The 56,983-nt window shown below is 45.3% G+C and carries 58 protein-coding genes and 2 riboswitches (2 of these 60 running past the window's edge); of the genes, 48 read left to right on the top strand and 10 right to left on the bottom strand.

Going from position 1 to position 56,983, the window contains the following annotated elements:
- Nucleotides 1–116: the beginning of a hypothetical protein gene (locus ABJF92_RS09305; RefSeq protein WP_446815513.1), read on the bottom strand. Its footprint begins 1,141 nt before the window's first position; 116 of the gene's 1,257 nt are visible here — the first part of the coding sequence; the start codon lies at nt 114–116; the stop codon falls past the left edge of the window.
- A gap of 210 nt (nt 117–326) precedes the next feature.
- Nucleotides 327–475, top strand: a riboswitch (cobalamin riboswitch).
- A gap of 61 nt (nt 476–536) precedes the next feature.
- On the opposite strand from ABJF92_RS09305, the gene ABJF92_RS09300 reads away from it, so the two are divergent.
- A complete protein-coding gene (locus tag ABJF92_RS09300) occupies nt 537–1,208 on the top strand; it encodes an energy-coupling factor ABC transporter permease (protein WP_446815512.1) in 672 nt (223 codons plus the stop codon).
- Nucleotides 1,209–1,284: 76 nt separating this feature from the next.
- Here the strand turns inward: ABJF92_RS09300 and ABJF92_RS09295 are convergent, their stop codons facing one another.
- Nucleotides 1,285–2,160 (bottom strand): LysR family transcriptional regulator, encoded by an 876-nt coding sequence (locus ABJF92_RS09295; RefSeq protein WP_446815511.1) that lies wholly within the window; start codon nt 2,158–2,160, stop codon nt 1,285–1,287.
- 105 nt (nt 2,161–2,265) lie between these two features.
- Here ABJF92_RS09295 and ABJF92_RS09290 point away from each other — a divergent pair, with 105 nt between their 5' ends.
- From ABJF92_RS09290 to ABJF92_RS09260, 7 genes are all read left to right on the top strand, one after another.
- Complete coding sequence (locus tag ABJF92_RS09290) at nt 2,266–3,468, top strand: MFS transporter (RefSeq protein WP_446815593.1); 1,203 nt, start codon at nt 2,266–2,268, stop codon at nt 3,466–3,468.
- 75 nt (nt 3,469–3,543) lie between these two features.
- A complete protein-coding gene (locus ABJF92_RS09285) occupies nt 3,544–3,726 on the top strand; it encodes a DUF6435 family protein (protein ID WP_446815510.1) in 183 nt (60 codons plus the stop codon).
- 46 nt (nt 3,727–3,772) lie between these two features.
- A riboswitch (TPP riboswitch) is annotated at nt 3,773–3,874 on the top strand.
- Nucleotides 3,875–3,946: 72 nt separating this feature from the next.
- On the top strand, nt 3,947–4,795 hold the full coding sequence (gene thiD / locus ABJF92_RS09280; RefSeq protein WP_446815509.1) for a bifunctional hydroxymethylpyrimidine kinase/phosphomethylpyrimidine kinase: 849 nt from the start codon (nt 3,947–3,949) through the stop codon (nt 4,793–4,795).
- Nucleotides 4,796–4,798: 3 nt separating this feature from the next.
- Nucleotides 4,799–5,599 carry an ABC transporter ATP-binding protein gene (locus ABJF92_RS09275; protein ID WP_446815508.1) on the top strand — a complete coding sequence of 267 codons (801 nt, stop codon included), beginning with the start codon at nt 4,799–4,801 and terminating at the stop codon, nt 5,597–5,599.
- On the top strand, nt 5,596–6,399 hold the full coding sequence (locus ABJF92_RS09270) for an ABC transporter permease (protein ID WP_446815507.1): 804 nt from the start codon (nt 5,596–5,598) through the stop codon (nt 6,397–6,399). The genes ABJF92_RS09275 and ABJF92_RS09270 overlap by 4 nt, the downstream gene beginning before the upstream one ends.
- Before the next feature lie 55 nt (nt 6,400–6,454).
- The gene (locus ABJF92_RS09265; RefSeq protein WP_446815506.1) at nt 6,455–7,408 is read left to right on the top strand and encodes an ABC transporter substrate-binding protein; all 954 of its coding nucleotides are present in this window, start codon (nt 6,455–6,457) and stop codon (nt 7,406–7,408) included.
- Between the two features lie 157 nt (nt 7,409–7,565).
- Nucleotides 7,566–8,213, top strand: a complete 648-nt coding sequence (locus tag ABJF92_RS09260) for a peroxiredoxin-like family protein (RefSeq protein ID WP_446815505.1) — start codon at nt 7,566–7,568, stop codon at nt 8,211–8,213.
- 45 nt (nt 8,214–8,258) lie between these two features.
- Here ABJF92_RS09260 and ABJF92_RS09255 read toward each other — a convergent pair whose 3' ends face one another.
- Nucleotides 8,259–8,831, bottom strand: a complete 573-nt coding sequence (locus ABJF92_RS09255) for a TetR/AcrR family transcriptional regulator (RefSeq protein WP_446815504.1) — start codon at nt 8,829–8,831, stop codon at nt 8,259–8,261.
- Between the two features lie 172 nt (nt 8,832–9,003).
- Between ABJF92_RS09255 and ABJF92_RS09250 the strand changes: the two genes are divergently transcribed.
- Nucleotides 9,004–9,648: a peroxiredoxin-like family protein gene (locus ABJF92_RS09250; RefSeq protein WP_446815503.1), complete on the top strand. Its 645-nt coding sequence runs from the start codon at nt 9,004–9,006 to the stop codon at nt 9,646–9,648.
- 177 nt (nt 9,649–9,825) lie between these two features.
- Nucleotides 9,826–10,245 (top strand): tetratricopeptide repeat protein, encoded by a 420-nt coding sequence (locus tag ABJF92_RS09245; RefSeq protein WP_446815502.1) that lies wholly within the window; start codon nt 9,826–9,828, stop codon nt 10,243–10,245.
- Here ABJF92_RS09245 and ABJF92_RS09240 read toward each other — a convergent pair.
- The gene (locus tag ABJF92_RS09240; protein WP_446815501.1) at nt 10,242–11,153 is read right to left on the bottom strand and encodes a LysR family transcriptional regulator; all 912 of its coding nucleotides are present in this window, start codon (nt 11,151–11,153) and stop codon (nt 10,242–10,244) included. The genes ABJF92_RS09245 and ABJF92_RS09240 overlap by 4 nt on opposite strands.
- A 124-nt stretch (nt 11,154–11,277) precedes the next feature.
- Between ABJF92_RS09240 and ABJF92_RS09235 the strand changes: the two genes are divergently transcribed.
- Nucleotides 11,278–12,168 (top strand): DMT family transporter, encoded by an 891-nt coding sequence (locus tag ABJF92_RS09235; protein ID WP_446815500.1) that lies wholly within the window; start codon nt 11,278–11,280, stop codon nt 12,166–12,168.
- Nucleotides 12,169–12,283: 115 nt separating this feature from the next.
- Nucleotides 12,284–12,865 (top strand): 3'-5' exonuclease, encoded by a 582-nt coding sequence (locus ABJF92_RS09230; RefSeq protein ID WP_446815499.1) that lies wholly within the window; start codon nt 12,284–12,286, stop codon nt 12,863–12,865.
- Nucleotides 12,866–13,078: 213 nt separating this feature from the next.
- Here the strand turns inward: ABJF92_RS09230 and ppsA are convergent, their stop codons facing one another.
- Nucleotides 13,079–15,478, bottom strand: a complete 2,400-nt coding sequence (ppsA, locus tag ABJF92_RS09225) for a phosphoenolpyruvate synthase (protein ID WP_446815498.1) — start codon at nt 15,476–15,478, stop codon at nt 13,079–13,081.
- A 259-nt stretch (nt 15,479–15,737) separates the two neighbouring features.
- On the opposite strand from ppsA, the gene ABJF92_RS09220 reads away from it, so the two are divergent.
- The 27 genes from ABJF92_RS09220 (at nt 15,738) to ABJF92_RS09090 (ending at nt 40,795) form a co-directional block, all read left to right on the top strand.
- Nucleotides 15,738–16,541: a pyruvate, water dikinase regulatory protein gene (locus tag ABJF92_RS09220; RefSeq protein ID WP_446815497.1), complete on the top strand. Its 804-nt coding sequence runs from the start codon at nt 15,738–15,740 to the stop codon at nt 16,539–16,541.
- 467 nt (nt 16,542–17,008) lie between these two features.
- Entirely contained in the window at nt 17,009–19,588 is a 2,580-nt protein-coding gene (rnr, locus tag ABJF92_RS09215; RefSeq protein ID WP_446815496.1) for a ribonuclease R, read from the top strand.
- Nucleotides 19,589–19,655: 67 nt separating this feature from the next.
- Nucleotides 19,656–20,417, top strand: coding sequence for a 23S rRNA (guanosine(2251)-2'-O)-methyltransferase RlmB (gene rlmB, locus ABJF92_RS09210; protein ID WP_446815495.1), 762 nt, complete (start codon nt 19,656–19,658; stop codon nt 20,415–20,417).
- 13 nt (nt 20,418–20,430) lie between these two features.
- Nucleotides 20,431–21,492, top strand: a complete 1,062-nt coding sequence (gene cobT, locus ABJF92_RS09205; RefSeq protein WP_446815494.1) for a nicotinate-nucleotide--dimethylbenzimidazole phosphoribosyltransferase — start codon at nt 20,431–20,433, stop codon at nt 21,490–21,492.
- Nucleotides 21,493–21,494: 2 nt separating this feature from the next.
- Nucleotides 21,495–22,286 (top strand): adenosylcobinamide-GDP ribazoletransferase, encoded by a 792-nt coding sequence (locus ABJF92_RS09200; protein ID WP_446815493.1) that lies wholly within the window; start codon nt 21,495–21,497, stop codon nt 22,284–22,286.
- Nucleotides 22,283–22,888, top strand: a complete 606-nt coding sequence (locus ABJF92_RS09195) for a histidine phosphatase family protein (RefSeq protein ID WP_446815492.1) — start codon at nt 22,283–22,285, stop codon at nt 22,886–22,888. The genes ABJF92_RS09200 and ABJF92_RS09195 overlap by 4 nt, the downstream gene beginning before the upstream one ends.
- Nucleotides 22,889–22,948: 60 nt before the next feature.
- Nucleotides 22,949–23,563: a trimeric intracellular cation channel family protein gene (locus ABJF92_RS09190; RefSeq protein ID WP_446815491.1), complete on the top strand. Its 615-nt coding sequence runs from the start codon at nt 22,949–22,951 to the stop codon at nt 23,561–23,563.
- 3 nt (nt 23,564–23,566) lie between these two features.
- Nucleotides 23,567–24,196, top strand: a complete 630-nt coding sequence (gene cobO, locus ABJF92_RS09185) for a cob(I)yrinic acid a,c-diamide adenosyltransferase (protein WP_446815490.1) — start codon at nt 23,567–23,569, stop codon at nt 24,194–24,196.
- A complete protein-coding gene (locus ABJF92_RS09180; RefSeq protein ID WP_446815489.1) occupies nt 24,190–25,212 on the top strand; it encodes an endonuclease/exonuclease/phosphatase family protein in 1,023 nt (340 codons plus the stop codon). Before cobO ends, ABJF92_RS09180 begins: the two co-directional genes overlap by 7 nt.
- Before the next feature lie 41 nt (nt 25,213–25,253).
- Entirely contained in the window at nt 25,254–26,159 is a 906-nt protein-coding gene (locus tag ABJF92_RS09175) for a LysR substrate-binding domain-containing protein (protein ID WP_446815488.1), read from the top strand.
- Nucleotides 26,160–26,560: 401 nt separating this feature from the next.
- A complete protein-coding gene (locus ABJF92_RS09170; RefSeq protein ID WP_446815487.1) occupies nt 26,561–27,352 on the top strand; it encodes a class II aldolase/adducin family protein in 792 nt (263 codons plus the stop codon).
- Nucleotides 27,353–27,419: 67 nt separating this feature from the next.
- Nucleotides 27,420–28,970: an ABC transporter substrate-binding protein gene (locus ABJF92_RS09165; protein ID WP_446815486.1), complete on the top strand. Its 1,551-nt coding sequence runs from the start codon at nt 27,420–27,422 to the stop codon at nt 28,968–28,970.
- A 53-nt stretch (nt 28,971–29,023) separates the two neighbouring features.
- Nucleotides 29,024–30,007, top strand: a complete 984-nt coding sequence (locus tag ABJF92_RS09160; protein ID WP_446815485.1) for an ABC transporter permease — start codon at nt 29,024–29,026, stop codon at nt 30,005–30,007.
- Nucleotides 30,004–30,843 carry an ABC transporter permease gene (locus tag ABJF92_RS09155; protein ID WP_446815484.1) on the top strand — a complete coding sequence of 280 codons (840 nt, stop codon included), beginning with the start codon at nt 30,004–30,006 and terminating at the stop codon, nt 30,841–30,843. Before ABJF92_RS09160 ends, ABJF92_RS09155 begins: the two co-directional genes overlap by 4 nt.
- A 1-nt stretch (nt 30,844) precedes the next feature.
- Nucleotides 30,845–32,497, top strand: a complete 1,653-nt coding sequence (locus tag ABJF92_RS09150; protein ID WP_446815483.1) for an ABC transporter ATP-binding protein — start codon at nt 30,845–30,847, stop codon at nt 32,495–32,497.
- The gene (locus tag ABJF92_RS09145) at nt 32,497–33,435 is read left to right on the top strand and encodes a 2-hydroxyacid dehydrogenase (protein WP_446815482.1); all 939 of its coding nucleotides are present in this window, start codon (nt 32,497–32,499) and stop codon (nt 33,433–33,435) included. The genes ABJF92_RS09150 and ABJF92_RS09145 overlap by 1 nt, the downstream gene beginning before the upstream one ends.
- A gap of 13 nt (nt 33,436–33,448) precedes the next feature.
- Nucleotides 33,449–34,705 (top strand): Zn-dependent hydrolase, encoded by a 1,257-nt coding sequence (locus tag ABJF92_RS09140; RefSeq protein WP_446815481.1) that lies wholly within the window; start codon nt 33,449–33,451, stop codon nt 34,703–34,705.
- Between the two features lie 33 nt (nt 34,706–34,738).
- Entirely contained in the window at nt 34,739–35,761 is a 1,023-nt protein-coding gene (locus ABJF92_RS09135; protein WP_446815480.1) for a histone deacetylase family protein, read from the top strand.
- A 225-nt stretch (nt 35,762–35,986) separates the two neighbouring features.
- Nucleotides 35,987–36,430, top strand: coding sequence for a tetratricopeptide repeat protein (locus tag ABJF92_RS09130; protein WP_446815479.1), 444 nt, complete (start codon nt 35,987–35,989; stop codon nt 36,428–36,430).
- 38 nt (nt 36,431–36,468) lie between these two features.
- Nucleotides 36,469–36,672 carry a hypothetical protein gene (locus ABJF92_RS09125; protein ID WP_445975797.1) on the top strand — a complete coding sequence of 68 codons (204 nt, stop codon included), beginning with the start codon at nt 36,469–36,471 and terminating at the stop codon, nt 36,670–36,672.
- Between the two features lie 3 nt (nt 36,673–36,675).
- Entirely contained in the window at nt 36,676–37,179 is a 504-nt protein-coding gene (gene sodN / locus ABJF92_RS09120; RefSeq protein WP_446815478.1) for a superoxide dismutase, Ni, read from the top strand.
- Nucleotides 37,180–37,204: 25 nt separating this feature from the next.
- Nucleotides 37,205–37,513 carry a S24/S26 family peptidase gene (locus ABJF92_RS09115; protein ID WP_446815477.1) on the top strand — a complete coding sequence of 103 codons (309 nt, stop codon included), beginning with the start codon at nt 37,205–37,207 and terminating at the stop codon, nt 37,511–37,513.
- Nucleotides 37,514–37,671: 158 nt separating this feature from the next.
- Complete coding sequence (locus tag ABJF92_RS09110) at nt 37,672–38,292, top strand: YitT family protein (protein ID WP_446815476.1); 621 nt, start codon at nt 37,672–37,674, stop codon at nt 38,290–38,292.
- A 153-nt stretch (nt 38,293–38,445) separates the two neighbouring features.
- A complete protein-coding gene (locus tag ABJF92_RS09105; protein ID WP_446815475.1) occupies nt 38,446–38,976 on the top strand; it encodes a GNAT family N-acetyltransferase in 531 nt (176 codons plus the stop codon).
- Nucleotides 38,977–39,000: 24 nt separating this feature from the next.
- Nucleotides 39,001–39,690, top strand: a complete 690-nt coding sequence (locus ABJF92_RS09100) for a 16S rRNA pseudouridine(516) synthase (RefSeq protein WP_446815474.1) — start codon at nt 39,001–39,003, stop codon at nt 39,688–39,690.
- A 41-nt stretch (nt 39,691–39,731) separates the two neighbouring features.
- A complete protein-coding gene (locus tag ABJF92_RS09095; protein ID WP_446815473.1) occupies nt 39,732–40,100 on the top strand; it encodes a DUF2750 domain-containing protein in 369 nt (122 codons plus the stop codon).
- A 71-nt stretch (nt 40,101–40,171) separates the two neighbouring features.
- Entirely contained in the window at nt 40,172–40,795 is a 624-nt protein-coding gene (locus ABJF92_RS09090; RefSeq protein ID WP_446815472.1) for a TetR family transcriptional regulator C-terminal domain-containing protein, read from the top strand.
- Nucleotides 40,796–40,865: 70 nt separating this feature from the next.
- On the opposite strand, the gene ABJF92_RS09085 is transcribed toward ABJF92_RS09090, so the two are convergent.
- Nucleotides 40,866–41,726, bottom strand: a complete 861-nt coding sequence (locus ABJF92_RS09085; protein WP_446815471.1) for an inositol monophosphatase family protein — start codon at nt 41,724–41,726, stop codon at nt 40,866–40,868.
- A gap of 135 nt (nt 41,727–41,861) precedes the next feature.
- Between ABJF92_RS09085 and ABJF92_RS09080 the strand changes: the two genes are divergently transcribed.
- Genes ABJF92_RS09080 through ABJF92_RS09055 form a run of 6 tightly spaced genes read left to right on the top strand, consistent with a single transcriptional unit; the run spans nt 41,862 to nt 47,826 of the window.
- Nucleotides 41,862–43,499, top strand: coding sequence for a phosphotransferase (locus ABJF92_RS09080; protein WP_446815470.1), 1,638 nt, complete (start codon nt 41,862–41,864; stop codon nt 43,497–43,499).
- Complete coding sequence (locus ABJF92_RS09075) at nt 43,492–44,424, top strand: GAK system ATP-grasp enzyme (protein WP_446815469.1); 933 nt, start codon at nt 43,492–43,494, stop codon at nt 44,422–44,424. The genes ABJF92_RS09080 and ABJF92_RS09075 overlap by 8 nt, the downstream gene beginning before the upstream one ends.
- A 1-nt stretch (nt 44,425) precedes the next feature.
- Entirely contained in the window at nt 44,426–45,520 is a 1,095-nt protein-coding gene (locus tag ABJF92_RS09070) for an HprK-related kinase B (RefSeq protein WP_446815468.1), read from the top strand.
- Nucleotides 45,517–46,203: a histidine phosphatase family protein gene (locus ABJF92_RS09065; RefSeq protein WP_446815467.1), complete on the top strand. Its 687-nt coding sequence runs from the start codon at nt 45,517–45,519 to the stop codon at nt 46,201–46,203. The genes ABJF92_RS09070 and ABJF92_RS09065 overlap by 4 nt, the downstream gene beginning before the upstream one ends.
- 25 nt (nt 46,204–46,228) lie before the next feature.
- On the top strand, nt 46,229–47,554 hold the full coding sequence (locus ABJF92_RS09060) for a metallophosphoesterase (RefSeq protein ID WP_446815466.1): 1,326 nt from the start codon (nt 46,229–46,231) through the stop codon (nt 47,552–47,554).
- Nucleotides 47,555–47,559: 5 nt separating this feature from the next.
- On the top strand, nt 47,560–47,826 hold the full coding sequence (locus ABJF92_RS09055) for an amphi-Trp domain-containing protein (protein WP_445975811.1): 267 nt from the start codon (nt 47,560–47,562) through the stop codon (nt 47,824–47,826).
- Nucleotides 47,827–47,867: 41 nt separating this feature from the next.
- Here the strand turns inward: ABJF92_RS09055 and ABJF92_RS09050 are convergent, their stop codons facing one another.
- Nucleotides 47,868–48,860 (bottom strand): 2-hydroxyacid dehydrogenase, encoded by a 993-nt coding sequence (locus ABJF92_RS09050; protein WP_446815465.1) that lies wholly within the window; start codon nt 48,858–48,860, stop codon nt 47,868–47,870.
- Nucleotides 48,861–49,290: 430 nt separating this feature from the next.
- Here ABJF92_RS09050 and ABJF92_RS09045 point away from each other — a divergent pair, with 430 nt between their 5' ends.
- Nucleotides 49,291–50,610 (top strand): methyl-accepting chemotaxis protein, encoded by a 1,320-nt coding sequence (locus ABJF92_RS09045; RefSeq protein ID WP_446815464.1) that lies wholly within the window; start codon nt 49,291–49,293, stop codon nt 50,608–50,610.
- A 59-nt stretch (nt 50,611–50,669) separates the two neighbouring features.
- Here the strand turns inward: ABJF92_RS09045 and ABJF92_RS09040 are convergent, their stop codons facing one another.
- Together ABJF92_RS09040 and ABJF92_RS09035 are read right to left on the bottom strand one after the other, a co-directional pair.
- Nucleotides 50,670–50,984: a hypothetical protein gene (locus ABJF92_RS09040; RefSeq protein ID WP_446815463.1), complete on the bottom strand. Its 315-nt coding sequence runs from the start codon at nt 50,982–50,984 to the stop codon at nt 50,670–50,672.
- A 37-nt stretch (nt 50,985–51,021) separates the two neighbouring features.
- A complete protein-coding gene (locus ABJF92_RS09035) occupies nt 51,022–52,305 on the bottom strand; it encodes an NAD(P)/FAD-dependent oxidoreductase (protein WP_446815462.1) in 1,284 nt (427 codons plus the stop codon).
- 222 nt (nt 52,306–52,527) lie between these two features.
- On the opposite strand from ABJF92_RS09035, the gene ABJF92_RS09030 reads away from it, so the two are divergent.
- Entirely contained in the window at nt 52,528–53,868 is a 1,341-nt protein-coding gene (locus tag ABJF92_RS09030; protein WP_446815461.1) for a glutamine synthetase family protein, read from the top strand.
- Nucleotides 53,869–53,932: 64 nt separating this feature from the next.
- A complete protein-coding gene (locus tag ABJF92_RS09025; RefSeq protein WP_446815460.1) occupies nt 53,933–55,054 on the top strand; it encodes an extracellular solute-binding protein in 1,122 nt (373 codons plus the stop codon).
- Between the two features lie 73 nt (nt 55,055–55,127).
- Here the strand turns inward: ABJF92_RS09025 and ABJF92_RS09020 are convergent, their stop codons facing one another.
- Nucleotides 55,128–56,983 carry the 3' portion of an FdhF/YdeP family oxidoreductase gene (locus ABJF92_RS09020; protein ID WP_446815459.1) on the bottom strand. 469 nt of this gene lie beyond the right edge of the window, so only the last 1,856 of its 2,325 coding nucleotides appear in the window; its start codon lies beyond the right edge, outside the window — the gene reads right to left on this strand; the stop codon is at nt 55,128–55,130.

Below are 56,983 nucleotides of genomic sequence, written 5' to 3'. Positions count from 1 at the left end.
TCAGATTGAATCGCATCAGCTTGTAACGCATTGCTGGAATCTGGGTTAGAGGCACAGCCAACCAGAGAAAGTGCGGCAAATGTCGTAGCAGTGAGTATGGCTTTATTAGGCTTCATGAAGACTCCGTGTCCAAAGATGGTTGTAAAGAGATTTGCAAAGTAATTTATTGTAAGCAATTAATGTTCCGAGTTGTATGGATTCTTTTTATCGGTGAATGATGAGTGACACTTATCAAGTTTTTGCGAGTTAAGATGAATGTTTTTAAGTTGTGATTAAGACGATTAGTACGTAAGCTTGCCAATAATGCTGTTGATGGTTTTATAGTCAGTAGTAGAGAGGATGAAGGTGCCAGTGTGTACTGGTGAAACTGGGAAATAGGTATGTTTTTACTAAGCCTATGCTGCCCCCGCAACGGTGAATAAATTGCCAATGGTGATTTGTAAGTCCGGAGACCGGCCTTCATTTATTTAGGATGCTTAAAGGTATCCACAAATTTGCTTCATACGGGTGGTATGAATCATTTTTAGGACATGAATATGCATATTGAACCTGGCGTCGTTGATGGCGCAAAAATGGCGTTAAGTTACGCCACTGCTTTGGCCGCTTTTGGCCTGTCTGCAAAAGCTTCTATTGATACGATCAAACAAAAAGGCTTGCTGTCCTTGTTGGCTCGTAGTTCCCTGACCAGTTTATTGGTGTTTTTCTTCTTCGAAGTGATGCCTCATCATGGGGTGGGAGTATCTGAAGTTCACTTCATTTTAGGGTCAACGTTATTCTTAATGTTTGGCGCGGGTGCGGCTTCAATCGGTTTGTTTATGGGGCTTTTACTGCAAGGCTTGCTGTTCGCTCCTTTTGATTTGCCCCAATATGGCATGAATGTCACCACCTTGTTATTGCCGCTGTTTGCTATGGCTGCTGTGTCTAATCGAGTGATTAGTACTAAAACAGCTTATGTCGACATTTCTTATAAGCAGGCGTTGCAACTGTCTTTAACTTATCAAGGTGGCATTATCGCTTGGGTAGCATTTTGGGCATTTTACGGACAAGGCTTTGGCGCAGAAAACCTAACGTCCGTGGCGACTTTTAGTCTGGCCTATTTGAGTGTCGTACTGATTGAGCCTGTGTTGGACTTGGCTATTTTAGTTGGTGCAAAACATTTGGATCGTATGAAAAAGTCCAGTTTGTTTGAGACTCGCCTGTTTAGCTAATCCTTTGGTTTGTTGTACTTGTGAACAGCTAAAAATACCCGCCAGTAGAGCAATTTCTCAACTGGCGGGTATTTTTTTATCTTTGACCGTGTTGGGTGACAAAGTCTAGAAAGGCTTGGTTTGCTTTGGAAAGGTAGCTGTCTTTGCGCCAAGCAATGCTTAAATCGAGCCAAATAGGTGGCTCAAATGAGCGAGTAATCAGTTGGTCGTTTTTTTCTATTACCATGGCAAGTAGGGTAGAAATGCCGAAGCCTTGCTGGGTTATGGATTTAATCAGTGGAATTAGATTGGTTTCAAAGCTGATTTTAGGCGTCATCCCCGTACTTTGCGCTAGAGAATCGACAATACGACGATGAAAGTATCCCTCCTTGAACATTACCAGTTCTTCTTCAAAAAACGCTTCTGGCGTCACGCTTTTAAGCTCGCTAAAAGCATGATCGGTGGCAACGGTTACCAGCATTTCTTCCCGTATTAAAGGTTGGATAGCGAGGTTGTCAGGCAGGGATTCTGTGACGATTACGCTCAAATCCAGTTCCCCTTTCTCAAGCATTTTTTGCAGTTGCCAAGTCCCGCCTTCAATGACTTTTAAGGTTAGGGTGGGGTATTTATGACGAAAGGCCATGAGTATCGGTGGAAAATAATAGGAACCCATCATGCTGGGTATGCCGACTCGAACCTCACCTTGGGAGAGTTCATTTAGCTCGCTCATTTCCAATAGCGCTTCATCACAGGCTTGTACGATTCGCCGAGCATGTAGCAGTAACTTTTTCCCTTCATCGGTGAGGCTGATGTTTTTATCTCGGCGATGGATAAGTGTCAGTCCTAAGTCCGTTTCGAGCTTTTTCATTGCCATGCTGACAGCGGGTTGAGCAACCCCTAGTTGTTGGGCTGCTTTGGTAAAACTTCGTTGGTCGGCAATAGCGATTAGGTAGCGCAAGGGTTTTGTATCCATCAATATCTCTTATGATTTTGATAAGTTAGATATATTTTATTGATAAAAATCCTAAGCGTATAGTGGCCCAGAAAGAATCTTCAGTAGATGAGCGCAGAGGTTGCAATGATAGAAGCAGGCAGTGGTAAGTTTTGGCAGGGGACATTTGCACTGGTGCTAGGCTCCATCATGGTGTTCGCCAATGTTTATGTTACCCAGCCATTGTTGCCCATGATCGCGAATGAGTTTGCCATTAGCCCCTTACAAGCCAGTGCTAGCTTTACCATTACCACGTTAACGTTAGGGGTGTCCTTATTATTTTACGGGCCCATTTCCGATGCTCTTGGACGTAAAGGAATTATGGTGATGACTTTAGTTGGCGTCACATTCACCACCTTCTGTTTATCGCAAGTGAACAGTTACGAATCCCTGTTGTTACTAAGAGCAGTACAAGGCTTTTTCTTAGCAGGCCTACCTGCTATTGCTGTGGCCTATTTAGGAGACGAATACACACCTGAAGCCTTAGTGGTGGCAGTAGGTTTATACATCGGAGGTAACACGTTAGGGGGAATTGGTGGTCGCTTGGTTGGTGGCTTTATTGGTGAGTGGTTGGGGTATTCGGCGGCTTTTTTGGCGATGTCTATCGTCAGCTTATGTTGTTTATTAGCGTTTAATTGGCTGTTGCCCGCTTCTCAGCATTTTATCCCTAAGCCACTAAGACTCGGTCATGTACTATCAGACATGGGTGGTCATTTGGGCAATCCGCGCTTACTAACTTGTTATTTAATCGGCGGCCTAAGCTTTCTAATCTTTATTAACCAATATAGCTATGTAACTTTTTTGCTTGAAGGCGCGCCTTATCATTTAAGCGCTAAGTACGTGGGCTTGTTGTTTTTGACCTACTTAGCAGGAACGTTAGGTTCCGCGTTATCGGGTAAATTAGCCAAACGTTGGGGGCAGGCACCTATCATGGTGCTTGGCAGTTGTATCTTTATGTTGGGCTCTTTGGTGACCTTAGGGGATGCATTGTGGTCGATTATTCTTGGCTTACTGATTAACAGTTTTGGCTTTTTCTTATGCCATTCCACCACCAGTGGTATGGTGAGTCGTCAAACCAAGCAAGCCAAAGCCAGTGCATCGTCTCTGTATCTACTGTTTTATTATTTGGGGGCCAGTATTGGAGGCTTGTATTTAGACCCATTTTGGCAATTATGGGGGTGGAGCGGAGTGATCGGGGCATCTTGGCTAGTATTAGGTGTGGTGCTGCTGGCTGGGTTAAGTTTGATCTGGCGAGACAGTGCTTGCCATGAGAACTTGGTAAAGCTTTAGTATAAAACTCATCCGCATTTGGATGACTTGCGTATGAAACATAAATACTTCAATTCACAATATAAAAGAGCCGATATGTTTTCTTTATTTAAGTCCGACCCAAGTAAAAAACTCCATAAGAGCTATGCTGAGAAATTAGAGCAGGCCATGCAAGCACAACGCAGTGGCGACATTCGCGGCTATGCTGAACTCACCGAGCAGGCAGAGCAAATCAAGGCACAGCTGGATGCGCTGGAGGCAGAGAAAGGTACCCGCTAAGCCTGTGCTCGCCGGTTGCGCTTTAGAGAAAACTTGTTACTATGGTGGCATATAGTCGGGGGGCCAATTTGGCTGAGAGTGCATGTGATGCAGACCCGTTGAACCTGATTCAGTTAACACTGGCGTAGGGAACTATAGGTCGTTTCTGTCTCGACAAATGCCCGCTGCATTCGTTTATTCTATGACTTGATATAGTTCCTACGCTCGTTTTGGAGCCACTATGTCAAAGCCGTCTCTCACAGCCGCTACTGATATGTTACCCCCTCAAGCAACGCCTATTGTCTTGACCATTGCTGGCTCAGATAGTGGCGGTGGTGCCGGCATTCAAGCAGATATTAAGGCCATCAGTGCCACCGGTGGCTATGCTTGTTCGGTGATCACGGCGATCACGGCACAAAACACTTTAGGTGTTGATGCCATCTTTCCTATCCCTCTAGAATATGTTGAAAAACAACTGGATGCTGTTTTTTCTGACCTGAATGTTCAGGTCGTTAAAATTGGCATGCTAGCGGACTGTGACATCATTAAGTTGGTGGCAAAAAAGCTAATCGCATATCGACCGCCTTGCGTGGTGATTGACCCTGTGATGGTGGCCACCAGTGGTGATTTACTGTTGCAGCAAGACGCCATTGCCACCCTCAAAACTGAACTCTTTTCTCTGGCTGATTTAATTACACCAAATTTACCTGAAGCGGTGGCATTAACAGGGGCGCCTTTACCTCAAGACACTAAAACCATGACAGACATGGTGAGTCAGCTTAGGCAGCTAGATTGCGGGGCGGTTTTACTGAAAGGAGGGCATCTAGAGCAAGAAACAGACAGCACTGATTTATTAATCTTTGCCGATCACATTGAGCACTTATCGGCACCTCGTATTCAAACCAAAAATACCCATGGCACAGGCTGTACGCTTTCTTCGGCGATCGCGTGTTATCTGGCCCAAGGTTATGAATTATCGCAGGCAGTGGCATTAGGGAAAGCCTATATCGGCCAAGCCATTGCGAATGCTGATGAGCTAAAAGTAGGACAGGGCCACGGCCCCGTTCATCACTTTTTCCGGGGAGTTTAGCTTTTGCCTCACTCATCCGATACCCACAAAGGCCCGCTAGGGATAATGCTTAGCAACCTTCAGATTACCTATTTGCAAGGTCATGAAGCCATAGTAGATAAGCTCTCTATGGATGTACCCCCAGGACAGTGGACCTGTTTGCTTGGCCCTAGTGGCGGTGGTAAATCTACTCTTTTGAAGTTCCTCGCGGGTTTGTTGGATGATCAGGTACTGTGGTCTGGAGAACTTAATATTTATCCAGATTCCGCAAGTTTAAAATCACAAGTGGCTTACATGGCACAACAGGATTTGTTATTGCCTTGGCTGACTGTGCTGGACAATGTGCTGCTGAGTCGAAAATTTGCTGATACGGCTTCAGGTAAGGCTGAACACGAGGGCGTTATAGAGCAGGCTAAAATACTGCTGGAGCAAGTAGGCTTAGCGGAACATGAACAGCAATTCCCTCAACAATTGTCTGGTGGCATGCGCCAGCGCGTGGCGCTCGCTCGAACCTTGATGCAGGACAAAGGCGTCATTCTCATGGATGAGCCATTTTCTGCACTCGATGCGGTAACACGTCACCGTTTACAGACCTTGGCCTATGAATTGTTGGCCGATAAAACTGTTATTTTAGTCACTCATGACCCTCTTGAGGCCATTCGATTGGCTCACAATATGTATATCTTCAAGGGGCGTCCAAGCCGAGTCGAAGCCTTATCTGTGCCTATTAATCCGCCGCCTCGAGAATACGACGGCGAGTGTGCCAATCTTCAGCAAAGGATAATGACCTTGCTACAAAGTGCTATGAAAGGAGGCTTACAGTGAGTGACTTTTCGCCACTAGACCCCGCCTCTCACCGTGCAAATTTGGTAATGGCTCGTTCAACCGCGCCTCTCTCCAAGTTTCTCACTGGGCTTGGATGTTTTCTCTTTATCTTGCTGTTGTGGCAGATATTGGTCAGTGCATTAGCCCTTCCTAATTTTATCTTACCTGGGCCCATGGAGGTGCTGGAAAAGCTTTTTCAGCGTTATGACGTATTGCTTAAGCACACCTTGGTGACCGCCCAAGAGATCATTTATGGCTTGATTCTTGGCCTTACCATGGGCTTGTTCTTTGCTTTACAAATGCTGTTTTTTAAGCCGTTAAAACGTTGGTTGTTGCCCATCCTAATTGTTAGTCAGGCGATTCCTGTGTTTGCTCTCGCACCGATTTTAATGCTGTGGCTTGGTTACGGCATGGCTTCCAAGATTCTAATGGCCGCCATCATCATCTTTTTCCCAGTGACCACCTGTTGTTATGACGGTTTGCGTAACACCCCGCAAGGCTATTTGGACTTGGTGCAAACCATGGGAGCGAGCAAGTGGCAAAGACTTCGTTATGTGCAATGGCCTGCTTCGTTACCAACCTTGGCCTCTGGTGTTCGTATCGCTGTGGTTATTGCGCCGATCGGTGCGATTGCTGGGGAGTGGGTAGGGTCCAGTGAAGGTTTGGGCTATCTCATGCTACAGGCCAATGCACGCATGATGGTCGACGAAATGTTTGCCGCACTTTTTATCCTCTCTGGACTATCCGTCACCCTCTACTTTGTCTCGGATTTCTTATTAAAACGCTACATCCATTGGTAAGGGCTAAGGCTGTGATGGATGGTTATTCAAAGGTTTTTTAACAAAAGGAAAGATAATGAAAAATAACAAAGTTTTAAGCGCGCTAGCGCTTTGTGCCAGTTTACTTGCAGCGCCTTTACCGGCGGCAGAAAAGTCACTGGATTTAATGCTGGATTGGTTTGTAAATCCTAATCATGGCCCCATTGTGATCGCTCAACAAAAGGGCTACTTTGCGGATCAAGGCTTAACCGTCAATATTCAAGAACCTGCGGACCCAAGCACACCTGCTAAGTTAGTGGCCGCTGGCAAGGTAGATTTAGCGGTGTCTTATCAGCCTAACTTAATTATGGATGTGGCCGCAGGTTTGCCGCTGATCCGTGCCGCGACTCTAGTCGCCACGCCGCTCAATACTCTGACCGTGCTAGACAATGGCAAGATTAATAGTATTGCGGATTTAGCGGGTAAGAAAATCGGCATCTCGGTGGCGGGTAACGAAGAAGCGATTGTTGGCACCATGCTAAATGCCCATGGCGTGGATTATCAGGACGTGACCATTGTGAATGTTGGTTGGGCTCTGTCCTCATCTTTAGCATCAGGTCAAGTCGATGCGACATGGGGTGGCTTTCGAAACTTTGAAACCAACCAATTAGCCTTAGAAGGTATTGCTGCCAAAGCGTTTTTTCCAGAGGAGCATCAAGTGCCGGTTTACGATGAACTGGTATTTGTCGCCAATGCTAATGACTACGATACCGCTGCTTTACAGGCGTTTAATCAGGCCATTGAACAAGCCACCGTGTATATTCTCAATCACCCAGAAACCTCTTGGCAGGAGTTTGTTGCTTACTCGCCAGATACTTTGGACAACGAGTTAAATCGACTTGCTTGGCTGGCAACCCTGAGCCGCTTTGCACTGCGCCCCGCCGCGGTTGATCTCTCTCGTTATGATCACTATGCTCGTTTCATGTACGAGCAAAAAATTATTAGTCGCTTACCTGAAGCCAAAGACTACGTTCCCGTACTATCTCGCTAAAAAACTCTAAGGCCGCTATATGCGGCCTTTTTAATCCTAGTTCCTCATTCTTTACTTTTTTAACTACTGGTTGACACTTGGCTTAGGTATTAGTGTGGTAGCACGCTCAGTGCCGCCCTAGGCACAAATTGTTTGATAGGAATAATGAAGGAATACAATGACCACATTAAAAGCACAAACCGATGCCAAAATTGAGCAATCTCGTAATGCTAATCCTGAATTTATGAAAAAAGTAGATGCGCTTATGGCGAAAGCTAAAGCGTTTGAGCAAGGTGATGAAGCACTTAAAGTGGCACAAATAGCTCCAGACTTTGCATTACCAAATCAAGAGGGTGAAACTGTTAGTCTGTCCACGCTTCTCGAAAAAGGCCCTGTTGTGGTGAGTTTTTACCGTGGCAGTTGGTGCCCATATTGCAACTTACAACTGAGGGCTTTACAGGCTCATTTAGATGAAATTCATGCCCTAGGGGCTGAGCTTGTTGCTATCAGCCCGCAAGTGCCAGATGATAGCATGAGCAAAAATGACATCAGCAAAATGACTTTCCAAGTACTGTCTGATCAAGGTGCTCAAGTTGCCGCTCAATATGGTGTGGCCTGGGAAGTACCTGAGTTCTTGTTGGAACATATGAAGGTTGATCGTCAGTTAGACTTAGAAAGTATTAACAACGGCAATGGCCAAATTCTGCCAACCCCTGCAACCTTTGTGATCAACCAACAAGGGGAAGTTGTATGGCGCTTTGTGGATGTGGATTACCGCACTCGTTCTGAGCCAGCGGATATTATTCAGGCGCTACAAGCCCTATAAGAGAGCAGCTAACCTCTACTACATTGATGCAAGGGTTGGCTTGCATCAATGTACCGATGGCCAAGTTAACCAAGGCAGTCCGACACGTACCGCTGCTACTAAGTCCGCTTTTGACCCTTCGTGATAACCGTATACACGGATCCCAAATATATGCAGCATTAGGCTTGCAGCCTTAGCGCTAGCTTCAGCCTCGGAATTGGTTGTTAGCAGTTTCTGGGTGTAAATGTTTTCAATTTTGCGTAAGCACTTGGAAACGTAATTCTTTAACGAGGCATGCTCTGGGGTGAGCTCTAGTTGGCTTTTAACCAGAAAACAACTGCAATAGTCCGCTTGTTGGGATTCTTCGATAAAGCCCATGAGAATCTTTGGAAGAGCGTCCTCTGGTTTTTCGTATTGCGCTAACAGAGCAGTGAGTTGATCGACGGATTGTTGGGCGTAATAGTCTAAAGAAGCTTTAAATAAACCCTCCTTGTTACCAAAAGCCAAATAAAGGCTACCCGGCTTTAGGCCTGTTTCCGCGACTAGGGTTTGCATGGATGTGGCGTGATAACCAAGCTGCCAAAAGGCCGACGTTGCATGTTGCAAAACCTGCTGTTTGTCATATTGTGCTTTCGCCATGTGGAAGTCCCTGAGTTTGAATTTATCCGAAATTGGTGCACTTTTAGCCATTATATCGACTCAATTATGGAGACTGCAATCAATTTGAGTAAATGCTCAATATAATGTTGAATGTTCGTTCAAATGCTGTTTGAATAACAGCTCAAGATAAATTTTATTGCTGAGGTTATTCATGTCTTTACAAGATCAGATTGCAGAATATAAAGCTGGCTTTGTACAAAAAGCGCCATTAAATGTTCAAGAGCTTATGAAGCTAGCCACTCAAAACTTGGCAGATTCGGGCATTGTCGATAAAGCACCTAAAGTAGCAGACACTATGCCAACATTTGCTTTGCCAAACCAAAATGGTGACGAAGTGACATTGGCAGATTTATTGGCACAAGGCCCTGTTGTCGTAACTTTCTACCGCGGCGGTTGGTGCCCGTACTGTAATCTTGAGCTAAAAGCTTACCAAGATCAGCTAGCAAACATTAAAGCGCAAAACGCTACACTTGTTGCCATTACACCAGAATTGCCTGATGCGTCTTTGTCTACTGCAGAGAAAAATGCTCTAGAGTTTGAAGTGCTATCTGATGTAAATTCAGCGTACGCTAAGAGCCTAGGTTTGGTGTTCTCTCTACCTGAAGAACTGCGCCCAATTTACCTGTCTTTTGGCATCGATGTAGAAAAACACAATGGCGAAGGTCAGTTTGATCTACCATTAGCAGCGACTTTTGTTATTGCACAAGATGGTACGGTTGCCAGCGCATTTGTTGATGCAGACTACACAGCTCGCCAAGAGCCTGCTGAAATTGTAGAGGCTCTTAAAGCCCTATAAAAGTGTTTTGATTGCGTTGCCTATGACGCAGTCTTAACAGCTTTAGCCAGTTTATCGGGAACGATAAGCTGGCTTTTTGCATTTGGGTAAGGCAAATAGCCATTAAACACTGGTTTCATCATGGAATTGCTCTACCATTAGTCATCTTCAATATTGGCGACGCAAGAGTAAGTATCCATGAACACAAGAGTGTATAAAGAAGTCCATGCATTGGCGAAGGCGTTAATGACGGCGGCTCAGAAAAAAGATCAAGCAAGCTTTGATGGGCATTATACAAAGCTTAAGCAGCTATGTGAGTTACATGATGGCAGCGATAAAGATCATCCAGTGCAGTGGGAAACCCTTGGGGATTTTACCGAAGATTTTGATTTAGCGATCAGCATTTATGAAAAGGCCCTGAGCAAAGCCAAGGCAAAAAATGCCCAAGAATATATGGCTTCCATTGGTTATTCTGTGGCGTTATTGAAGGTTGAGCTGGGTGACACTCAAGCTGCTTTAGTGAGTTTGCAACAAGCCAAAACCAATGCTCAGAATATTATTGATAAAGATTTAAAGACAGAGATTCAGCAGCTCATAAAAAAGCTGGAATCTGCTTAGGCTGACTTGTCGTTGTGGTCGGCAAACCATTGAGCTAACAGGTTGGCGACCATTCGGGCGCCAGAATTTTCAGACTCAATTTGACGTATTAATGCTGACCATTCTAACCCTAGGGCATGCTCTCCTAAACTCACGGCTTTTAATGTGTTGTTTTTTAAGCTGGCTTGTATCGCCCAGCGGGACAATATACTCACCCCAAATCCTGCCGCCACCAATTCAAGTATCGCATCTGTTGCTTCAACAACAGTTACAAGGTGGGGAAACACTCCAGAAGGTCGAATAAACCTTTCATATTCAAACCCAGGTTGTGCGCTTTTACTGTAAGTTAAATAGTCCTCACTGGTTAAATCTGCAGCCTCTATAAAGACCTTACTTGCTAATTTATGGTCAGGGTGAGTTACTAAAACCAGCTCATCTGTGAAAACCTGATAAGCTTCGACGCCAGGTTGTGTTAGGTGACCGGGTGCTAAGATCACATCCACCTCTCCTTGTTGTAAGCTGGCCAAAGGGTTTTGGGTAGCAGAGGCAACTAATTCTAATTGCAGTCGAGGTTCTGTCGCTTTCAGAAACCTTAAGAAAGCGGGCAGCCAGTGATAGCAGGTGTAAGCGGCAATCCCAAAGCGCACCACATAAGTTTGTTTGTGGGCCAGTTGCTGAAAGTCAAACTCTGCTCGTTGCAATATGGGGATAATTTGATTGGCTGTTTGTGTCATGGCACGTCCTGCCGGAGTTAAACGCAACCCTCGACCCTCTTTTTCAAAGAGGCTGCCACCTAAGCGCCGCTCGGCTTCCGCTAATCTATGACTTAGGGCAGATTGACTAATTGCCAAGGCTTGAGCCGCTTTCCTTAGGGTGCCAGCTTTATCTATCGCACTCAGCATTTGCCAATGTTTGATGTCCAATTGCATAGCCGGATAACGCCTCGATAAATTAAATAGATGCAAAGTATTAATCAATTTTAATAATTATTCATTATTTTGTTCATCTATTATGTCTTAGAGTGAGTTTTTATTTCACGGTGACAAGGGTGCTATGCAAATTCAACAAGATAAAACGGGTCATTATTTGGTGCTCATGGCGGCATGTTTTTATGGCTTAAATCCATTTTTCGCACAGCTGTTGTTTCAACAAGGGCTTGGGGCTGAGGTGGTGAGCTTAAGTCGCTTTATCTTGCCTGCTCTATTGTTTTCTGGATGTTTAAAGTGCCAGCGTGAAAACCGAGGGGAGGTGGCACGCAGTCTTGCTTTAGGGATGATGGGAGGCGTGGCCATTTTTGCTTACTTTTATGCATTACAAATTATCCCTGCCGCCACGGCGATATTAATCTATTACAGTTATCCTTTGTTTAGCGTGTTAATCGGTTGGTTTTGGTTTAAACGTGGTGTTTCGCAGAATACTCTTGTATCAGGGGCTTTAGTGGCCATCGCAGCCTCCTTAACCGTCCGTCCAGAAGGTTTGTCGAGCGAAGCGTATTTGGCCATTATTGGCTGCTTTATGGCGCCATTGGCTGTGGCCACGCAAGTGCAGTATTTATCTAAGCCTAAGCATCATTTACCCATTAAACAACGTATGGCGTGGATCACCTTTGGCCATGTTGTAATCTTATTGCCTCTTACGCTCTGGCAAGCTCCCGAGCAGTTATTCCCCGTCAATATGGAAGGTTATTTTGCGCTTGGGGGCATTGCATTGATCTCGGCGGCGCTACCACAAGTGTTGTTTATGATGGGGGCAACCAAGTCTTCGGTGGACAAAAATACCATCGCAGGCTCACTCGAGCTAGTGGTCGCCCTAATGACAGGCGCGGTTTTATTGTCCCAACCACTAGATCGCTTAGACATCACCGCCATGTTGTTAATCTTTGCCGCATTACTTATTCGACAAGAAATCCGTCAGCAAACCTCAGGCCCCGTGGTATCCACCTAATCGTGACATGAATTATCCAAGGTGTTTTTGCTCACCTTGTTGGAGTTGAATCGGGTAAACTGGTGGCAATCAGCTCGTTTAGTAGCTGCCTTAGAAGAAAGTGAAGTAAGCCAAAATGCAACGTCCGAGCAAAGAAGAGATCCGATTATTACCTCCCTACCAGGGACTTAGCCTTGAAAATATAAGCTTGGTCGAAACTGAGCACGATGCTCAGCAGGCCTTAGCAATTTTGTCTGCTCAGGTGAGTGTCGGTTTCGATACAGAAAGCAAACCTATGTTTCGTAAGGGGGAAGTTAGCCCCGGGCCTGTGCTAATACAACTTGCCACTGAGCATCAAGGCTTCCTTTTTTCTCGACGTTTTCCAGCAGCGATGGCCGCGGTGGCGCAGATCTTGGCCAACCCTGACATTCAAAAAATAGGCTTTGGGCTAAAGGACGATAAAAAAGAGCTGCGAAACAAACTGGCGATCGACATAGAAAATACCAAAGATTTGTCGATCACTTTGAAGCATCTAGTCGGTGAAAAAAACAGTATCGGTGCCAGAGCGGGTGTCGCTATGGTGTTGAAAACCCGCCTGAGCAAAGGTGCTCAACGTTCTAACTGGGCCCGTTATCCTTTAAAAAAAGAACAGATACTCTATGCTGCCAACGATGCCCATTGTGCCATTTGTATCGAGTTGGCGTTGCAAAACAGTTAGTGCTCTAGGCGCATTTGGCAATGTATTTGGGCTGAAATAGCGGTGCCACAGGCAAAAAAAAGCCCCGCAAGCGAGGCTATAAAACTAGAGAGTAACGTTACAATTGAAGGCGTAACGTGCCGCCGCTAAGCGGCTATCTGAATCACTACAGATACCTGTAGAGAAAGCAGTCGTGATCCTTAAGGTCTTGTTAATCGACCCATTAGGAAATTTCTAAACGGCACTTTGTTTAAGTGCTTTGTCTTCCAATACTTCTTTTAGGTGTAGCCAGGTTTCGATGACTGTGTCCGGGTTAAGGGACATACTTTCGATACCTTGCTCGACTAACCAATCGGCAAAATCTGCGTGGTCAGAAGGGCCTTGGCCACAAATACCCACGTATTTACCCTTAGCTCGGCACGCTTCAATGGCAAGTTTAAGCAGTTTTTTAACGGCTGGGTTACGCTCGTCAAATTTATCAGCGATCAAGCCAGAATCTCGGTCTAACCCTAGGGTTAACTGGGTCAAATCGTTAGAGCCGATGGAGAAACCATCGAAGTATTCTAAGAAATCTTCAGCCAATAAGGCATTAGATGGCAGTTCGCACATCATGATGACTTTTAAGCCGTTTTCGCCCCTTGCTAAGCCTTGCTCCGCTAGCAGTTCGGTAACCTGCTGAGCCTCTTCTAGGGTGCGCACAAATGGGATCATGATCTGCACATTGGTGAAGCCCATGTCATTACGGACTCGGCGAATGGCTTCACACTCCAGTGCAAAGCAATCGCGGAATGAGTCGTCGATGTAACGAGCAGCACCACGGAAACCGAGCATTGGGTTCTCTTCATCCGGTTCAAACAAAGGCCCACCCACTAGGTTGTGGTACTCGTTTGATTTAAAGTCCGATAAACGCACAATGACGGGCTTATTAGAGAAAGAGCAGGCCAGCGTGGCGACCCCTTCTACTAGCTTGTCCACGTAGAACTCAACTGGACCTTGGTAACCCGCAATACGATGATCGATTTCCTCTTGTAGCTGAGGAGTCATTGTCTCGTAGTTCAGTAGCGCTTTCGGGTGAATACCAATCATACGGTTGATAATGAACTCTAAGCGCGCCAGACCGATACCAGCATTTGGTAGCATAGCGAAGTCAAAAGCACGGTTAGGATTACCCACGTTCATCATGATTTTCACTGGCAGCTCTGGCATATTGCCCACTTCTGAGGTGATCACATCAAACGCCAATTCCCCTTGGTAAACAAAGCCCATGTCACCTTGCGCACAAGACACCGTGACTTTTTGGCCATCCTGCAAGACTTGTGTAGCATCACCACAACCGACGACCGCAGGTATGCCTAACTCACGAGCGATAATCGCCGCGTGGCAAGTACGGCCGCCACGGTTCGTGACAATGGCAGAAGCCCGCTTCATGATAGGTTCCCAATCTGGGTCGGTAATGTCCGTGACCAGAATGTCCCCCGGCTGGATACGATCCATTTCCGTGATAGAAGATAAGACTTTCACCTCACCTGTACCGATTTTGTGACCAATAGCACGACCGGTGATGATGACAGGTGCTGTTTCTTTTAGACTAAAGCGCTCCATGCTTTGTGCGCTGCCTTGGCTGCGGACAGTTTCTGGACGAGCTTGAACTATGTAGATCTTGCCATCGACACCATCTTTGGCCCACTCAATGTCCATTGGACGTTGGTAATGCTCTTCAATGATGCAGGCTTGTCGCGCTAGGTCTTGAATCTCTTCATCCGTTAGAGCAAAGCGATTTTGAGCATCCAGGGTGACGGGTACAATTTTGACAAATTCATCGTCGCTACCAGCTTCGGCGTATTCCATTTTCTGTGCTTTACTGCCCAAGCTTTTGCGTACCACAGCAGGGCGTTCAGCGGCCAATGTTGGCTTATGAACGTAGTACTCGTCTGGGTTGACCGTACCCTGTACGACCATTTCCCCAAGACCGTAAGCCGCCGTGATGAAGACCACTTCGTCAAAACCTGACTCAGTATCAAGGGTGAAGAGTACGCCAGAAGCGCCGATGTCACTGCGTACCATTTTTTGAATGCCAGCAGATAGCGCTACACCTTGGTGCTCAAAGCCTTGGTGTACACGGTAAGAAATAGCCCTATCATTAAAGAGTGAAGCAAATACTCGTTTTATAGAGGCTTTGATGTCTGCAAGCCCAACTACGTTTAAGTAGGTTTCTTGTTGGCCCGCAAATGAAGCGTCTGGTAAATCTTCGGCGGTGGCAGACGAGCGCACGGCAAAAGAGCTGTCTTCGGCATTGTCATCGCATAGGATGACAAATGCAGCTTCAATTTCTTGGTTAAATTCGTCTGAAAAATTGGCTTCTTCAACCCATTGACGGATTTTTATACCCGCTTCAGCAAGGGCATGTACATCGTCCACGTCTAGAGCATCTAGAGTTTGATGGATTTTATCGTCGAGGCCACTTTCAGTTAGGAAGCTTTGATAAGCATAGGAAGTGGTCGCGAAACCATTTGGTACTTGGATACCAAGGTCTGTCAGGTTAGAAATCATTTCTCCTAAAGAGGCGTTTTTACCGCCAACTTCACCGACATCTTCTAAACGAAGATCTTTGAACCACTTTATAAACTTGCTCACTTGAGCCTCCAGATTACGTTAGTTGAATTTTATTTTACTAACATGATTGTTATGTCGCGTTTTGAAAGAGGGTTTGAACCATGGGTTAAATTCCGCCTCTTTCCATGACTCCAGTGACGAACGACTACTTGTCAAAGCACTGGGTCTGGAGTCATTGTATGTAGGAGCGAGCAGGGGAATAAAATCGATTATTCGATGTAGTTTTATTTCAATCGAAAAAATAAATGTCGTTACATAACAACAAAATAAGGAAAATCTCATGAAGGTGTACTTCGTATCTGATGGCACAGCTATCACGGCTGAGGTATTTGGTTCGGCAATGTTGTCGTTTTTTGATGTGGCAGTAGATACCCAAAGTGTGCCTTTTTTAACCACCCAAGATCAGGCATACGGATTAAAAAAGCAGGTTGATTTAGAGGTGGAAAATGGCGTACCTCCCTTGTTGTTTTATACCATTGCAGACATTGCTATCAGAGAGATCATTCAGTCTTGTGATTGCCATTGTTATAATCTGTTTGGTGACTTGCTGTCGCCCATTGAAAAAGCGTTGGGCGTGCCCGCGCAACCCACAGCGCAAAAAGCCCATGGTATGAAAGAAGGTGTCTATGATGGCCGGATAGATGCCATAAACTATGCCTTAGCGAATGATGATGGCGTTTCAATAAAGAACTTTGATCAAGCGGATATTATTCTTTTAGGTGTTTCACGCTCGGGCAAAACCCCAACCAGTTTGTACCTCGCCATGCAGTATGGTATCAAGGCCGCCAACTATCCCATCACAGAGGATGATTTTGCTGCAGTGGGCTTGCCCAGAGTGCTAAAAGAGCACAAGAAGAAGCTTTTTGGTTTAACCATAGATGCCCAGCGGCTGCATGAAATTCGCACAGGACGAATGGCGGCCAGTAAGTACGCTTCGCCAAGACAATGTCGCTATGAAATTGAAGAAGTGGAGTCTTTATATCGTCAAGAACGTATTCCTTTTTTGAACTCTACCAAACTCTCTGTGGAAGAAATTTCCACCAAAGTGATGGCTGAGATGCAATTAGTGCGTCATAGACAGTGAGCCAAAACCCCAAAATATATCGAATTATTCGATATGTTAGCTCAAAGCGCTCATAAAATAGACGATTAGGTGATAAAAAGTTTTTTGATAGGTCAAAATGTCATCAAAAACAGCTAGTTTAATGGTGAAATGATCGATGAAATACCCATTTTGTTGTGGAATTACCAAACTCTGCTTAGGAAGTTTGCAGAATCGATGAACATATTCCGTTACTTAAAGAGTATTAAGGCAGAATGCTCTATAATAGCGGCTAATTGAACTGGTTAGCGACTTGGTTTAAAGAGAAACAGGGCGCTGCAAAGGTTCTAAACAGTAAGGTGTATTAAAGGTTTACAAAATTCTGCCCACAGATGACACCTTATTTTGAGACAGATGCACTCAGTGCATGGCAAATAACGCTACAGTAACGCAGACAAAGTGAACGGCACCTGAGTAAATGTCTCTTTTTAAACCAAGGATAATAAACATTGAGTAATAAAAATATTAACGACCCACATAAACAACGCGAAGCGTCTAAGTACGATAACCCTGTACCCAGCCGTGAATTCATTCTTGAATTCCTCGCGAAGCAAAATAAAGCCTATGGGCATCTAGATTTGTGTGGGGAGTTTGCCCTGCAAGGGGAAGATGAGATTGAAGCACTACGCCGTCGTCTTATCGCCATGTGTCGTGATCACCAGCTAAACAGCAACCGCAATGATGAATACACTCCAGTGCTCGAAAGTGAACTGATTGAAGGTTACATTCAAGGTAATAAAGAAGGTCATGGCTTTCTATTGCGCGCTTCGGACGATGATATCTTTATCTCGGCGCGCCAAATGCAAAATGTTATGGACGGTGACAAAGTTAAAGCCCGCCTATCCGGTCGTAGCGTTAAAGGTCGTTTGGATGGGGTGATCGTTGAAGTACTAGAGCGTAAACACACCCGTTTGGTGGGTCGCTACTACGAAGAAAGCCGCACCGCGTTTGTGACCCCAGAAAACCCTCGTATCGCCCAAGACATTCTGATCACCAAAGACTCTGGCCTGATACCAAAACACGGTCAGTACGTGGTGGTAGAAATTGTTGCCTATGCAGAACGTGGTAAGCCATTCCAAGGTTTGGTAAAACAAATTTTGGGAGACTTTATGGCGCCAGGTCTTGAAATTGACGTGGCCATGCACCGCTTTGAAATCCCCCATGAGTGGCCAAAAGCGATAGGACAGCAAACTCAGCATTTCACGACAGAAGTGGCCGAAGAAGACAAAGCCAATCGTGTGGATTTACGTGATACCCCCTTTGTTACGATCGATGGTGAAGATGCGAGAGACTTTGACGACGCGGTATATTGTGAAAAAACACCGGGTGGCTGGAAGCTGTTTGTCGCCATTGCCGACGTTTCTCATTATGTGAAGAAAGGCACAGCACTGGACGAAGAAGCCATTGTGCGCGGGAATTCTGTGTACTTCCCGGGCCGTGTTATTCCTATGTTGCCAGAAGTACTGTCGAACGGTTTGTGTTCATTGAATCCAGACGTTGATCGTTTGGCCATGGTGGCGGAAATTTCCCTTACCTCTCGCGGTAAAATGCGAGGTTACAAGTTTTATGAAGGCTTAATTCGATCCCATGCGCGTCTAACCTACACCAAGGTTGCGAAAATGATCGCCGAGGAGCCGGAAGAGCAAGGGCTTGAATTGCGTGAACGTTATGCCTCGATTGTCTCTCACATTGATGATTTGAATGGCTTATACCACACCCTTAAAGGTGCTCGTGACGAACGTGGTGCGATGGAGTTTGATACCGTAGAAACTCGCATGGTTTTCGATGAGAATTCAAAAATCGAGCACATAATTCCTGTAGAGAGAAATGATGCGCACAAGCTGATCGAAGAGTGCATGTTGTGTGCGAACGTGGCGACAGCGGAATTACTACTAAAAGCAGATTTGCCAGCGTTGTTCCGTGTCCATGAAGGGCCAAAAGAAGATCGCTTACTTAACCTGCGCACCTATCTTGGCCTACTAGGGCTTGAGTTGGCTGGTGGCCTGAAGCCAACGCCAGACGATTACGCGCAATTGGCAGAGCAAATCAAAGACCGTGCCGATGCGCGAAGCATTCAAACTATGATGCTGCGTTCCATGTCACAAGCGGTTTATCAAGCCGATAACATGGGGCACTTTGGTCTAAATTACCCAGCTTATACCCACTTCACGTCACCAATTCGTCGCTATCCAGACTTGTTGGTACACCGTGCGATTCGTTACTTGATTCGTGGCGAAGGCCGCCCGGTGGTGCGTCAAGCTCATCGTGTGCCGGGTAGTCCTACCCTAAAAGCCAATAAAATCTACGGTTACGACCATGCCGATATGGACGGTTTCGGCGATTCTTGTTCGCAAAGCGAGCGTCGCGCAGATGAAGCCACCCGTGATGTCGAAGCCTGGTTGAAATGTCAGTATGTCGAGCAGCACCTAGGTGAAGCCTTTGATGGGGTGGTAACGGCGGTGACTGGCTTTGGTTTATTTGTGGAACTGCAAGGCTTGTTTGTAGATGGTTTAATCCACATTTCTGGCTTGGGGCAAGATTACTTTGTTCACGATATGGAACATCAAGCCATTATCGGTGAGCGCACAGGCCGTGTTTTCCGTCTTGGCGATACGCTTAAAGTACGTGTTGCCAGCGTGAACCTAGAGCAACGTAAAATTGATTTGAGCCTTGATAACAGCCAGCAACCGCGTCGTCCAAAAGTGGAACGTAGCGATTTAACTGAGTTGGAAATGCAGCTTGCACAATTACCGCCGATTGAGCTGGGTGGGCGTCCTAAGAAGCCTAAAGCTAAAGCCGAAGCGGCTGACGCCAGCAAAGAGAAAGACGCCGCTAAAGATGGCAAAGATACAAAAAGCAAAGCCAAAAAGCGCCGTAGTCCTTCTAAAGGTAAGCGTGTTAGACAGAAAAAAACGGCTCAAGCTGCCGCCAAAGATAGCGCGGCTAAAAAGCCTGCTGCCAAAAAAGCCAAAGCGAAAAAGCCTAAAAAAGCAAAGAAAAACAATGCTAAGCCTCGTTCAGCAGACTAAGTTTCTGGCTGGACGATGCCTTAAATTGTGTTGAATAACACATAAAATAAAGAGTAATAAAGTAGAAATGTCAGATTTAGAATGGATATACGGCATACATGCCGTGGAAAACGCCTTGTCTCAGCAACCTGAGCGTGTCAAAGAAGTGCGTTTTCAAGAAGGCCGCGATGATAAAAAAACTCAACGCCTAGTGCAATTATGTAAAAAGACAAAAGTACGCTACAGCATTGTGCCTCGCCGTGATCTCGACCAGCTGTTTAGCAAAACAAAAGAGCGCGTCGTTCACCAAGGCGTAGTGGCTTATACCACTATGACCAAAGCGGGTGATGAAGGCGAGTTGCATACATATATTGCGGGTTTAGAAGAAAATCCCCTAATTATTATCCTTGATGGTGTAACGGACCCCCATAACCTAGGGGCTTGTTTGCGTAGCGCCGATGCGGCGGGCGCCCATGCAGTGGTCATTCCAAAAGATAAATCGGCACCGCTAAATGCCACCGTGAGTAAAGTTGCCTGCGGTGCGGCAGAAAGTATGCCGGTTTATGCGGTAACAAACCTTGCGCGCACCATGAAAAAACTGCAAGACCAAGGGGTGTGGATTTTTGGTACGGCAGGTGAAGCCACGCAAACCGTTTATGAACAAGACTTTACTATCCCTACTGCCATTGTTATGGGAGCAGAAGGGGAAGGCATGCGCCGCTTAACTCGAGAACAGTGTGACTATCTTGTTAAGCTACCAATGGCGGGTGTGGTATCAAGCTTGAATGTCTCGGTGGCGACAGGGGTGTGCTTATACGAAGTGGTACGCCAACGAGCAGCAAAGGCTTAAAGGATCTGTGACTGTGTTTGAACAATTTGATATTTCGTCACTTAGTGAAGATTTCGTCACCGGGTTACGCCACAAAATCGACACGAAAACTAAGCCTTTAGGGGCACTAGGTGAACTAGAATCGATCGCCCTGAAATTGGGCCAGATACAGCAGAGCTTAACCCCGAAGGTCGATAATGCCAAAATGTTGGTATTTGCGGCAGATCATGGTGTGGTCGCTCAAGGTATTAGTGCGTTCCCGCAAGAAGTGACGCCGCAAATGGTGGTCAATTTTTTACAAGGTGGCGCTGCAGTTAGTGTGTTTTGTCAGCAGCATCAAGTGCCATTACGCATTGTGGATGTAGGTGTTAAAGCGGACTTAGCGGACCATCCTTTATTAGCGCAGCGAAAAGTTGCTTATGGGACGCAAGATATTAGCCTCCAAGCGGCCATGAATGACCAAGCGTTAGCGGCTGCGATTGCGGCGGGTGTGGCTGAAGTGGATTTAGCCCTGCAAGAAGGTGTCACCTTACTTATGTTTGGCGAGATGGGCATAGGTAATACAGGTGTTTCTTCTTGTATGCTGAGTGCCATGACTGGCGCCAGCAGTGAAACAACTGCTGGACGTGGTACGGGGCTTGATGATGCAGGTGTGTCTCATAAAGCTAAGGTGATCGCCAAGGCGCTTGCCCGTGCAGAACAAGAGACGGGTCAAGCTTCAAGTTCTTGGTCTGCAACAACCTTGGCTAAGCAGCTTGGTGGTTTTGAAATTGTTGCGATGGCCAGTGCCATGCTACAAGCTGCTCAGCACAAAACAGCGTTTGTAGTGGATGGCTTTATTTGTTCAGTAGCCTTGATGTTAGCGCAAAAAGTGTCTGCGAATGTGCTGGATTACGCTATTTTTGCTCACCAATCCAATGAACAGGCCCACCAGCAAGTGTTGGCGCAATTAGGCGCTGAGCCCATTTTGTCCCTAGATTTACGCCTTGGTGAAGGCTCCGGTGCAATATTGGCTTACCCATTAATCAAGAGTGCTTGTGTGTTTTTGAATAACATGGCGAGTTTTGAGCATGCAGGCGTTAGCGAAGGCGAATAGTGGTGAAACATTATAAAGAGTTGGCGCAACCACACTGGCAAGGCTTTAAACGTAGCCTTTCAACCTATACCCGACTGCCCATTAAAGTAGATTGGCAACAAGAGGTGAAGCATACCTCCCCTGTGGCTTTCCTGCCTTGGGTGGGGTTGATTGTTGCGTTATTGAGCGCCTGGCCGTTATGGTTTGACTGGTCTACTTCCTTGCAAGCGTTACTAATGTTACTCACTGCTGTGCTGTTGACGGGCGGCTTCCATGAAGACGGTTTAATGGACGCTTGCGATGGTCTTGTGGGAGGCTGGGAGCCAGAGCAAAGGCTTAAAATAATGAAAGACTCTCGGATTGGCAGTTATGCGGCCTTATCTGTGTGGTTTTCCTTGAGTTTAAAATGGCTGCTGCTCAGTGAGCTATTAAGTGTCATTAACCATTCCTTTCTTGGTCTAATACTGGCGTTATGCGCTTGGTGTGCGGTGCATATTATCGCCCGTTTTACTCCCTTAGTGATAATGAACAGTCTTGATTATGTCAGTGCAGGCCAAAGCAAGGCGAGAAGCATGGTAGCGCAACTTAGTCTCATCGAATGGGGAGTTGCCTTAGTGCCTGTTGCTCTGATGTGGCTGTTGGCGTTTGATGGTAGTGATCTTATCAACATCCTCTTAATCGTGACCTTGTATCTTGCTGCTTTGCGCTTTTATTTGCAGAAAAAAATCGCCGGTTACAATGGCGATACCTTAGGGGCCTGTGAGCAGTTCGCTGAGGTATTAATTCTGTTCTGCCTGTTTGTTTCCTACACGTGAAGCTGTTCCTAATTCGACATCCTAAGCCTGAGGTAACAAAAGGCTTATGCTATGGGCAACTAGATGTGCCCTTGATAGCTGATTGGCAGCAATCAGCGGAGCCTCTTAAACAAAAGCTTATTCAGTATATTTCATCCTCTACCAAGACTTCTCTGGCTAGGTGCGCCTATTACCATAGCCCGCTAAGCCGTGCGGCCTTGTTAGCGGATTATCTAAGTGATGGCCGCTCTCATAGCGTGAGTGCGTTAAAAGAATTGGATTTTGGCAAATGGGAGGGTCGCTGTTGGGAAGAGATTCCGAAAACAGAGATTGACCTATGGATGCAAGACTTAGTATTAACTGCGCCCTATGAAGGAGAGTCTCTGCAAGACCTTGCTGAACGCTTATGGCAGTGGTGGTCTCAATTGGCTCATGATGAACTTGATGCTTGTGTGCTGGTGGTTCATGCGGGTGTGATTAAGGTATTGGTGAGCTTGCTTTGCCAATGGCCATTAGCTCAATGTCATCGCATTGATGTTGGCTTTTGCAGTGTCACAGAACTGCAAATAATAGGTGATTTTATTCAGTTAAAGCGCCTTGGGGCAGGGGACTGGGTACTTTAACCTCTTAATTTTATTGGGCTTATCAGATAAGCCTTGAGTGTTCTTGGTGAGAAAAATCAAATGCTACTTTATATTCTGGGCATGATCGGCATTGCCGCCTTTGCCATTACCGGTGTTATTTCCTCTGGTAAAAAAGACATGGATCTATTTTCCTTGTTATTTTTAGGTATGGTTACCTCACTAGGAGGGGGCACGATACGCGATGTGATTTTGTCGGTGGAAACCGTGTATTGGGTAAAAGATACTTCTTATCTTTGGGTGGCGTGTTTATCGTCGGCCTTTGCTTTCTTTACCGTGCGTATCATTGAAAATCGTCAAACCCTGTTCCATTATGCGGATTCTTTTGGGCTGGCACTTTTTACTGTCGTGGCGACCGAAAAAGTATTGCTACTGGGCTTTTCCCCTTCAATCGCCATTACCATGGGCATCATCACTGGGGTAGCAGGGGGTATTATTCGCGATGTATTAAGCCATAGACCACCCCTTGTGTTGGGCAAAGAATTTTATGCCACGCCGGCGTTTTTGGGGGCAGCCTTGGTGGTGCTACTAGAAAAAAACATACCTTCACATGAATTTAACTCGATTTACGCGGTAGCTTTAGTCTTTATACTAAGGGTGTTCGCAATACATAAAGGCTTGTATTACCCAAGCTGGCTACTCTACAAAAAGAGGTGATCGATGAGTGATTCAAGTAATACCTCTGCTCAAAAAGCAGAACAAGCAGCGAAAAATGAAGCCCGGTTATTAAAAAAGAAAGCGGTTGTTGATCAGCGTATCGCAGCGGCTACGGAGGAGCGTGGGGTCACGATTCTTCTTACGGGCACAGGTAAAGGTAAAAGCTCCAGCGCGTTCGGCACTATGGCCAGAGCTTTAGGGCACGGCCAATCTTGCGCGGTTATTCAGTTTATTAAAGGTCGTAAGGCCACGGGCGAGCAGCTGTTTTTTGGCGAACATCCTAAAGTCGAGTTCCATGTAATGGGACACGGTTTTACTTGGGAAACTCGTGATCCTGTGCTTGAGCAGAAAGCCGCAGAACAGGCTTGGGAACTGGCTAAAAAAGTGCTGGCTAACCCTGATATTGATTTCGTATTACTAGATGAAATCACCTACATGTACAAATATGGTTATTTGAACGAAGCTGATCTCGTTGCGGCCTTGGCAAGCCGTCCAGCCCACCAAAACGTCATGATGACAGGTCGTACGGCACCAAGAGTACTGCTGGACAGTGTGGATACTCATAGTAAGGTAAATAATGAGCGTCACGCCTTTGCTAACGGTGTAAAAGCTCAAGCCGGTATTGAATGGTAGTACGGGTTGCAAGCTATAACACGGCTCTAAGCCGTGATAAGGCTGGCGAGCTCAAGCAAGCCATTATCAGTGGTTCAGACAAGCAGGTACTGGCCACCGAGCGCCTACTTGATCACATCAATGCAGATATTTTATTGTTAAATGAAGTGGACTTTGATGCCATAGAGCCACTGGTTGAGCGTCTTGCTCTGCAACAAAATTATCGTTATGCCTTCTACTTACCTGTAAACACTGGGCAAGCGTCAGGACGGGATTTTGACAAAGATGGCGTGTTTTCTGATGTAGGGGCTGATGCCCTAGGTTTCGGACAATTTCTCGGTCAATATGGCATGCTGCTACTGTCCCGCTTTGCCATTGACCATAAAGCTTCCCGAAGTTTCCAACATTTCCTATGGCGAGACATGCCCTCGGCAAAAATGCCCCAGCATCCAGATGGCGGGGCTTGGTTTGATGAACAAGACCTTGATGTTTTGCCCTTATCGTCAAAATCCCATTGGGATGTGGTGATTGAAATAGGGAAGCGCAAGTTACACTGCTTGTGTTCTCATCCAACTCCTCCCGTTTTTGATGGCGCAGAGCGACGTAATGCTTGTCGAAATCATGATGAAATACGCTTTTGGTCGGATTACTTATCCGCGAAAAACTATTTTTACGACGATCAAGGACGACAAGGAGGCTTCTCGGGCGAAGACTTTATATTACTGGGGGATTTAAACGCTTCCTCAAAAGAAGGTGACGCTTACAAGGAAGCCATCGAACAGTTACTAAAGCACCCTAAAATGGGTCGATACCCTTTCCCAACGAGTGTCGGTGGTAAACAACATTCTCCTAGAGCCAATAATAGTCCTTATCACACCGCAGTGTGGCGCATGCAAGCAGATTACGTGCGTTTAAGTAAGGACTTGAAACTCATCAATCAAGGGGTATTTTGGCCCGCATCACAAGACCCATTAGTGCAGCTACTCAAGCATACTTCCGATCATAGATTGGTATTTGCTGATCTTTCTCATATTTAAGTGTTACATTATTGATAAGTAAACCGAAAAAATAGGACACTATGAAGCGTTATCCATCGACTACCGCATTGCGAGCATTTGAAGCCATTGCTCGACTTGGCAGTGTCTCGGCTGCAGCTCAAGAATTAAGCCTTACACGTAGTGCAGTGAGTCACCAGTTGAACTTATTAGAGGATTTACTGGGATTCCAACTGACACAAAAAGATGGCAGAGGTCTGACTCTTACTTATCAAGGCAAACACTATGCCGATGAAGCAAAGAAAGCTTTAACGATTTTACTGGAAGCGTCGAGGGCTAATGATGGCGAGGAGGTAACGGGAGAATTGATGGTTAGCTGTGCCCCTGGGCTTGCTAACTACTGGCTGTGTCATAAGCTTTCTGCTTTCACTCAAAAGTACCCTAAAGTTTCGCTGCATATCGTCTCACCAAGCTTTCCTGGAGACATCTCCAACGATGATGTGGATTTGTTTATTACCTATGGCAATGGTAATTGGCCCGAAAAGTACGTTAAACAACTGATGACCATTCGCTTGTTTCCTGTCTGTAGCCCGCATTTTTTTCATCAACAAGGCGGTTTTGGCCACCCTTCAAACCTTGTAAAAATGCCCTTACTGCATCTTATGGGACAAACAGATTGGCGAGTATGGTTGGCAGCAAATGGGGTGAGTAATATTCAGCTGGAGGGAGGTGTGGTTTTCTCCGATGCCAACTTTGTTCAGTCGGCCGCCATTGCCGGTCAAGGTATTGCCATTGGCGACAATATGGTCAGTGGCGATGCGCTTGCAAAGGGGTTGCTAATACGGCCTTTTGAGAAAAGTATAGAATCCCCCAGAGCTTATTATCTGGTTACCTCCCCAGAAAAAATCGAAAGGAAAGAAGTTTTTTCCTTTGTTGAGTGGTTAGAAAGCCTTCTATCCGACGCTCAATCCCGCTATGACAAGCAATAAAACCTAGGCTTTTATCGAGCACTATATGTGTGCTCATAAGTGTTTTATTCGCACCATATTAAATCTCACATGTCCTTTTAGATGACAAAAAAGGCCCTTTAAACGGCTCAAATGTCGATTAATTGGCCTTTGCCCGATATCTGTAATTTCCAAGCCTTAACGTCAAAAGCCCTGTCTTTGTGCATTTATATAGTGCAAATAATTTGCATAGTTAAATATTTCTTATCTATGTTCTTGTTTGGCGTGCTTATTGTCAAATTTTATTGAACAATTTTGTCAATATTATTCGATTGTTATTGATTTTTTTATGATCAAGAATCGAATTAAGGCAATGAATGGATGTGCATCACATTTTTCTCACGGCCTATCAATTTAGCTTACAAGAGATTAGAGGCAGTTGTATGAGTGTTGAAGCAGGAACCGATTTTGTAACCGATATATACCCTAATTTGTCCGAAGAGGAACGAGTGCGGGTTGATTTGGCGGCGGCATATCATTTGATTGAACATTTTCAAATGAGCGACAGTATTTATACCCATATCTCAGCCCGCGTTCCTGGTGATAAAGAGTATTTTTTAATTAACCCTTATGGGACTCGATTCAGTGAAGTGAAAGCCAGTCAATTGGTCACCATTGATCTTGACGGCAATATTATAAATGACCCATGCAACATGGGGGCAAACCCTGCTGGTTTCACCATACACTCCGCCATTCATGAAGCGCGCCCAGATTTGAAGTGTGCTCTACATACTCACACGGTTGCAGGGGTGGGGATAGCGTCAACCCAAACTGGAATCTTGCCTATTAATCAGTGGGCCCTGCAGTTTTATTACGGCGTATCGCGCCATGCGTATGAAGGTATCGCGTTGAATCTAGAAGAAAGAGAGCGATTAGTAAACGACCTTGGTGCTGAAAATAAGGTGATGATTCTAGACAACCATGGACTGATGACCATGGGCGAAAATGTCGGAGAAGCCTTCACTTTAATGTTCAATTTGGAGCGCGTTTGTAAGGTACAGATGTCTGTTTTGGCCAGTGGCCAGCCTGTGAATCAAATAGATTCATCGGTCTGTGATATGACGTATTACCAATACAAGCAATTTGCCGAAATAAGCATGAAAGACGGCTTTCATGTGGAATGGTTGGCGTACCTGAGATTATTAGAAAGGGTGTCGCCTTCTTATAAAGAGTAATGATGTCGATAGTGGAACTGGCAGTTTGCCAACTTAAATTTAAATATTTTGAACTTAGGAGAGAAATATGAAAAAGCTAATGATGGGGGCGGTAATCGCTTGCTTACCTTTCACTGCAAATGTTTATGCCCAAGCGCAAGACGGAGGAACAATCAATGTGGTTGTGCAGCCTGAGCCACCAAGCTTAATGATTGGTATGTACTCTAATGCTACCACTCAACAAGTTGGCGGAAACATCTTTGAAGGCTTGATGCGTTACGACAAAGACTTGGTGCCTCACCCACTGTTGGCCACTTCTTGGGAAAATTCCGCAGATGGTAAAACATGGACATTCCACTTGAAGGAAGGCGTTGTTTGGCATGATGGCAAGCCATTTACATCAGCAGATGTCGTTTTCTCTATCGATAAATTATTGCGTGAAACGAATGCTCGGCTACGTACGTCATTAGAATTTGTAGAGAGCATCACAGCGCCAGATGACTACACGGTTGTGTTTCAGTTAAAACAACCGTTCGGCCCTTTCATTCGACTATTTGAAGTGGGCACAACGCCAATGTTGCCTAAGCATATTTACGAAGGTACGGATTACAAACTCAACCCAGCAAATCACCATCCTATTGGTACAGGGCCTTTTGTCTTCAAAGAATGGCAAAAAGGTTCGTTCATCCACCTAGCTAAAAATGAGAATTACCACGTACAAGGCTTGCCTCATATTGAAGAGCTTTATTGGCATGTTATTCCAGATGCGGCTTCAAGGTCGGTTGCTTTTGAAACCGGGAAAATAGATGTCTTGCCTGGAGGTTCAGTCGAAAACTTTGACGTACCACGTTTGAGTGAGCTGGATAATGTTTGTGTCACGACCGATGGGTGGGAGTTCTTTTCACCACATGCTTGGTTATGGTTAAACAACCGTCAAGGACCTACAGCGGATAAGCGTTTCCGCCAGGCTGTTATGTACGCCATGGATCGAGAGTTTGCCAAGTCTGTGCTTTGGAACGATTACGGGAAAATTGCGAAAGGCCCTGTTGGTTCAAAAACCACGTTCTTTGATGAAAGCATCCCTGACTATGAATACAACCCGAAGAAAGCAAAAGCCTTACTTGAAGACATGGGGTATGACGGCTCGCCTGTTCGACTAATGGCTATGCCATATGGTGAAACTTGGCAGCGTTGGACAGAAGTCATTAAACAAAATCTAGAAGATGTTGGCATTAAAACTAAGATTGTTTCGACCGATGTGGCTGGGTGGAACCAGAAAATTGCTGACTGGGACTACGATATTTCCTTCACTTACCTGTATCAATACGGTGACCCTGCATTAGGCGTATCACGTACCTACCTGTCTAGTAATATTGCCAAAGGTTCTCCTTGGAATAACGCTGAAGGGTATGTAAATAAACAGATTGATCAGTGGTTTAACGAAGCCGCAGTGGCTTTTCCTGACACCAAACGTGAAGAGCTGTACAGCAAAATTCAGCATCAAATAGTGGAAGATGTACCAGTTGCTTGGCTAATGGAATTGGAATTCCCAACAATCTATAACTGTAAAGTACAAAACCTTGTTGACTCTGCCATCGGTATCAATGATGCCTTCGGTACCGCTTGGATTAAACAGTAATCTAATGGGAGCAAGCCTTTCGGCTTGCTCCCTCAATAAGAGTAATCTTTTCTATGAGTGTTCAAACCCTAATTTATATTGCTGGTCGCTTGGTGAAAGGGGCAATGGTGTTGTTAGTTATTGCCATCTTTAACTTCTTCTTGATTCGTATGGCACCGGGGGATCCAGCTCAGGTGATGGCGGGTGAAGCGGGCGCAACGGATGAAATCTTCCTACAGCAATTAAGAGAGCAGTTTGGTCTAGATCAGCCTTTGTATTATCAGCTGTGGATCTATGTCAGTAACTTATTGCAATTTGATATGGGGATCACCTATCGACAACAAATGCCAGTTTTTGACCTGATTATGGATCGTATGCCAGCCACCTTGCTATTGACTGGAGCGGCATTTGCTTTGTCTTTACTGCTTGGTGTACTTGCTGGAGTGGTTGCCGCAGCAAAACACCGTAAATTTATGGATTCTGTCATTACGGTAGCGGCTTTGATTTTTTACGCTACACCGCTTTTTTGGCTGGCGATGATGGCTGCGCTTTTCTTCTCTGTGTATTTAGAGTGGCTGCCAAGTTTTGGTATGCAAACCGTCGGTGAGAATCTGACTGGTTGGGAAAAGATTAAAGACATTGGTTTGCATTTAATTCTGCCAGCGACAACTTTAGGGCTTTTCTTCACCGCAGTGTATGCCCGTATGACTCGTACTTCGATGATTGAAACGAGCCGTTTGGATTTTGTTAAAACAGCCAAAGCCAAGGGCATGAAGCCATCACGTGTAACGACTCACCATGTGCTACGCAATGCTTTACTACCTGTGGTCACACTGGCTGGTTTGCAAGCCGGTCAATTAATTGGTGGTGCAGTGCTCACCGAGACAGTATTTGCATGGCCTGGAATTGGTCGGTTGATGTTTGAAGCGCTGTTTCAGCGCGACTACAACTTGCTACTAGGTGTTTTCTTTATCTCATCTGCCATGGTTGTTCTCTTCAATTTGGTCACAGATGTTATTTATTGCGTCGTTGACCCACGAATCGAGCTTTCAAAATGAATGTCATAAAATCGTTAACACATAATAAAGTCGCTATGGTGGGCTTTGCTATTCTTTCAATGTTTATTCTCATCGCGGTATTTGGTCCTTACCTATATGACGGTAACCCTTGGAGAATGGTGCAACGTCCATTTATTCCGCCATTTCAAAATAACCAATATATCCTAGGTACAGATACCTTAGGGCGAGATGTCTTGGCCGGATTGATACACGGGGCTCGCATATCTTTATTAGTCGGTTTGGTATCCACTGCGATTGCCTTACTTATCGGTATTCCATTAGGGGCTTATGCAGGCTACTACGGTGGCTGGGTCGATGAAGTCTTGATGCGCTTCACCGAAATCTTTCAGACCGTCCCAAGTTTTGCGCTAGCGATTGTCTTGGTCGCTATATTTGAACCTTCTGTTTATTCCATTACCGGTGCCATTGCGATTGTGAGCTGGCCGCCTGTCGCGCGTCTAGTGCGTGGAGAGTTCTTATCGTTGCGCAGCCAAGAATATGTGCTGGCGGCAAAACTTAATGGTCAAACGAATCGCAACATTATTATGCGAGAAATTTTACCTAACAGTTTGTCTCCTATCATAGTGTTGGCATCTTTGATGGTAGCAAGCGCCATTTTGTTGGAATCGTCCTTATCTTTTCTTGGCTTAGGGGATCCAGAAATAATGTCTTGGGGTTATATGATCGGTGCCGCTAAAACGGTGTTAAGACAAGCGTGGTGGTTAAGTTTCATTCCAGGAGCCGCGATTGCAGTTACTGTACTTTCTCTCAATTTATTAGGTGAAGGCTTAAATGAAGCCTTAAACCCTAAACTATCTGGTAACCGGGAGAACTGATATGAAACCTTTATTAAAAGTTGAGAAGCTAAGCTTACGTTTACCAAAAGGCAGTGATCGAGAGTTTGCTATTCGAGACATAAGTTATGATTTGATGCCTGGAGAGTTGCTTTGTGTGGTAGGGGAGTCCGGTTCTGGAAAGTCCATGACTGCCAATGCCATTATGGGATTATTGCCTAAAGTGATTGAGGTCGATCAAGGTGCGGTGACTTTTGACAGTTATGACCTGACGTCTCTGGAAGAAAAGCGTGCCCGTGCGTTACGTGGTAACCGCATCAGTATGATCTTCCAAGAACCCATGACAGCGCTCAATCCGCTAATGCGAGTCGAGGATCAAATCTCGGAAGTCTTTTTAATTCATACTCAAATGACTTCAACGGAGCGTCATGAACGGACATTGGCATTGCTCGAGGATGTAGGATTACCTGATCCCCAAAAAATGCTTCGAGCCTACCCTCATCAATTGTCGGGTGGCCAACGACAGCGTGTCATGATCGCCATGGCGTTGGCGCTTGAACCTTCAATTTTGATCGCTGATGAGCCGACAACGGCCTTGGATGTCACAACTCAAGCGCAGATTCTGAAGTTGATTAAAGCGTTGCAACGTAAACATAATACCGCTGTGATGTTTATCACTCATGACTTTGGCGTGGTGGCGGAAATTGCCGACCGCGTGGTGGTGATGGAAAAAGGTGAGCTAGTCGAGATTGGTCAATGTGATGAGGTGCTTAATCACCCCAAGCACCCTTATACTCAAAAATTGATCGCTGCCGTACCACCTCTTGTTTCGCCACATAGGGAAGCCAAAGTTTACCAAGAGCCCCCGATCCTATTAGTTAAAGACCTTTGCAAAACCTATTCAACCGGCGGTAGTTGGTTTAGCAAGGCTCGCATTGTGAAAGCCGCAGATAACGTAAATTTTGAGCTTCATCGAGGTGAAACACTAGGACTTGTTGGGGAGTCGGGTTCTGGTAAATCGACGGTAAGCCGTTGCGTTGTGCGTTTACTTGAAGCCGATAGTGGACAAATATTTTTGGCAGGCAAAGAAATTCAGTCACTTGGTAGTAAAGCACTGACCCCCTTTCGAAAACGTATACAAATGGTCTTTCAAGACCCATATGCGTCACTTAACCCTCGTAAAACCATCGGACAAATTATTGCCGATGGCCCAATAGCACAAGGTGTTGAGCCTAGCGTCGCATATCAAAAAGCAGCGGATTTATTGGATTTAGTGGAATTGCCGAAAAGTGCTTTAAGCCGCTACCCTCATGAATTTTCTGGGGGCCAAAGACAAAGAGTTGGTATTGCTCGGGCTTTAGCGCATGACCCAGAAGTTCTGGTGGCAGATGAAGCTATTTCAGCTTTGGATGTGTCAGTACAGGCGCAAATATTAGAACTGATTGAAAATCTCAAGAAACGTCTAAATCTAGCCGTTTTATTTGTTGTACATGACCTTCGTGTAGCCGCGCAAGTGTGTGACCGAGTGATCGTCATGGAGAAAGGCAAAATTGTTGAAATGGGCGAAACCACGCAGGTATTTGAATCGCCAAATCATGAATATACCAAGAGCTTAATTGCGTCGATACCCGGTGCGGACTGGCGCTCAGGTGTGAGCGATGAAAACATTTCTCAGGGTGAAGGAGTGCGTGGTTAATGTTGTATGGAATTGCTCACAGCAGCTATTTAGATATGTCGACTTATGTCGCTTGCTTTGATCAATACTCAGATGAAATGACGTTGGTTAGCAGTGATCAAGTGGAGGATCCATTAGCGGTAACCTTCGCTTTGCTTTGGTTTCCCGAAGAGGACTTTTTTGAACGTTATCCGAATGTGCGTATCGCCGCTTCCATTGCCGCAGGGGTAGACAGCATTTTGGCGTGTCCAAGTTTGCATGATGGTGTCATGGTTTGTCGTAATCGTGACCCTCAGCAAGCGGCCATTATGAGTACCTTTGCAATATGGAACGTCATTAATCACCAACGGAATTTTGCTCAATACCGCCATCAGCAAGCGCAGAAAATCTGGCAACGTTTGCCAATGAGGGCACCTGAAGAAGTCAGTGTTGGGGTTCTTGGTTTGGGTTTTATGGGGGAGAAAATGGCCATAGACCTTCATAATCTAGGTTTTGATGTGGCAGGTTGGCGAAAAAGCAGTGCCCCAATTGCTGATCATGACATTAAGGTTTTTAGTGGTGAAACGCAGCTAAGCGATTTCTTACAGCGTACCGAAATATTGATTTGTGTGTTGCCTTTAACGGGGCAGACGCAAGGCATTCTATCAACTCAGTTGTTTTCTCAATTAAAAGAAAATGCCTATTTAATTCATTTAGGCCGAGGAGGTCACTTGGTGTCTCAAGATCTTCTAACGGCTTTGGAGAATGGGGTCTTGGTTGGCGCTGCCATCGATGTTTTTGACCAAGAGCCATTACCGCAAGATAGCCCACTCTGGCAACACCCAAAAATACTTGTGACGCCACATGATGCAAGTGATGTACGTCCACAGGCCGCTGTGAAGAATTTGATTCATGAAGTAAGACGGTTAAACAAAGGCGAAATGCCGAACAATATCGTGGCAGCAACCCAAGGCTATTAAGTAGAGATAAATTATGACAGTTGAAAAATGTAATCGTGAACGTCTATGGGACTCCATTATGGAGATCGGGCAAATTGGTCACGCAGAAGTGGCTGGCAGCAAAGTCGGTGGTTGCCACCGATTGGCACTTACAGATAAAGATAAACAAGCAAGAGATTTATTCGTTGGCTGGGCAAAAGACATTGGTTGCCGTCTAAGAGTGGACGCGATTGGTAACTTATTCCTTAGACGTGATGGTACTGATAATAGCCTAGCCCCTGTTATGACAGGCAGTCATCTTGATACGCAGCCTACAGGTGGTAAATTTGATGGTGTTTATGGATGTTTGGCTGGTCTTGAGGCCCTTCGTTGCTTGTCTGAAAATGACATTCAGACACTACGTCCAATCGAAGTGGTGGTCTGGACAAATGAAGAAGGCGCTCGATTTAAACCTGCAATGTTAGGTTCTGGTGTTTACGCTAATGTCTTTAAGCTCGAAGATATTTTGGCCACCAAAGATGCCCAAGGGATTAGTCTCGGTTCCGAGCTTGAACGCTTAGGGTATCAGGACCTAATGAGTAAAGAAGATCCTGGGTGCCATCAATATTACGAGTTACATATTGAGCAGGGGCCGGTGTTAGAGGCTTTAGAAACTGATCTAGGCGTTGTTGCTGGGGTATTGGGAATGCGCTGGTACAATGTGGAAGTTGTTGGTCGCTCATGTCATGCAGGGCCAAGCCCAATGGAACTGCGTAATGATGCCCTAGTCGGTGTTGCTGAAATGATTACCGAATTAACAAATATTGCTGCACAACACAGTAAAGATAGCCGCTGTACTATTGGTGAATTAACTATTCCAAATTCTTCTACGAATGTTTCTCCAGGTAAGGTGTGCTTTTCTCTAGATCTTAGAGAAGGCAAGTTAGCTGAGTTAGATGAGCTTCAAACAAAAGCGTTTGAGACCATTCATCGCATCGCCTTTCACCATGATTTGGAGATTGATATTAAGGAAACTTGGTCTTTACCGCCTTGTCCTTTTGATGAAGCCTGCCTTGCCAATATTCAACAAGCCTGCCAAATGAGTTACCCACAAGAGAAGGCACATCAACTGATTAGCGGCGCTGGTCATGATGCGGTGTATGTGAGTCGTGTCGCTCCGACGGCCATGATTTTTGTCCCATCCGAAGATGGCTTAAGTCATAACGAGAAAGAATACACCAGCCCAGAACAGCTAGAAAAAGGCTGTAACGTGCTTCTTAATACGCTTATCTTGTCGGCTAATTCTAAGTAACTAATAGACCAAATTCATAAGGAGAGTGTTTTAATGAAAGCCTTTTATCATCAAGATCAGAGTCAGCATGATCCCAAGTTTTATATGAAAAACGGCAAGCCTATCCCTGCGCGCGAAACACCCGAGCGAGGCGATATTTTTCGTCAAGTTTTGACGGATCTAAATATTTCTATAAACCCAGCGAAAGATTTTGGTTTGTCCTACATCAGTGAAGTACATTCGCCAGATTATGTGAATTTTCTTCGTTCTGTGTATGCCAAATGGAAGCAGTTGCCAGATGCAAGTGAAGAAATTATTCCTAAAAGTAACCCGGGTCGCTATGCAGCGACGTATCCAAAAGATGTCATAGGCCAAGTTGGTTGGCACTTAATGGATACCTCTTGCCCTTTAGGTGAGGGGACTTGGAAAGGCGTGTACGCCTCTGCACAAACAGCAATCAGTGCCGCTGATGCATTGGCAAACCAAGAATGTACCTCTGCTTATGCTGTGTGTCGTCCACCGGGGCATCATGCCTTTAGTGATGGTGGGGCGGGGTTTTGTTTCTTAAATAATTCAGCGATTGCAGCTCAGCGTCTATTGAAAGATTTTAATCGCGTAGCCATTCTGGATGTAGATTTGCATCATGGTAATGGTACTCAGGCGATCTTTTGGCGTCGAAAAGATGTGATGACACTATCAATTCATGCTGATCCGGCTTATTGCTACCCACATTATTGGGGCTATGCTCATGAAAAAGGCGAAGGTGAAGGCTATGGGTATAATGTAAATTTGCCAATTTCAGAAGGCACGGGAGATGTCGAGTTTCTAGAAACGCTAGATCTCGCGCTTGAGCAGTTAGAGGCGTATGCTCCGGATGTTGTCATTATAGCGCTAGGACTGGACGCTTCAGAACAAGACCCTTTTGCTGTGTTGAGCCTAACGACAGAAGGCTTTGGTGAGATTGGTAAGCGTGTGAAAGCTCTAAACAAACCGACGCTTTTTGTTCAAGAAGGCGGTTATATTTCACCTATATTAGGTAACAACCTTGCTGCGGTGTTAACACCTTTCAAAGCTTAATCCGTGTTCCTCTTGTCCTAAGTTAGATCTACTTTGTATAAAGCTTAGGACAAGTGCCTACCATCTGATTTCTATATTTATTCATCTGTCTGATATCTCTTTCCACTGAAATGTAAATTTCTTTATTTGCTAATGAGATTTATTCTCAAACGAGTGGACGTTTGCATCTTTATGTATAATAATGGTTCTCATTACGTTTTTATGAACGATTGATGGGGGTACAGGATGCAACATTGGGAGCGCTTAACCAGACAGGCCAACCGAGCTTATTCGAACCGTGCTTATCTAGAGGCAGTGGATCTGAATCGCCAAGCTTTATCGCAAGCTGAACTTTCTTTTTCGGAAGATTTTCATAAGGATGCTGAGTCTGCTGTAGCGGCGGCTGTGGTGAGCTTCCTTAATATTGCTGAGTCATACACGGCGTTAGGGGATTTCATCTCTGCAAACAGCCAATACGAGTTAGCGGTGAATTTCCTGCAAACCATCATAGTTCGAGCCGACGTTACCGAAGAGCAACGTGATCTAATTTCCAGAACGGGTACACATATTCGTTTTGAGTGGGAGTTGTTTACACAGAGCCACGGTAAAGCGTTCTCTTCTCAAAGTAAGGCGTTGCTTCAGGCGCTAACCCAAGCGGTGTCTTATCCTAATTCGGCAGTGCAGCATTAATTTGCTGACTGGGTTTTATTCAATTTAGAGGATTATTTATGAAAAAATTGCTTTCTAATCTCATGGTGTTAAGCCTTGCAGTTCTAACTAGCCAAGTGGCGCTTGCTCACCCAGGTCATGACCATTCTCACTGGACCAGCAACCCAATTCATATCATCACTATGGTTGCCATTGGCACAGTGATCGTTGGTGGTTTGGTTTACAAACAAACGTCTCGTATCCGTAACCGTAAGGAGAAATAAGCCATGATGCATAGTGTGATCAAAACCTTAGACAAAGTGATTGGTTTTCAAACCGCCCAAGCCCATTGTGACATTCCTTGTAAGATTTACGATCCGTCTACTGCTCAATTGGCGGCTTTAAGCTGTGTTCGCCTGATTGACCTGATCGTTGAACTTGAAGCGAAAGAAGCATTAGGCGTTGCCGATATCGCTCAAATCTCTCGTTTGGTGAGTGAAAAAGAAACGGCCAGCAGTGAAGTGAAAGAAGCCGTGCGTATCATTTGGGGGGATTACTTCAAGGCACCACAATTTGAACAAGTACCGAATGCCCATGCTTTGACCCACAGTATCATGATGCAAGCGTCAAAATGTAAGCAAACGGTTGATAGAGAAGAAGCAGAAAAACTGGTTGAACTGGTCAATGAATTTTCTGAGGCATTTTGGTTAACCAAGGGTGTGGCGACTTATCGTAGTACTTGTCCTTACCCACCACTACTAGAGGTGGTTTACCCAGACTTAAAAGGTTAGTAAAGATCACTAACAGGGAGGTGCAATGCTGCGCTTAATTAAAGTTCAAGGTGAAAGTATGACCCCGCGACTCTTGGACGGGGATTTTGTACTAATCAGTCGCTGGTATCCTTCTTTAAAGGTTGGGCAGCTGGTGGTAGTTGACCATGCACTGTATGGGGTTATTGTGAAGAAAGTTCTTCATATTGCACCAGATGGACAACTCTGGTTGGGTGGTGAAAACAACCAAAGTTTATTATCGGAACGTATTGGTTGGGTATCACCACGACGTATTCTGGGTAAGGTCATCACCTGCATTTGTGCTTCTGCCCAACATCGGCTGGTAAAAGATTAGGCTCATGTTGGTACTCGCTAGAAAGTGTCTAGAATTCTAGACACTTTCTAGAAAATCCCAAAAATGACTCTCAGGTAGACGGTTGGCCTAAGCGGCCTATTTCTCTAAAATCTCGGCAAATTCATCCCATTCCCGTTATTTGCTTTCTGGAGTTTTAAATGTCGTCTGCTACGTTGCCTCAGGCTAAAAAACACACACGCTTAGAAGATGCTCAAGCGATGATTATCGGCACTATGATCATCGCTCTTGGTGTTAATCTATTTACCCAAGCAGGCCTATTAACGGGCGGTTCTGCTGGGTTGGCCTTCTTGATTCAATATTCTACGCCGCTCACATTTGGTCAGGCGTTCTTTTTGATCAATATTCCTTTTTATGCTTTGGCTATTTGGCATTTTGGCTGGGAATTCACCTTAAAAACCTTTGTGGCGGTCTTTTGCCTGTCGGTTTTCTCTGACGTAACACCACTGCTTGTTAGCTTTGAGAATGTAGATCCTATCTATGCAAGTGTTGCCGGTGGTTTTTTAATGGGGGTTGGCTTTCTCATGCTGTTCCGACATAACGCCAGCCTAGGTGGTGTGAATATCTTGGCGCGCTATTTAGCAGAAAAATATGGCATTTCTATGGGCAAATTCCAAATGGCCATTGACTGTATGATAGTGCTGACATCTGTGTTTGTTATGGATGTAATGCTGATCGCTATTTCATTTATCGGTGCTGTGGCGCTAAACATGATCATTGCGGTCAACCACAAACCGGGTCGTTATATGGGCAATGTGTAACGCACAGGTTTATCGGTGTTACACAATAAGCGGCGATAGAGCCGCTTTTTTGCGTATATCTTAGTCAATATCACTTTGCTCGGGCGAGTTGATTCCTTCAATGGCGCAGGTCGGGTATCATGGCATTACTAAAGGTATAGAAGGAAAATCAGTTTGGAGCTGCTTAAAGTCGATAATCTCAATCCTTATCTAGAGGATTTAATTGAGCTGCTATGTGATGCCGTTGACTCCGGTGCCCCCATAGGTTTTTTACCCCCCATGAGTGAATCTGAAGCCAAAGCTTATTGGTTGTCTGTGAATGATGACTTGCAAGTTAATAGTCGCCAAGTACTCTTAGTTCGCGAAGACGATAAGGTGGTAGGGAGTGTACAGATTGCTATGTCTCCTAAAGCCAATGCCTTGCACCGTTGCGACGTTGAAAAGCTTATGGTGCATACTCAAGCACGAGAAAATGGCCTTGGCAGTGTCCTAATGCAAGGGGTCGAGCGAGTGGCTGCGTCCATGCAAAGACAGCTTCTCATTCTAGAAGTAAGAAGTGATGACATTGCCCATGACATGTATGTGAACATGGGCTATATCCCTTTTGGGGAAGTGCCGGGTTATATACGCAGTGCGAATGGCATGTTGTATAATTCGACCTTTTTTTACAAAGAAATTGAACCCACACACGAAGTGTTTACCTAATTTTAAATAGCCTAGGCGATTCTTTTGAGACTTGATTTTTATCTATCCCACGTGACCGATCTGGCACGTAAAGCAGCAAAAATAGCCGCGGCAAAAGGCCGTGTAACCGTAAATGGTGTAGAAGTAAAAAAAGCTAATCACACCATAGTCGAAGGTGATCAAGTTTGCCTTGATGGCGAGCTGCTCGCTTGGCCTTCTGAGGGTTACTATCTGATGCACAAACCAGCAGGCTATGTTTGTGCAAATACCGATGCGGAACATCCAACGGTATTGGATTTACTGCCAAGCCATTTAGGTCAAGGGCTTAACATTGTTGGTCGTCTCGACAAAGACACCACAGGTTTGTTGTTATTAACCACTGACGGGCAATGGCTCCACCGTATTACCTCTCCCCGTAATGCTTGTCAAAAACGCTATCGTATGATGTTGGCTGAGCCCATCAGTGATGAAGCATTACAGGCGCTTGAAGAGGGCGTTATGCTTAATGGCGAAAGCCAAGCTACATTACCTGCAAAAGCTCAGCGTTTGGCGGAACAAGAGATTTACCTGACTATTCAAGAAGGTAAATACCATCAGGTTAAACGTATGTTGGCAGCTGTGGGCAACAAGGTGGTGAGTTTGCATCGAGATCAAATTGGTGAGCTGATATTGGATGCGCAACTACAAGCTGGTGAGTTTCGTGAACTTACGGAACAAGAAGTGTCTTACTTCTAAATATTATTGCAAGGTATAACGATTTTACGGGGAATGATGCCATGAAAGAATTATCGATGGATGAAAGAGTACAGTTATTAGTGGCGCCGGATAGCGAACGCTTAGCCTATTTTGTCGAGCAAGCGAAAGCCACAGAAACCGTTTGGAGTTTGAGCAACGAAGAGGGTTTTGTGATGGTCGAAACCGACGACGGCGATTGTGTCATGGTGTGGCCGGATGCAGAATTTGCCAGCCAATGGGCGATCGAAGATTGGGAAGATTGTGAGCCTGTTGCTATCAGTTTAGAGGTTTTTACCAGCCAATGGTTACCAAGTTTGGCGATGGATAAAATTACCGTTGCTGTATTTCCCAACATAGGAGACGAAGGCAATTTATCCAGTGCAGAAGAGTTGACTGAATTGTTTGCTTAACACTGCCATCGTCAGTGGCAGGCTTGTTAGGTTAGATAATAATGGAATGACAAGAAAGGTATTGTTTGAGCATGAGTACTCGCAAAGCGAATCGTATTGAAACCTTGGCAAAGATACTAGATGCCGCAGAAATTGAGTTTGGCTTAAAGGGCTTTAGTGGTGCTAGTTTGCAGCATATTGCTGATCGAGCTGAGCTTCCTAAGGCAAACATCGTTTATTATTTTCAAAGCAAAGAAAAGCTTTATAAAGAAGTATTGAACAATATTCTAACGGGCTGGAACGATGTGTTTTCACGGGCCACGGTTAACGATGACCCTGCCCATGTTCTCGATGAGTTTATTCGTACTAAACTCGCCTTTAGTGTTTCGAAAGGACGTTCTTCGCGTATCTTTGCGATGGAAGTTATTGGAGGCGCAAATCATATTGGGGATTACTTAAAAGATGAATTATCTCCTTGGTTTGAGTCTCGCATAGCGCTAATCGAAGCTTGGATTGCAGCGGGTAAAATGCGCGCGATTGAGCCGGCCAGCTTGATCTATATGATCTGGGCAACAACGCAACACTACGCAGATTTCGAAGCGCAAATATTGGCACTAGGTGGCGACGATGCCATGGATGAAGCTCATCTAGAGCGTATCGGCGATACCGTAAGCTCCATTATCTTGCAAGGTTGTGGTTTAAGCCTAGAGGCTTGATTGTAAACTTGTGAGCACAAAAAAGGGCTGCTCGTTGTAGGACGAGCAGCCCTTTTTTCATGAGGCTAAGTTAGCTTCTAAAGTGTTTGGCAAGGGCCTGCCATTGTTGTTCAGATTGTGCGGTTAACATTTCTCCATCCAACATGCTGGGTGAATACTCTTCCCCTTGGAGTGTTCTGCAAACCCCGCCCGCTTCAGTATAAATCAGCACCCCAGCGGCATGATCCCAAGGCATCATCTTGTAGGTCAGGCTAAAGTGAAAATGCCCCTGGGAAAGCTGTCGATACGCTGGGCAGGAGGGCAGGTTATTAATGCGAGCAAACTTGGTCGCTTTAAGGGCAAAGTCTTGTTTCTTCGCTCCTGTGTAAGAGTGAATCGACATAATACCGGCTAACTTGCTGAGGTCTTCTTCTGCGCTTACCTGTAAAGCCAAAGGCGCTTGTTCTAAGTCTTTGATGGCCACCTTACCTTGCTCGTGCATTAGCGTGCGCTGATAAAACGCACCTTCCTCTTGGTTGGCGTAGATCCAGTCGTCATTCACAGGGTCATAAAGTAGACCAAAGCGAGTGGTGCCCTCGACGACCACCGCTAAAATAATACCAAAGTCGGCAATGCCATGGGCAAAATTCCAAGTGCCGTCTATAGGGTCAATGATGACACAGGTTTCGGCGCTACCGATTAAGTCTGTGGTATTTGGATCCGCGGCGACGGCTTCTTCGCCAACAATGGCCCAATCCGGGAAAACCTTTTTTATTTCTGCGCTAATGAAGTCTTCACTGGCTTGATCCGCAATGGTCACTAAGTCGCTCACGCTGGTTTTGACCGCCACATCCCCATGATTAAGTTGTCGAAAGTTGGGCATGACGACCTGTTGTCCTGCACGACGTACGATATCTATGAGTTGATGCTGACTGCTCTGCTCAAGATTCATTTGTGGTCACTCCTTAAAACACAATGATAAAAGCGCGATTAGTTTTTTTAGTAAAAAAGTATAGTTTAACGGAATCGTAACCAACCAATGTTACGGTTCAGGTATAGTTAGATGAAACCTTAGTGGAAGTTAATCATGCCAACATCTGCCTCGGCAGTCCAAGAGAACCTGCATTTTCTTTTAAATGAAATAGAAAATCATTGCCAGTTAGCAGAGCTTTTTTATAGCAGTCATTCGTCTGATTTACTGCTGCGTATGCGTTCGCGTCGTGGGTATGTGCAAACTCTGCGGGAAAAAATGGAAAAAGAATGTGCTCAGCTGATAGAACGTAGAAAGCCGGGTACGGCCTTTTACATGCGTGTCGAGGCGTTTCGAAGCTTAGCTCATGTGCTGGATAGCATTTCTAATGATTTTCTGAACTGCTTAGAAGAAGCGACCTTACCACAAGCTTACCAATCTCCAGCAAGCACTCTTTGCCACAAACTTGTACGCCGCATACAACGCTCTATTCGTTTAGTGAAACTTGGCATGGGAAAATCTCACCGTCGCACAGGGATTAAACTTGGTCGTCGAGTGCAAAGTATGTTCAGTGCTTACGAGGAGATTCAACAAGTCACCGTGGGCGCCAAGAGCACATTAAGCGATGAGCAACTACGAGCGACGTTACTCGCCAGTTACTGTTTGAAAAACATTATTTCACGCTTAGCCATGGTGGGAGAGGCGCTGATAAAAGCTGATCTTGGGCAGGTGGTTTCCTTACAAAACTATGATCACTTGCGCGCGACAGCCTCTTCCTTGAACTACAGTCTGAGCGATCTAAAAGTAAGGCGTTTAGCACTAACGCGCTCGGGCAGTGCCATTGCCACTATTAGCCATAAAAAGAAGCTGGATGGTGAAGTACTGGCGGTTTACAAAGAAGGTGATCAGGAAAAAATTGCTGAAGAAGTGCAGGGCGTAAAGCAGTGGCGTGATGTGGATCCAACATTGGCGCCGGATGTGCTTTCCCATAGCCAACCTAGCAAGGATACGTCGGCGTTATTAATTGAACATATGCCGGGTAAGACATTGGAAGCCTTATTGCTGGGTGAAAAGAATCGCAGTGTTGCCGCCGCGCTCAAGGCACTCTTTGATACCTTAAAAAACATTTGGGAAAAGACTCACACGCATGAATTTTGCAATCCAAAATTCATGCGTCAGCTAGCAAAACGCTTGCCTGATAGCAGCAAGGTTCATCCTAAGTTTTTCACCGAGGAGCATAACTTATGTGGTTATGTATCCGCTTCTTTTGATGATTTGGTTGAGCGGGTGGAAAAACTAGAAACCAGCTGGAAGGCACCATTTTCAGTTTTGATTCACGGTGATCTTAACGTCGATAACCTGATTTATGACGATGCGGCTCAGCGTATCTATTTTATAGATCTACACCGTTCTAGTTACTTTGACTATGTGCAAGATATCTCTGTATTAATGGTGTCTATCTACCGATTACAAGTATTGAGTGGTTCTACTCGAGCGCTCATGATGGATTCCGCCAAGCAAATCTATCTGTTCGCTCAAGGCTTTGCAAAGCGCCATGATGATAAATATTTTGAACTTCGATTGGCTGCCGGGCTGGCTCGATCCTTTGCCACGTCAACACGATTTATTTTTGATAAAAAGTTAGCGTCACGTATGCATTTAAGGGCGCGCTATCTGTTAGAACGTTTAGCCGCGCTGAGTCCAGACGAAGAACTAACATTTAAAATTCCCCTAAAGGAGCTGTATTTTGAGTAATCCCTCTGCGTTGCAAGAAAGTGTTGAGGCTAATGGTCGCAAGAAACGGATAGGCGTCGTAGGGATACCGGGCAAATGGTCAACGGAAGTTTTGGCTGATCGCCTTGAGGCCAAAACGGGTTTTCGAGCAGTCATTGATATGAAAGATGTCGAGCTGCGTTTAGACACCAATCAGGTCATGTGGCAAGGGCTCGACCTGTCCACTCTAGATGGCTTGATCGTGAAGAAAATCAGTGAAGTTTACTCGCCAAGCACAGAGGATCGTATTCACCTGCTTTCCCATTTAGAAAAGCTGGGGGTGAAGGTATTTAGCCCGACCCAAAGCATGGATAAGTTGATCAATCGCTTAAGCGGAACATTGGCTTTGCACCAAGGTGATATTCCTATGCCTAAGACTCGAGTAACCGAGTCTGCACAATTGGCTTTCGAGACGGTTCGTGAATACGGTTCAGCCATCTTAAAGCCTTTGTACTCAACCAAGGCTCGAGGCATGTTGATACTGGGTGAAAAAGATTCAGATGAAGTGGTCAAAGAAAAGTTGGCTGAGTATTTAGAACATAACTCTATTTACTACATACAAGAAGCGCTCGATCTTAACGGTCGTGATCTTGGTATGGTCTTCCTGGGCGGCGAATACTTGTGTACTTATGCACGAGTGGCGGGCAGTGATGCTTGGAACACAACCATTCATAGTGGTGGACGTTATGAAAAATATGAAGCAGACGAGGCGCTTATCGAGCTAGGTCGACGTGCTCAAGCTTGTTATGACATGAGCTTCACAACCGTTGATATTGCCTTAACTGATAAAGGGCCAGTGGTCTTTGAAGTATCAGCATTTGGTGGCTTTAAAGGTGCCAAAGAAGGTTGTGGTGTCGATGCGGCCGAAGCGTATGCCCAGTATGCACTGGCTCAGGTGGAGAAATAGTATGCTGATAAACCCTCTTGATAATCATCAGATTAAATTGGCGATGGCAGGCTGTCAGCATCAAGCAAGCTTGGTGTTCGGTGGTTTAAAAGTGTTGGTTCATACAAATGAAAAGCCGCTTTTGGACGAATTAAAAGATTATTACAAAAGTTATCTGATCGCTGGCGAGACAACAAAAACCATCAATGTGTACGCTATACATCAGCAAGCAGTTGAGGACTCTCTGGATTGGTTAGATGTGCCGAGAGAAGCTGGGAAACAAGGTAAAAAAGAAGGCTATTTAGACAGCACAGCGGGTCGTTGGATCAAGAAGTTCAAAACTGGCATGTTAATGCTACAGCGTCAGCGCGACCCTGTGGTAGTGGGCCCTTGTTTGGACAATCTTGCACAGATTATCAACTTTGTGAACAACCAGTTTATCAATACTTATTTACGTCAAGACTGCTTACTTGGCCATGCTTCAGGCTTTTGCATCGATGGTGATGTCACGGCCATTGCAGCAGGCTCTGGTGGTGGTAAATCAACCTTAATGCTGCGCTGCTTAGAAGACAGTCGTCGACAGTTTTTGACCAATGATAGGTTGTTGATGCAGGTGGCAGATCAGCAAGTCAATGCTATTGGTGTGGCGAAATTACCGCGAGTCAATCCGGGTACCTTATTGCATTCGCACCAAGAGCGTCTAAAACATATTTTGCCAGATGACCAACAAGTAGCAGTCCAGGTACTTACTCAACAAGAGCTTTGGGTGTTAGAGCAAAAATACGATGTGCAAATCGAAGAAGAGTATGGTCCAGGACGCGTCACTTTAACCGGTAAGCTGAAGAATCTGATTATGCTTGATTGGACGTTAAACGATGCTCAGCCGACTCAGTTGAATTTGGTTGATCTAAAGCAAGAGCCTGATGCCATTGAAGGCCTTCGCAAACGCCCAGGACCTTTTTATCAAGATGATGAAGGGGACTTTAAAGCCTTAACTGAATGCGATTCGGTCGAGAAATACTGTGCCGCATTGCAGTCTGTACTGGTATATCGCCTGTCAGGTCGTATCGATTTTGATAAAGCTTTTGAGCTAATCGCGGAGTTAGACAAGTCATGATGAAACGCTGCGCTTTAATACGCCATGGTGCCTATGAGCAACTTAAAAATGTGCCGAGTGCTTTGCAACCTTACCCTCTCACCGAAGCGGGTGAAGAGGAAGTGCGCCAACAAGCCAGAGAGTTTGCTAGCTGGCTAAAGGCCAATGGGGCGCAGCTTGATCCCATTATTGATTCTTCAACCTTGCTACGTGCTTGGCAAACAGCCGAAATTTATCGCCAAGAACTCAGTGAGTTCTTTTCCGAACCTGCACAGATAAACAGCTATGCTGGGTTATGTGAGCGCAGTGTCGGAGCGGTAGCGAATCTAGATCTTGCAGAAATAGAGCGGATTATTGAGCTGGATCCTAGATACAGTACCCCGCCAGAAAACTGGAAATCCATGAGTACTTATAAGCTGCCATTTGATGGCGCTGAGTCCTTATTGGACGCTGGCGAACGAGTGGCTAACCACCTTCGTAGTTGGCATCAGCAAGCGGGAAATGACATTAAATTGATCGTGGGGCACGGGGCGTCGATTCGTCATGCCGCCTATCATCTAGAAATTATTTCCTTGAGTGATATAAAAAAACTTAGCATGTTTTATGGGCATCCCGTTGTATTTGCGTTTGCCGATGACTTGTCTGCTAGTGGCCCAATTTACGGCCAATGGAAACAGCGTCAGGCCCAAGACGTACCTGATTAACAACGTACATACATAGGTTTAACCCATGCGAAGCCCATTACCCCAAATTAACGATAAACCCGAACACGCAGAGATTATTGCTCGCCTCCCTAATGAGTGGACGGCATGGCCCCAAGACAGTGGCTCAAGTAATGCCATGGCGAGAACTTCTGTCAACACGCCAGGCAAAACGCTTAAAAAGAGCAAGCTGGCATGGCCTAAACGTCCTGTGGTGTTTATTTCAGACCCTCATGCGGACGCTACAGCGTTTGAAGCCTCTCTTATCGCGGCAGGTGTCGCCTCCCAACGTAAAGCTGGACTGGGCAAACTCAAGCTTACCAAATCTGGCCGAAAAACAGAGATCATTATCGGTGGGGATTGTCTGGACAAAGGGCCGAGTAACTTATCCTTATTGCGCAGTGTTAAGCAGTTGTATCGCTTGAAAGCTCGAGTCACCTTGTTAGCGGGCAATCATGACCTGCGTTTGATCATGGGGTTATTGGCTTTAGCGCGCAAAAAAGACATTGGCAACCAGCATTTCTTCGTGCGTATGGGGAAAAAAGTGATTCCATTATTTAAAGAAGTGTTTGAGCAGTATTTGGCAGGCACTAAATGGGACAAGAAAATTCCAGATGAAGATACCTGTCGAGGTATTTTGTTTCCCAATGATAAATGGTTCGAAGCTTTTCCATACCATGCCGCAGGTCAATTGACGGCGGAAGGTATTGATCGGGAAGTGCGTAAAATGCGCTCCAAAGTACATAGTTTTGAAAATCATTGCTTGGCTGCGGGCTTGTCTCTTAGACATGTGTATGCCGCTTCTGTCATGTGCCAAAAACTGTTTCTACATAAAAAAGGTGAGTTTGCCTGGTTCTTCCGCAAAATGAAGCTGGTAGAAAAACGCGGTTCATTCTTGTTTTTGCATGCTGGCTTGGACGATACCATGAGCGAGTTGTTGTTAAAAAGTGGCATCAAGTACGCTAATAAAGCCTTCCATCGAAACCTTAAACATCGTGATTTATTTGGCTTTTATTACAGCTCTATCGCAAATACCTTCCGCACCAAGTATCGAGATGCAGACTTACCGCTCACCGAGCGTGGTGTCAAAGCCATTCATAAAGCTGGGATTCATGTGGTGGTGCAAGGCCATGTGAACCGACAGCAGGGGCAAAGAGTCACGGTGAAGAAAGGTCTGATTCATGTGGAAGCGGATATTACGTTAGATGAGCATTCCCGCCGTAGTGAAGGGCTAGACAGTTACGGCATTGGCGCTACTTTAATTAACAAACGCCAAGGCTTAATCGGTATCAGTTGTGATTACCCCACGGCGAAAGTGATGAAACCTCAAGCATTACGCCAAATATACGGATAACAAAGATGAAGTCGAAAACAGAGTTTAAACACGAAGCCTTGCTAGACGCGGAAGATGTGCAAGAGTTGTTAAAGTCTCTTTCTAAAGGGTTGGGCAAGGGGAAGTTAGAGTTTAGTGATGATAAAGGCATGTTAAGTCTGCAGCCAGAAGGGTTGCTGTATCTGAAAGTCACCGCGGCAGAAGAAGATGATAGACAGCAAGTGGACATTAAAATTCGTTGGGAAAAACAGCCTAAAAAGCTAAGCAAGGATCTGCCGAAAATCAGCAGTTAAAAATTGCCCTAGGAAATTCATATCTCCTAGGGCTGTCAGTGTTACGCCAGTCGATAGCCAGTGCGATCCTTGTGCTGTTCTAAACTTGTAATATTCTCTAGCGTTGTTTGAGCTATATGAGCGAGTGCTTCTTCCGTAAAGTAGCCTTGATGGCCTGTCACCACCACGTTAGGGAAGGTGAGAAGCAGCTGGAACACACTGTCTTGGATTATGTCTGAGGACATGTCTTCAAAAAACAAGGACCCCTCATATTCATATACATCTAATCCTAGATAACCAATCTTACCACTGTATAACCCCTGAATAGCATCCTGAGCATGGACAAGGGCACCTCGACTAGTGTTGATCAGCATGACGCCATCACGCATTTTTTCGAGGGTTTGTTGGTTAATAAGGTGATGCGTCGAAGCATTTAGTGGGCAATGCAAACTGATGATTTGACTGCTGGCAAAAAGGGTATCTAAATCCGTATATTCACAGCCTAAATCCATCAGTTCTTGATTAGGTTCTATGTCATAGCAAAGTACCTTACAGCCAAAGCCATTCATAATGCGACAAAATGCTTGACCAATTCTGCCTGTCCCAATGCAGCCAACGGTTTTCCCTTGTAAGTTAAAACCTAACAGACCCTCAAGGGCAAAATTACCTTCTTTTACTCTATGGTAAGCACGGTGTGTCTTTCTATTGAGTGTCATGATTAGAGCCAAAGCGTGCTCTGCCACAGAGGTCGGGCTGTAATCGGGTACATGATAAACCTCAATACCAAGATTTTTAGCACAATCGAGATCCACATTGTTATAGCCTGCACAACGCAGTATTACCGCTTTAATGCCTTGTTTTGACAGTTGATGAAGCACTTTAGAATTGATCACATCATTAACAAAGCAAGACACGGCGTCAAACCCTTGTACTAGGCTAGTTGTTTCTTCACAGAGCTTACTCTCAAAAAACGATAACTCGACTTCTAAGCCTTTTGCTTGAGTTGTAAGGGTTCGTATATCGTAGGGTTTACAGGAAAATACAGCGACTCGCATGATGACTCCAGTTTCGATCTAAAGATAGGCTAACTCTAATACGAAAAATATTTAAAGGTTGGCTTAGTTGCTTAAGTATTGACCCAAAGCAAGCTTTAAAATCTTTTAAACTAAGATGAATAGGGCGTTAAAGACGTTAGCTATTAAACCAAGGGGAAAAAAAGGATGTGCTTGTACTACCTGTGATAAACGTTATTTTTCACTTACTGCAAGTTGGTTTCGACTTAATCAAAAAATTCGAATTGGCTTAACTAAGCATTAAGTATAATGTAGCGTTATGTAAGGATGTAATTATTTTTAATTGTAAAGCTGGAATAAAGGTCGTTAAGACAGGTAATATTGAGTTAATAGAAGTGGTTAAATAAGTTACTGATAGCAAATTTAATCGTTAAACGTGGGCTTTATTTAGTGAAGTATTTAGGGAAACGATATGTTCAATAAACATTTGCACGATGAAATACAGAGTTTGAAGGAAGAGGTGCTCTCTTATCAGCAAGTTAGTGAGAGCCTACAGTCAGAGATGCTCTCTTGTATTTTGGATTCCAGTGGTAAAATCACTTCTATTAATGAGACTTTTTATCGTGCCATTGGCTATTCTGATGATGCAAGCTTTATTGGCAAAGAGTTGGCTGAGATGGTTCGTCCAAGCTCTCGCAACACCGCCCACTATCATGACTTTCTTGAGGCCCTTAAATCCGCTAATCATTGGTCTGGAGCCTTTCAAATTGAAAAAGCGGATGGCTATGAGGCTTGGTTGCGTATCATACTGCAACCAGTTAAAAACAAAAATTCTGCGGTAACACATTTCAGCATTTATGGTAATGATTTAACGCGTACCATCACCACTTCTCGTGAACATGAAAATTTGATCACGGCTTTAAAACGTTCAACAGCAGTGATCGAGTTTGACATGTCTGGTCATGTATTGGCCGCTAACGATTTATTTCTACAAAGCATGGGTTACTCTTTAGCGCAAATCCAAGGCAAGCACCATAAAATATTTTGTGAGGAAAGCGAGGTTAATTCCGAGCAATATCGTCAATTCTGGGAAAGCTTGAATAAGGGGGAGTTTGTCGCGCAACGCTTTAAACGTATCAACAGTATCGGAGATGTTGTTTGGTTAGAGGCTTCCTATAATCCTATTTCAGATATTGAAGGCAATTTATATAAAGTGGTGAAATTCGCCACTATAGTGACAGATCAAGTGAAACGTGAAATCGCGGTTTCAAATGCAGCAGATATTGCTTTTACCACCTCGCAAGAAACGGATGATAGTGCTCGTAAAGGCAGTGCTGTTGTAAATGAAACCGTAGAGGTTATGCGTCAGTTGTCTGCACAGATGGCGGAAGCCGCTGAAGGTATTGCTGAACTGGATAAACAGTCTCAGCAAGTAGGCCAAATTATTCAGAGTATTCAAGGTATTGCAGATCAGACGAACCTACTGGCATTAAATGCGGCCATTGAAGCGGCCCGTGCAGGAGAGCAAGGACGTGGCTTTGCCGTCGTTGCAGATGAAGTCAGACAACTGGCTTCACGAACCAGTGCCGCCACAGAAGAAATTGTCGGTGTGGTAGAGCAGAATCAAGTCTTAGCAGAAAAAGCGGTTTCACTGGTGAACACAGGTAAAGATCAAGCTGAGAAAGGCCTTAATCTATCTAGCCAAGCCGGAGATGTCATCATTGAAATCCAAGATGGCGCTAAGAAGGTGGTAAATTGTGTGGAAGAATTCGCTTCACAATTTAGCAAATAGACTATCCAGTAAATAGCACTTTGCAGTTTTTTAAAAGCCTTTGCTTTCGCAAGGGCTTTTTATTGGACACTGTTCAGGTGAATGGGCTGAAGTTGTGATTGGCAGTTGTCTGACGTTTCTTTTTGAGTGCTGGTAAGGCTTTCTAATAGCCCTTCTTGGAACCATAAGCTTAGGTAAGTGCAGTGTTCAAAATCGACAAATCCAGCGTATTGCCAAACCTCGGCACTCCCTTTGAAAGAGCGTAACTCTGGTACGCCGACTATTTCTAAGGTTTCTTTCTTGGTGAGACCTGGGGAAAGATGCATGGATTTATCTCTTAATGAGCTGCACCCCACTAGCCATAACACGAGACACATCATCAACAATTTTTGCATGGGCTCCACTCCTTTGTTAAGCACCTTAGAGATTTGATCAAGAGAGTTTATCCCTTAATTTATAATACAGCATTCCGGACACTAAGCCTGGCCACCTTAGCAAAGTACCTCCCGGGAAATTATGGCTGGGCACATTGGCGAAGACATCAAAGCGTTCCGCTGTACCGCTCACCGCTTCAGCCATCAGCTTTCCACCCAATGTGGCCATCGCGACCCCATGACCGGAATAACCTTGGGCAACAAAAGTGTTGCCTTCTTGTCGAGCAAAGTAGGGCATTCTGTTGAGTGTAATAGCCAAAGTCCCCCCCCAACTGTAATCGATATTAAAAGGTTTTAATTGCGGATAAACTTCTAGCATGTGTTTTTTTACAAAGCTGGCGATGTCTTTTGGGAAGCGCGATGAATAGTTTTCACCTCCTCCCCACAGCATGCGCTTGTCAGCCGATAATCGAAAGTAGTTGACCACAAACTTGGAGTCCGCAACCGCTAAATCATCAGGGTTTATCTCATTGTAAATTGCCTCGGGCAGAGGTTCAGTGGCGAGGATAAAGTTATTAATCGGCATGATTTTTTTGGCGGCTATAGGGTTGAGTTTGCCCAAATAACCATTGCAGGCGAAGAGTAAATAGTCGGCTTTGACAGTACCTTTCTCACTATTCACTTGCGGCTTATGACCGCCTTGATAATCCACTACTGGGCTATCTTGGAAAATCTTCACCCCAAGCTGTTGGGCGGCTTTTGCTAAGCCTAGCGCGTAATTATGAGGGTGTAGATGACCGCCTTCGGCGTAATATTCTGCGCCAAAGTATTTCGTTGTACCAAGCTTTTGTGTCAAATCTTTGGCGTTAATAAAACTGGCTTGTGGGTAGCCAAGCTCAGTGTTGAGATAGTCGATTGTGAGTCGGGCATCTTCTTCGTGAGAGGCTTTACTTGCCACATGTAATAGACCCGATTTCAGATCACAATCAATCTTAAATTCGGCGACTAATTCTTTAACAAGGTCGACGGATTCCACCGACATTTGCCACAGGGCATCCGCTTGGTCACGGCCTAACTTTTCCGCTAGCTTATCATGGGACATATTAAGCCCTTGGCAAATTTGGCCGCCGTTTCGGCCAGAGGCACCTGTGCCGATTTTATTCGCTTCTAGCACGCTGACACGATAGCCTTTTTTCGCCAGATGTATGGCCGCCGAGAGCCCGGTGTAGCCTGCGCCAATAATGCAAACATCGGTATCATGACTATCATTGAGCGTGTAAAAGGTTAGGTTTTGGTTGGCGCTATGGGCATAATAAGATTGCTCAAAACCTTGGTTTTTCATAATAAAGACCCAGCAAAAAAGTGAGCGAATAAGAGAAATTATTTTCTCCATGTTAAGTGTTTTTTAGACCATTAAGAAGTTCTTGACCTCAAAATAATGGCATTAAACTTGCTAAATTAAACTAAATAATTCATTGAAAGTAGCTACCCCTAAGTGGGTATATTTAATTGCGACAGCAATGTGTTATTCCTATAAGCCTATTAACGAAACGAAAGGTGATTCATGGGTGTGTTAGAAGATTTTCTGAAAAAACATTCAATTACAGAAATCGAGTCTACATTAGCGGATATGACAGGGAACGCTCGGGGAAAATTTTACCCGACTCGTAAGTTTTTAGCAGAGAATGGCGGACGACTACCCGAAACCGTGTTAGTACAAAGTGTGACAGGTGACTGGGCTTACAATCACTACGATATTGTGGATGCCAGAGACCGTGACATGATTCTGGTGCCTGATACCAACACCTTACGAATTGTACCTTGGGCAGATGAACCAACGGCTCAGTTGATCAACGATTGTTACGATACCCAAGGGAATCTACACCCACTTTCAAGTCGTACCATTTTGCGTCGTGTCTTGGCGCTATTTGAGAAAGAAGGGCTGCGCCCAGTGATCGCCCCAGAGGTGGAATTTTATCTCGTACAAAAAAATGATGATCCAGATTATGAGTTAAAAGCCGCAACAGGCCGTTCAGGTCGCCGAGAAACGGCTCGCCGCTCTTACAGTATTGATGCGGTAAATGAATTTAACCCTGTGATCGATACACTGTATGCCTATTGTGAAGCTCAAGACCTAGATGTGGATACCTTGATTCACGAGTCTGGTGCGGCCCAAATGGAGATCAACTTCTTACACGGAGATGCTCTAGATCTAGCCGATCAAGTGTTTGTGTTTAAGCGCACCTTGCGTGAAACGGCCTTAAAACATGATGTCTACGCGACCTTTATGGCTAAACCCATGCAGCATGAGCCTGGCAGTGCCATGCATATCCACCAAAGTATCGTAGATATTAAAACGGGTAAAAATATCTTTACCGACAATGGCGAATTTAGTGATGCCTTCTATCACTACATGGGCGGGTTACAGAAATACACCCCTAGCGCTATTAGCTTCTTTGCACCGAACGTGAATTCCTACCGTCGCTTTGCCCCCGAAATGGCGGCACCGGTGAATATGAAATGGGGTATAGACAATCGCACCACAGGCTTACGAGTGCCAGTGGCCAGTGCCGAAGGAACACGTATTGAAAACCGCTTTCCAGGTGCAGACTGTAACCCTTATTTAGCCATTGCTGCGAGTTTGGCTTGTGGCTATCTAGGACTCAAAGAGAAATTGCGTCCGACGGAGCCTATCACTGGTGCGGCGGCAATGGACCACGATAACGTGGAGCTGTCGCGTACTTTAGAAGAAGCGCTCAGGTTATTAGAAGATTGCCCAGAAATTTGCGAAATTATGGGGCAAAGCTTTGTTAATGCCTATATAGGCGTTAAGAAGTCAGAATTTGAGACCTTTAACATGGTAATCAGCTCGTGGGAAAGAGAACACCTACTGCTGAATGTATAAAGCGTGACCAAGTATTACTTGGAATGGACGATTAATTTAACTTTGAAATCAGAGGTAGGACAGTATGAAGAACACCGCTTTTCGTTTGTGTAAAACCATGATGCCAATCATTGCCAGTGCCGCCATTGCTGTACCGGCTGCAGGTCTAGCTCAAGAAGAACTTAAGTTCTATAACTGGTCGGATTATATTGGTGAAAATACCATCGCTGATTTTGAAGAGCGCACCGGTATCAAAGTCATTGCCGATGTTTTTGACAGTAACGAAGTGTTAGAAGCCAAACTGTTGGCAGGTGGTTCTGGTTATGATCTTGTGGTGCCGACGGCTTCTTTTATGGGGCGTCAAATTCAAGCTGGGGTTTTTCAGACACTGGACAAAGATAAATTACCGAATGGCAAAAACATTGATCCTGAATTGTTAGCCTACCTAGAAGCAGTAGACCCAGGTAATGCCCATGGTATGCCTTATTTATGGGGAACCACGGGTATTGGTTATAACCCAGCTATGGTCAAAGCGGCATTAGGGGAAGATGCTCCAGTGAACAGCTGGGACTTGGTGTTTAAACCAGAGAATATGGCCAAGCTACAAGAGTGTGGTGTGATGTTCTTAGATTCACCAGATGAGCTTTACCCGCTGGCGCTTAATTACCTAGGTATGGACCCTAATAGTCGTAGTCCCAAAGACTATGCTCTCGACAGCGCCCCTGCGAAATTGCTGAAAAGTGTGCGTCCTTACGTGACTCAGTTCCACTCTTCCCAATATATCAGTGCGCTTGCCAATGGCGATATCTGTGTGGCCATTGGTTGGTCTGGTGATGTGATTCAGGCCCAAGACCGCGCGATTGAAGCAGAGAATGGGGTTGAGGTTGCCTATAGTATTCCGGATGAAGGGACGCAAATCTGGTTTGATATGCTTGCCATTCCAAAAGGTGCTGAAAATGCGGATAACGCCCACACCTTTATTAATTACCTAATGGAGCCTGCAGTGATTGCTGAAATCACCAACTATGTGGCCTATGCTAACCCCAATATGTTAGCAACCGACCTACAGGATCAGGAAATTTCGACTAACCCAGGTATTTACCCATCAGCGGAAGTGAAAGAGCGCTTTTTCACACAGAAGCTTCGCGGGGCCAGAATCGAGAGACTGATGACGCGTTTTTGGACCAACCTAAAAACCGGCAAGTAACTCAGTAAATAAAATGCCCGCTTTCACTTCCTTTTCTGGAAGCGCGAGCGGGCATTTTTATGTCTGACAGTGCTTAGTTTTGCACAAGATTGAGCGTATCGTCAGCGTAATGGGCTTCAAGTTCTATGGCGATACTTTTCGACGTTGGGGTATGGCTGAACTCACCATAACTGTCTAGCGGCACCAATGGGTTGGTTTCTGGGTAATAGGCAGCGATGTTGCCCGCTGGAATATTGTAAGGAACCAAAATAAAGCCTTCTACTTTACGTTCCACTTGATCGTCCCATAAAGAACGTAAATTCACTCGCTGGCCTTCTTGAAAACCCAATCGCTGAATGTCTGCAGGGTTAATAAAGACAACTTTACGCTCGCCTTTAATGCCACGATAGCGGTCATCCATGCCATAGATGGTGGTGTTGTACTGATCGTGAGAGCGTAATGTCTGCATGATCAAGGTGCGCTGGTTTCTAAGGGCTTGAGCACGCTTGGGTAAAATACTCTCTGGTAAGGAGTGGGTATGCAAAATGGCCTTTTTAGCGGGCGTATTCCATTGGCGCTGACGGGCACTATTACCTAAATAAAATCCGCCTTCTTGCAAAATGCGTTGGTTAAAATCTTCAAAACCCGGTACGACGGCTGCTATGTGCTCACGTATCACATCGTAATCATCTACCGCGGCCTGCCAGTCAATTGGGAAATTCCCTAGGGTGGCTTTGGCCATGCCGGCGATAACAGCAGGCTCAGACAATTGCTCTGAGCTCAAAGGACTCAATACGCCACCCGAGGCGTGCACCATACTAAAGGAGTCTTCCACCGTGACTTTCTGAGGGCCAGCCTTTTGTTGGTCTAAATCGGTTCGACCCAAGCAAGGTAGGATGAGGGCTTGCTTGCCCGGAATAAGGTGTGAGCGATTAAGCTTAGTACTAATTTGTACGCTCAGGTCGCATTGGCTCAAGGCTTGTTCCGTTGCCTGTGTGTCTGGGGTGGCTGCTGCAAAATTACCTCCTAGGGCAATAAAGACTTTCACCTTGTTATCAGCCATGGCTTTAATGGTATCCACCACGGCCAAGCCAGGTTTTTGTGGAGGTGTGAAATGAAAGTGCTTTTCCATCGCGCTCAAAAAAGCTGGGGAAGGGCGCTCATTGATGCCCATGGTGCGATCCCCTTGCACATTACTGTGGCCCCTTACTGGGCAGGCTCCAGCACCAGGTTTGCCTAGATTACCTCTTAATGCCAGCAGATTCACAATCTCATGGATAGTGGGTACCGAGTGATGGTGCTGAGTGATGCCCATGGCCCAAGTGCAAATAACGGATTTGGCCTTAGCGTACACTTGGGCACAGTATCGGATTTGCTCTTCGGTGACGCCCGACTGTTCTAGTATGTGCTCCCAAGATGTGGCTTCTACTTGAGCGAGGTAGCTGTCCATACCTTGGGTGTGATTAATAATGAATTCGTGGTCAAAAATTGCCTTGCCTGCTTGTTGAGCCTCAGCTTCCATTTCGATCAAGACTTTAACTATGCCTCGAATCAGAGCCATATCGCCGCCAATTTTAGGGCAAAAATACGCGGTATTAGTGGGCTTGGAGCCATTGGTGAGCATTTCTATCGGCTTTTGAGGGTTTTGGAAGCGCTCTAAGCCACGCTCTTGTAGCGTATTAAAACTAATAAGGTCGGCACCGCGACTCACGGCTTCTCGTAAAGTTTCGAGCATGCGTGGGTGGTTAGTACCAGGGTTTTGCCCGAACACAAAAATCGCATCAGCTTCTTCAAAGTCTTCAATCGAAACTGTTCCTTTACCAATACCGATACTAGAGGTTAAGGCATAACCACTTGCTTCATGGCACATGTTGGAACAATCTGGAAAGTTATTTGTGCCGTAGGCTCTTGCAAACAGTTGGTAGAGGAATGCCGCTTCGTTGCTGGCAC

It is taken from the genome of Marinomonas sp., assembly GCF_039940335.1.
Classification (GTDB): domain Bacteria; phylum Pseudomonadota; class Gammaproteobacteria; order Pseudomonadales; family Marinomonadaceae; genus Marinomonas.
Note: the sequence above shows the minus strand (reverse complement) of the source record. Positions and strands in the feature narration are given on the sequence as shown.

What these genes read in the sequence shown, in the direction of transcription:
- ABJF92_RS09170 (WP_446815487.1), top strand. Translation starts at nt 26,561, where the DNA reads ATGAGTGTTGAAGCAGGAACCGATTTTGTAACCGATATATACCCTAAT.
- ABJF92_RS09140 (WP_446815481.1), top strand. Translation starts at nt 33,449, where the DNA reads ATGACAGTTGAAAAATGTAATCGTGAACGTCTATGGGACTCCATTATG.
- ABJF92_RS09260 (WP_446815505.1), top strand. Translation starts at nt 7,566, where the DNA reads ATGACCACATTAAAAGCACAAACCGATGCCAAAATTGAGCAATCTCGT.
- ABJF92_RS09065 (WP_446815467.1), top strand. Translation starts at nt 45,517, where the DNA reads ATGATGAAACGCTGCGCTTTAATACGCCATGGTGCCTATGAGCAACTT.
- ABJF92_RS09220 (WP_446815497.1), top strand. Translation starts at nt 15,738, where the DNA reads ATGAAGGTGTACTTCGTATCTGATGGCACAGCTATCACGGCTGAGGTA.
- ABJF92_RS09050 (WP_446815465.1), bottom strand. Translation starts at nt 48,860, where the DNA reads ATGCGAGTCGCTGTATTTTCCTGTAAACCCTACGATATACGAACCCTT.
- ABJF92_RS09255 (WP_446815504.1), bottom strand. Translation starts at nt 8,831, where the DNA reads ATGGCGAAAGCACAATATGACAAACAGCAGGTTTTGCAACATGCAACG.
- ABJF92_RS09110 (WP_446815476.1), top strand. Translation starts at nt 37,672, where the DNA reads ATGTCGTCTGCTACGTTGCCTCAGGCTAAAAAACACACACGCTTAGAA.
- rlmB (WP_446815495.1), top strand. Translation starts at nt 19,656, where the DNA reads ATGTCAGATTTAGAATGGATATACGGCATACATGCCGTGGAAAACGCC.
- ABJF92_RS09295 (WP_446815511.1), bottom strand. Translation starts at nt 2,160, where the DNA reads ATGGATACAAAACCCTTGCGCTACCTAATCGCTATTGCCGACCAACGA.
- sodN (WP_446815478.1), top strand. Translation starts at nt 36,676, where the DNA reads ATGATGCATAGTGTGATCAAAACCTTAGACAAAGTGATTGGTTTTCAA.
- cobO (WP_446815490.1), top strand. Translation starts at nt 23,567, where the DNA reads ATGAGTGATTCAAGTAATACCTCTGCTCAAAAAGCAGAACAAGCAGCG.
- ABJF92_RS09025 (WP_446815460.1), top strand. Translation starts at nt 53,933, where the DNA reads ATGAAGAACACCGCTTTTCGTTTGTGTAAAACCATGATGCCAATCATT.
- thiD (WP_446815509.1), top strand. Translation starts at nt 3,947, where the DNA reads ATGTCAAAGCCGTCTCTCACAGCCGCTACTGATATGTTACCCCCTCAA.
- ABJF92_RS09030 (WP_446815461.1), top strand. Translation starts at nt 52,528, where the DNA reads ATGGGTGTGTTAGAAGATTTTCTGAAAAAACATTCAATTACAGAAATC.
- ABJF92_RS09160 (WP_446815485.1), top strand. Translation starts at nt 29,024, where the DNA reads ATGAGTGTTCAAACCCTAATTTATATTGCTGGTCGCTTGGTGAAAGGG.
- ABJF92_RS09090 (WP_446815472.1), top strand. Translation starts at nt 40,172, where the DNA reads ATGAGTACTCGCAAAGCGAATCGTATTGAAACCTTGGCAAAGATACTA.
- ABJF92_RS09150 (WP_446815483.1), top strand. Translation starts at nt 30,845, where the DNA reads ATGAAACCTTTATTAAAAGTTGAGAAGCTAAGCTTACGTTTACCAAAA.
- ABJF92_RS09130 (WP_446815479.1), top strand. Translation starts at nt 35,987, where the DNA reads ATGCAACATTGGGAGCGCTTAACCAGACAGGCCAACCGAGCTTATTCG.
- ABJF92_RS09055 (WP_445975811.1), top strand. Translation starts at nt 47,560, where the DNA reads ATGAAGTCGAAAACAGAGTTTAAACACGAAGCCTTGCTAGACGCGGAA.
- ABJF92_RS09265 (WP_446815506.1), top strand. Translation starts at nt 6,455, where the DNA reads ATGAAAAATAACAAAGTTTTAAGCGCGCTAGCGCTTTGTGCCAGTTTA.
- ABJF92_RS09080 (WP_446815470.1), top strand. Translation starts at nt 41,862, where the DNA reads ATGCCAACATCTGCCTCGGCAGTCCAAGAGAACCTGCATTTTCTTTTA.
- ABJF92_RS09045 (WP_446815464.1), top strand. Translation starts at nt 49,291, where the DNA reads ATGTTCAATAAACATTTGCACGATGAAATACAGAGTTTGAAGGAAGAG.
- ABJF92_RS09240 (WP_446815501.1), bottom strand. Translation starts at nt 11,153, where the DNA reads ATGCAATTGGACATCAAACATTGGCAAATGCTGAGTGCGATAGATAAA.
- ABJF92_RS09145 (WP_446815482.1), top strand. Translation starts at nt 32,497, where the DNA reads ATGTTGTATGGAATTGCTCACAGCAGCTATTTAGATATGTCGACTTAT.
- ABJF92_RS09115 (WP_446815477.1), top strand. Translation starts at nt 37,205, where the DNA reads ATGCTGCGCTTAATTAAAGTTCAAGGTGAAAGTATGACCCCGCGACTC.
- ABJF92_RS09085 (WP_446815471.1), bottom strand. Translation starts at nt 41,726, where the DNA reads ATGAATCTTGAGCAGAGCAGTCAGCATCAACTCATAGATATCGTACGT.
- ABJF92_RS09095 (WP_446815473.1), top strand. Translation starts at nt 39,732, where the DNA reads ATGAAAGAATTATCGATGGATGAAAGAGTACAGTTATTAGTGGCGCCG.
- ABJF92_RS09290 (WP_446815593.1), top strand. Translation starts at nt 2,266, where the DNA reads ATGATAGAAGCAGGCAGTGGTAAGTTTTGGCAGGGGACATTTGCACTG.
- ABJF92_RS09230 (WP_446815499.1), top strand. Translation starts at nt 12,284, where the DNA reads ATGCAACGTCCGAGCAAAGAAGAGATCCGATTATTACCTCCCTACCAG.
- ABJF92_RS09235 (WP_446815500.1), top strand. Translation starts at nt 11,278, where the DNA reads ATGCAAATTCAACAAGATAAAACGGGTCATTATTTGGTGCTCATGGCG.
- ABJF92_RS09070 (WP_446815468.1), top strand. Translation starts at nt 44,426, where the DNA reads ATGCTGATAAACCCTCTTGATAATCATCAGATTAAATTGGCGATGGCA.
- ABJF92_RS09040 (WP_446815463.1), bottom strand. Translation starts at nt 50,984, where the DNA reads ATGCAAAAATTGTTGATGATGTGTCTCGTGTTATGGCTAGTGGGGTGC.
- ABJF92_RS09175 (WP_446815488.1), top strand. Translation starts at nt 25,254, where the DNA reads ATGAAGCGTTATCCATCGACTACCGCATTGCGAGCATTTGAAGCCATT.
- ABJF92_RS09250 (WP_446815503.1), top strand. Translation starts at nt 9,004, where the DNA reads ATGTCTTTACAAGATCAGATTGCAGAATATAAAGCTGGCTTTGTACAA.
- ABJF92_RS09135 (WP_446815480.1), top strand. Translation starts at nt 34,739, where the DNA reads ATGAAAGCCTTTTATCATCAAGATCAGAGTCAGCATGATCCCAAGTTT.
- ABJF92_RS09285 (WP_446815510.1), top strand. Translation starts at nt 3,544, where the DNA reads ATGTTTTCTTTATTTAAGTCCGACCCAAGTAAAAAACTCCATAAGAGC.
- ABJF92_RS09165 (WP_446815486.1), top strand. Translation starts at nt 27,420, where the DNA reads ATGAAAAAGCTAATGATGGGGGCGGTAATCGCTTGCTTACCTTTCACT.
- ABJF92_RS09125 (WP_445975797.1), top strand. Translation starts at nt 36,469, where the DNA reads ATGAAAAAATTGCTTTCTAATCTCATGGTGTTAAGCCTTGCAGTTCTA.
- ABJF92_RS09180 (WP_446815489.1), top strand. Translation starts at nt 24,190, where the DNA reads ATGGTAGTACGGGTTGCAAGCTATAACACGGCTCTAAGCCGTGATAAG.
- ABJF92_RS09155 (WP_446815484.1), top strand. Translation starts at nt 30,004, where the DNA reads ATGAATGTCATAAAATCGTTAACACATAATAAAGTCGCTATGGTGGGC.
- ABJF92_RS09060 (WP_446815466.1), top strand. Translation starts at nt 46,229, where the DNA reads ATGCGAAGCCCATTACCCCAAATTAACGATAAACCCGAACACGCAGAG.
- ABJF92_RS09245 (WP_446815502.1), top strand. Translation starts at nt 9,826, where the DNA reads ATGAACACAAGAGTGTATAAAGAAGTCCATGCATTGGCGAAGGCGTTA.
- ABJF92_RS09035 (WP_446815462.1), bottom strand. Translation starts at nt 52,305, where the DNA reads ATGAAAAACCAAGGTTTTGAGCAATCTTATTATGCCCATAGCGCCAAC.
- ABJF92_RS09190 (WP_446815491.1), top strand. Translation starts at nt 22,949, where the DNA reads ATGCTACTTTATATTCTGGGCATGATCGGCATTGCCGCCTTTGCCATT.
- ABJF92_RS09300 (WP_446815512.1), top strand. Translation starts at nt 537, where the DNA reads ATGCATATTGAACCTGGCGTCGTTGATGGCGCAAAAATGGCGTTAAGT.